Consider the following 55,937-nt stretch of genomic DNA (forward strand, 5'->3'; position numbering starts at 1 on the left):
CGACCAGTGCAGGTTCTTGTTGATCGTGAAGATCGTGACGAAGAACAGGCCGGGCACCACGGTCTCGACCATGCCGCGGACCCCGCCGAACGCCTCGAAGAGCGCGGCCTCGGTCACCGCCCGCGAATCCTGCTGGGCGCCTTCGGTCGGCTTCTCGAGTGACGTCACCGGCTACTCCCGTCCGAGGGGTCTGAGTTCGTACTTGGGGTTGAACAGCACTCTGCGGCCCCGGCTCATCGAGATCCGGCCCGACGCGATCAGCTTGCGTCCCGGCTCTATCCCGACGATCGAGCGCCTGCCGAGCCACACCACGTCCAGCGCGGCCGAACCGTCGAACAGCTCGGCCTCCAGCGCCGGGACACCGGCCCGGGGGCGCAGCGTGACCGTGCGCAAGGTACCAGTAACCGTGACGATCTGTCGGTCGTGGCAGTCGCCGATCCGCGTACAGCCCGCGGTCTCGGCGTCCTCCCGCAGTTCCTCGGACTCCAGGTCCTCCTGCGACGAGGAGAGCCGGTCCAGCATGCGCCGGAGGCGGCCCACCGGCTTCTCGGAACGAGGAACAGCGCTCATACAGAAAGCGTACCGGGGGGCGCCGACACGGACGCACCGGCGACCCGTCCCGACCCTCCGGCTCACTTCTCGCAGCCCCGGGCGGGCTCCCGGCTCACTTCTCGAACCGGTACCCCATCCCCGGCTCCGTGACGAAGTGCCGGGGATGCGACGGGTCCGTCTCCAGCTTCCGTCGCAGCTGGGCCATGTACACCCGCAGGTAGTTCGTCTCCGTCCCGTACGACGGCCCCCACACCTCCTGCAGCAGCTGTTTCTGGCTGACCAGGCGGCCGGTGTTGCGGACCAGCACCTCCAGCAGGTGCCACTCCGTGGGTGTGAGGCGTACGTCCTTCCCGGCCCGGTTGACCTTCTTCGCGGCCAGGTCGACGGTGAAGTCCTCGGTCTCCACGATCACGTCCTCCTCGCCGCCCCCGTTCGGCTCCGCGCGGCGGACGGCGGCGCGCAGGCGGGCCAGCAGTTCGTCCATGCCGAACGGCTTGGTGACGTAGTCGTCCGCGCCCGCGTCCAGCGCCTGGACCTTCTCGTCGGAGGAGTGCCGGGCGGACAGGACGATGATCGGCACCCGGGTCCAGCCGCGCAGCCCCTTGATCACCTCGACGCCGTCCAGGTCGGGCAGCCCGAGGTCCAGCACCACGACGTCGGGGTGGCGCGCGGCGGCGAGCTGGAGCGCGGTCGCGCCGTCGATGGCCGCGTCGACGTCGTACTTGCGCGCCTTCAGGTTGATCACGAGGGCGCGCACGATCTGCGGCTCGTCATCGACCACGAGCACCCGGGTCATGTGGTCTGCCTTTCTGGTTCGGCGACTCGTACGGGGCGGTGGGCGCCGTTCACGGCCCGCAGGGTGAGGACCATCGTGAGCCCTCCGCCGGGGGTGTCCTCCGCGTTCAGGGTGCCGCCCATGGCCTCGGCGAAGCCGCGGGCCACCGCGAGGCCGAGGCCGACGCCTGCGCCGCGGGGGGCGTCGCCGTAGCGCTGGAAGGGCTCGAAGATGCGTTCCTTCGCCTCGTCGGGGACGCCCGGGCCGCGGTCGACGACACGGACCTCCACCCGGTCGGCGAGGGCGCTGGCGGCGACCAGGACGGATGAGCCGAGGGGGCTGTACTTGACCGCGTTCTCGACGAGGTTCGCCACCGTGCGCTCCAGCAGCCCGGCGTCCACGGCGACCATCGGCAACGTCTCGGGGATGTCGAGTTCCACGCCGGCCTCCGGGACCCCGCCGAGCGCCATCGGGACCACCTCGTCGACGTCGATCTCCCGGATCAGCGGGGTGACGGTGCCGGTCTGGAGGCGGGACATGTCGAGCAGGTTGCCGACCAGGTGGTCGAGCCGGTCGGCGCCCTCCTCGATCGCCGCCAGCAGCTCGGCGCGGTCCTCGTCGGACCACTCCACGTCGTCCGACCTGAGGGAGGTCACCGATGCCTTGATGCTCGCGAGCGGGGTGCGCAGGTCATGGCTGACGGCGGCCAGCAGGGCGGTGCGGATGCGGTTGCCCTCGGCGAGGGTGCGGGCCTGTTCGGCCTCCTTCTGCAGACGCTGCCGGTCCAGGACCACCGCGGCCTGCGCGGCGAAGGCGGCCAGCACCCGGCGGTCGGAGGCGGGCAGGACGCGCCCGGACAGCGCGAGCGCCATGTGGTCCCCGGCGGGCACGTCCACGTCCGCGTCCTCCGGCCGCCCGACCGGGGCGCCGGGGCCGACGCTGCCCGCGCAGGTCCAGGGCGCGACGTCGCTCTCGCGCTCCAGCAGCGCCGCGGACTCCATGCCGAAGGTCTCCCGCACCCGCTCCAGCAGCGCCTCCAGGCTGGTCTCGCCGCGCAGCACGCTGCCCGCGAGGAAGGAGAGGATCTCGGACTCGGCGCGCAGCCTGGCCGCCTGGTGGGTGCGCCGGGCGGCGAGGTCCACCACCGAGGCCACCGACACGGCGACCGCGACGAAGATCGCGATGGCGACGATGTTCCGGGGGTCGGCGATCGTCAGCCGGTGCAGCGGAGGCGTGTAGTAGTAGTTCAGCAGCAGGGAGCCGAAGGCCGCCGAGGCGAGCGCCGGGAGGAGCCCGCCGAGCAGGGCCGCCGCCACGGTCAGCGCCAGGAACAGCAGCATGTCGTTGGCGAGGCCCAGGGCGACGGTGTTCAGCAGCAGCGCCAGGACGACCGGGCCGAGGACGCCGACCAGCCAGCCGGCGAGGATGCGCGTACGGCCGAGGCGCGCGCCCCGGGCCACCGGCAGGCCGCGGCCCTTGGCGACCTCCTCGTGGGTGACGATGTGCACGTCGAGGTCGGGCCCGGACTCGCGGGCGACCGTGGCACCGACGCCGGGCCCGAAGACGTACTGCCAGGCCTTGCGGCGCGAGGAGCCGAGGACGATCTGGGTGGCGTTCACCCCGCGGGCGAAGTCGAGCAGCGCCGCGGGGACGTCGTCGCCGACGACGTGGTGGAAGGTGCCGCCCAGGTCCTCGACGAGGGCGCGCTGGACGGCGAGTTCCTTGGGCGAGGCGGAGGTGAGCCCGTCGCTGCGGGCGATGTAGACGGCCATCACCTCGCCGCCGGCGCCCTTCTCCGCGAGGCGGGCGGCGCGGCGGATCAGGGTCCGTCCCTCGGGGCCGCCGGTGAGTCCGACGACGATCCGCTCGCGGGAGCCCCAGATCGCCGACACCTGGTGCTGGCTGCGGTACTCGTTCAGGTATTCGTCGACCCGGTCCGCCACCCACAGCAGGGCCAGCTCGCGCAGGGCGGTCAGGTTTCCGGGCCGGAAGTAGTTCGACAGCGCGGCGTCGATCTTGTCGGGCTGGTAGATGTTGCCGTGCGCCATGCGCCGGCGCAGGGCCTGCGGAGACATGTCGACGAGCTCTATCTGGTCGGCGCGGCGCACCACCTCGTCGGGGACGGTCTCGCGCTGCCGTATGCCCGTTATCGACTCCACGACGTCGCCGAGGGACTCCAGGTGCTGGATGTTGACGGTGGAGACGACGTCGATCCCGGCGGCGAGCAGCTCCTCGACGTCCTGCCAGCGCTTGGCGTTGCGGGAGCCGGGGACGTTGGTGTGGGCGAGTTCGTCCACCAGGGCGACGGCGGGGGCGCGGCGCAGCACGGCGTCGACGTCCATCTCGGGGAAGAGGCTTCCGCGGTACTCCAGCTCCCTGCGCGGGACCTGCTCCAGTCCGTGCAGCATCACCTCGGTACGGGACCGGCCGTGGTGCTCCACGAAGCCGACGACGCAGTCCGTGCCCCGCTCGACGCGCCGGTGCGCCTCGGACAGCATGGCGTAGGTCTTGCCGACGCCCGGTGCCGCACCGAGGTAGATCCGAAGCTTGCCGCGTCCCATGGCCCCATTGTCTTCCGGTGTCTTCCCGCCGCAGCTGCGCACGCTGCGTCGACCTTACGGCCAGCAATCACTGCATATGGGGCAGGGGACGGCGGGCGGGGGCATCTTTGACGCAACCCTGATACGCCCCTCGCGACCGGCGTCCGGCATCGGGAAAGCATGTGGGGCCGCGCCCCTCGGCGAGGGATGCGGCCCCTTGGTGTGTCTGCCCGGTGGCAGTGCCCCGGCTGCTAGCGGACCTCGGTGATCTCCGGGCCGCGCTGCAGCTGGCCCATGCCTCCGGAGAAGCGGGAGCCCTCCTCCTGCTGGACGCCCTCGGGCACCATCTGCGCGTCGTTCGGCAGCTTCAGGACGATCGGGTCGCGCGGTGCCATGGGGCCCTCGCCGCGGACCACGACCGTGTCACGGAAGATCTGCTCGAGCAGGCCGGCGGCCTGCGGCTGCACGGCGCCCTGCCCGGAGATCACGCCGCGCAGGAACCAGCGGGGACCGTCCACGCCGACGAACCGCACGACCTGGAACCCGCTCGTGCCGTCCGGCAGCTGCACCGGCACCTGCGCGCGCAGCTCCCAGCCCAGCGGTCCCTCGACCTCGTCGACGATGCCACCCTGCTGGGTGATGCCGCCGGCGATCTCCTCGCGCACCTCGCCCCAGATGCCCTCGCGCTTGGGCGCGGCGAACGCCTGGAGCTGGATGGCGCTGTCGCGCAGCACGACGGTCGCCGCGACGATCGCGTCGCCCGCGACCTCGACCCGCAGCTCCATGCCCTCGACCCCGGGCACGAACAGCCCGCCCAGGTCCACCCGGCCCTCGCCGGGCTCCCGGACCTCGGACACGTCCCAGGGCCCGTCGGGCCGGGGCTCGGGCTCCAGCCTCACGCGCTCGCGCTCGACCTCGTCGTCCGCCTCAGTGTCGACACCGTCGACGACCTGCTCGGCCTCGCCGGCCGCGTCCTCGGCGGCACCCTTCTTCTTGCGACGTCCGAACACGTCACTGTCCTTCCCGGTCGGATACGACCGAAGCGTATCGATTCCCACCCGTTGTGCCGCCCACGGCGGCATGACCGCCGGTGGACCCGAAGCCCCCCTCGGCCCGCGCGGAGTCGGGAAGCTCCGCGACCTCCTGGAAGCGGACCCTCTCGACCTGCTGGACGACCAGTTGGGCAATCCGGTCGAAGCGCTCGAACCGCACGGACTCGCGCGGGTCGAGATTCACCACGATCACCTTGATCTCCCCACGGTACCCGGCATCCACCGTCCCCGGGGCATTGACGAGGGCGACACCGCAGCGTGCGGCGAGACCGGACCGCGGATGCACGAAGGCCGCGTACCCCTCGGGCAGCGCCACAGACACACCGGTGGGCAGAACGGCCCGTTCACCGGGCGCGAGTTCGCAGCCCACAGTGGTGCGCAGATCGGCTCCCGCGTCACCGGGATGCGCGTACGCCGGAAGCGGTACCTCCGGATCGACACGCCGGATCAACACGTTCACAGGTGCGCCGCTCACGGGTTCACCTCGAAGGCTCGTACGCGCCGGAGCTGGTCCGGGTCGTCCATGGCCGCCCGGATCTCCTGGGGGCGGCCGTGCTCGGTGAAGTGGTCCACCTTCACCTCGATGAACAGGGCCTCGGCACGGACGGCGACGGGTCCCTCGGGGCCGCCGATCCGCCCGGTCGCCCTCGAGTAGATCTTCCGACCCGCCACCGCCGTCACTTCGGCCTCCAGATACAGCACGGTACCCACGGGCACGGGCCGTACGAAGTCGGTCTCCAGCCGTCCTGTGACCGCGATGGTGCGCAGGAGCCAGTTCAGGGAGCCCAGGGTCTCGTCGAGGGCGGTGGCGAGGACCCCGCCGTGGGCGAGTCCGGGCGCGCCCTGGTGGGCGGGCCGGACGGTGAACTCGGCGGTGACGGACACCCCGTCACCGGCCCGCGCCTCGAGACGCAGCCCGTGCGGCTGCTCTCCCCCGCACCCGAAGCACTGTCCGTAGTGCGCGCCGAGCGGCTCGCCCGGCGCCGGGGCGTCGGGGTGCCGTACGGGCGCGACCGCGTCGGCGGGGGGCGTCAGACCGGAGGAAGTACCACTCACAGGCGCAGACCTTACCCGCGCGTGAACGTGCCGCGGACACCGTGCCAAGCTTGGCTCCATGCAGCTCTCCGCGTCGCCGTACGAAGAACGCCTGACCGCGCCCCGCACCTGGTGGCTGATGTGCCTCCTGGTCGGCATCGCCATGGCCCTGGTGCTGCTGCCGTTCGGCACGCTCCCGCTGCTCGGCGGCCTGGTCGGCGGCACCGCGGCCTCGGCGGTCGTCGCCAGTTCCTACGGCTCCCCCCGCATCCGTGTGGTCGGCGACGCGCTGATCGCGGGCGAGGCGAAGATCCCGGTGTCGGCGCTCGGCGAGGCGGAGGTGCTGGACCAGGAGGAGGCCCGCGCCTGGCGCACGTACAAGGCGGACACGAGGGCTTTCATGCTGTTGCGCGCGTACATCCCGACGGCGCTGAAGGTGGAGGTCACGGATCCTGCGGACCCGACGCCGTACCTGTACCTGTCGACCAGGGAACCGGAGAAGCTGGCGGCGGCGATCAAGGCGGCCCGGGCGGAGAGCCGGGGCACGGTCTAGGACCGCTCACTCCTCGAGCGGCGAGGGACCCGGTGGCTTCTCCAGCGGCGGCAGCTGCGGCAGTGCCTCCCACGGCACCTGCATCCTGCGCAGGTCCTTGCGGATCCGCTGCGCGACCCTCCGGGTGTCGCGGCGGTTCATGACCGCGCCCACCGCGGCTCCCACCATGAACGGCATCAGGTTCGGCAGGTCCCGCACCATCCGTTTCATGATCCGCTGCCGCAGTTCCCGCTTCATGCGCCCGCCGAGGGCGGCGTCGATCGTGGCGGGGTTGGTCATGTCGATCCCGCGTTCGCCGGCCCAGGACCTCAGATACAGCGTGCTGCGCTGAGCGAGGGTGCCCGGCGGCCGCAGCCCGTACACCTCGTGCAGTTCGGCGATCAGCTTCAGCTCGATCGCCGCGACGCCGGTGATCTCCGCGGCCAGCTCGGTCGGCATGGCAGGCGGCACCGGCAGCATCGCCGCGGCGCCGACTCCGGCCCCTACCGTGGCCGTCGCCCCTGCCGCGCCCGCCACGAGCTTGTCGGCGATCTCCTCGGGTCCGAGGCCGGGGAACTGCCTGCGCAGGGTCTCGAGGTCCCGTACCGGGATGCGCGGGGCCATGTCGATGATCCGGTCGGCGAGATACGCCAGAGCCGCTCTGGCCGCACTGCCGCCCTTGCGGACGCCCTCCCGGACTCCTGTACGGACTCCCACGCGGACGGCGACCGCACGGCGTCGTGCGGCGGGTCCCGGAGGACCGGCCGGCACCAGGGGCCCCGGAGGGGCCGCCGGGGCGTGCGGTTCGAGCGAGGCTGTTCCCTCACCGGAAGAGCCCCGCTCGTCGTCACGTACGCCGTGGGAGCCCTTGTCGGGCTCCTGCTCCGCTCCCCTGCGCGAGAAGCGGCGCTTCCAAGGAGGGGTCGAGCCGGTCACGGCCGACCCTGCCTCAGTCGCAGTCGCGGCAGATCGGCTGACCGTTCTTCTCCCGGGCCAGCTGGCTGCGGTGGTGCACCAGGAAGCAGCTCATGCAGGTGAACTCGTCCTGCTGCTTCGGGAGCACCCGGACGGCCAACTCCTCGTTGGAGAGGTCGGCGCCCGGCAGTTCCAGGCCCTCGGCGGCCTCGAACTCGTCGACGTCTACAGCGGAAGCTGACTTGTCGTTCCGCCGGGCCTTCAGCTCTTCAAGGCTGTCGGAGTCGACGTCGTCGTCGGTCTTGCGTGGGGTGTCGTAATCCGTTGCCATTTCGCTCTCCCCCTCTGGGTGTCTGCGGTGTCTCCAGCGCACGTAACGCGTGAGAGGCCGGACTTGTGCCCGCCTCGAGGCGGAGATTTTGCCTCACATCAAGGTCTGTTACTCAATCGACACCCAACCGGATCCCTCAAGAGTGATCGGCTTGGATGGCGAAGCGGACCGTACACGGTCTCGGTGGCACAGTTCAAAGGCATCTCACCGCGTACTACCCGTGATCAAGGCACCAGAAAACCCGGATATTCCGGCTTTGTGAGCACTCACAGCGTCACGGAGCGTAGGTGGCTGGAAAAATGTCCTTGTGATTGATCACACATGGCGAAACCAGAACCCATGCCCGAAAATTCCGCGCAAAGCGAACGTCGGCTGCGTCCCGGCATCTGTCAGAGCGGCAGGGTGACACGCATCACAAGCCCACCCCCTTCGCGCGGCTGTGCGCTGATGTGGCCGCCGTGGGCGCGCGCGACGGACCTCGCGATGGACAGGCCGAGGCCCACGCCCTTGTCGCTGCCCGTGCGTTCCGTGCGGAGACGTGTGAAGGGCTCGAAGAGGTTGTCGATCTCGTACGCCGGGACCACCGGGCCGGTGTTCGAGACGACCAGTACCGCCTGGCCGTGCTGAGCCTGGGTGGTCACCTCGACCCAGCCGCCCTCCGGAACGTTGTAGCGCACGGCGTTCTGCACGAGGTTCAGGGCGATCCGCTCCAGCAGGACGCCGTTGCCCTGGACGACCACGGGGGCGCGCTCGCCGCGGATCTCGACGCCCTTGGCCTCCGCCTCGGCGTGCACCTGGTCGATGGCCTGGGAGGCCACCTCGGCGAGGTCGACGGGCTTGCGCTCGACGATCTGGTTGTCGCTGCGGGCGAGCAGCAGCAGGCCCTCCACGAGCTGTTCGCTGCGCTCGTTGGTGGCGAGCAGCGTCTTGCCGAGCTGCTGCAGTTCGGCGGGCGCCCCGGGGTCGGACAGGTGCACCTCGAGCAGCGTGCGGTTGATGGCGAGCGGGGTGCGCAGCTCGTGCGAGGCGTTGCCGACGAACCGCTGCTGGGCCATGAACGCGCGCTGCAGCCGCTCCAGCATGTCGTCGAAGGTGTCCGCGAGCTCCTTCAGCTCGTCGTCCGGGCCGTCCAGCTCGATACGGCGGGACAGGTCCGAGCCGGCCACCGCGCGCGCGGTGCGGGTGATCCGGCCGAGCGGCGAGAGCACGCGGCCGGCCATCGCGTACCCGAAGGCGAAAGCGATCACGGCGAGGCCGAGCAGGGCCAGCAGCGACTGGCTGAGCAGGTTGTCCAGGGCGTGCTGGCGCTGCTCGTTCACGCAGGCGTCCAGGGCGTCGTTGAGCACGCTTGCCGAGGGCTGCTGCGGGAGGTTGCAGGTGTCGCTGGCGACCTGGCCCGAGAGGATCTTGAACGGGAGCTCGCTGCCCACGTTGAGGGCGTGCGCCGCGAACAGGTAGATGATCGACAGCAGCAGGATGCCGGCGATCAGGAACATGCCGCCGTACAGCAGCGTGAGCCTTATGCGGATGGTCGGGCGCAGCCAGGGGAACGGCAGTTCCGGCCTGCGGGGGTCCCAGGTGGGCTTGGGCGGTGCCGTGGGTGGTGCGGGTGTCGTGGCCACGGTCATCAGATCCGGTATCCGGAGCCGGGAACGGTGACGATGACGGGGGGCTCGCCGAGCTTGCGGCGCAGGGTCATCACGGTCACGCGTACGACGTTGGTGAAGGGGTCGGTGTTCTCGTCCCAGGCCTTCTCCAGCAGCTGCTCGGCCGAGACGACGGCACCCTCGCTGCGCATGAGGACCTCCAGGACGGCGAACTCCTTGGGGGCGAGCTGCACCTCGCGCCCGTCGCGGAAGACCTCGCGGCGGTTGGGGTCCAGCTTGATCCCGGCGCGCTCCAGGACGGGCGGCAGCGGCACGCTCGTACGCCGGCCGAGGGCACGCACGCGCGCGATCAGCTCGCTGAACGCGAACGGCTTCGGGAGGTAGTCGTCGGCGCCGATCTCCAGGCCCTCCACGCGGTCGCTGACGTCACCGGACGCGGTCAGCATCAGCACGCGCGTGGGCATGCCGAGCTCGACGATCTTGCGGCAGACGTCGTCGCCGTGCACGAGCGGGAGGTCACGGTCGAGGACGACCACGTCGTAGTCGTTGACGCCGATGCGCTCCAGGGCGGCCGCACCGTCGTACACGACGTCGACGGCCATGGCCTCCCGGCGCAGTCCGGTGGCCACCGCATCGGCGAGCAGCTGCTCGTCCTCGACGACGAGTACGCGCACGTCGCTTGTCCTTCCTCTGTCCACCCGGGTGACCCGTTTGCGGGCAGCCCACGGGCAGGTTCTGTCACGGGTTGAGGGCTCCATCCTGCCCTTTTCGACCGTAAACCGGCTGTAAGGCGGCGGGAAGCGGATCCGGGGGGCGGATCCGGAGGTCCGGGAATGCGGAATTTTCTCGCGCGGTTGAGGTTTCCGCGGAAGGGAGCGGGGGGAGGACGGCTTTACACCCCGCGATCACGCTCTGCACGTGGCACACCACCACGTGGCTGCTCACCGCTTCCCGCAGAGCGGGCGTGGGTGTCCGGCACCGTCGCCGCCCAGCCAGGGCTGCGCTGGGCACCCCATGGAGACGTGATCGCCCCTTCCCATACGGCACACCCCCGTGCCACCGACCCACGACCCAGGACGAGGGGGCGCAGCATGGACGCATTCACCGCAGGACTTCTGCAGCGCATACGGGCGACCGAGTCCGACCTGACGCGGGCCCGCGAAACCGGCGACGACTTCCTCGTGGAGGTCGAGCAGTCGGAGCTCGACGACCTGCACCGCCTTGCCGCCGAGCACGGTGTGGAAGTCACGGCGACGCGCGTCTGATCAGCTCGCAGCAGGCGGGGCCCCGGCAGATCCAGGCCGGGGCCCCGCCTCATGCGTACGGGACCCTGCTGCGACGGGATGGCCCTGCGCGGCCCCATGGGCGCGGAAGGCGGTCCCTCCGGCCTCCAAGGGCCGGGTCCGGCCCGCGGCGGGCGCCCTGGCGCCGACCGCCACCGCCCCGGGGCGCACGCGCGGGGCGGGTGGTCAGGTCCTCAGTCGTGCCACGCCCCCAGTTCCTCCAGCCGCGTCTGGAGGTGTTCGAAGAGGGGCGGTGGGGCCGCGATCGTCAGTTCCGGGGAGACCGGCTCCCCGGGGCGGCCGCCGGTCCGGGCGCCCGCCTCGCGGGCGATCAGGTCGCCCGCCGCGTAGTCCCAGGGGTTCAGGCCGCGCTCGTAGTAAGCGTCCAGGCGGCCCGCCGCCACGTCGCACAGGTCGATCGCGGCGGAGCCGCCCCGGCGGATGTCCCGCACCTCGGGGATCATCCGCCGGACCACGTCGGCCTGCCGGGCCTTGCGCTCGGCGAGGTAGCCGAAGCCGGTGCCCACCAGGGCGAGGGCCAGCTCGGGCGCGGGGCGCACGCGCGCGGGGCGGTCGTTCAAGAACGCGCCGCCGCCCAGGACGGCTCGGAAGGTCTCCTGGCGCATGGGCACGTGGACCACCCCGACGAGCGTCTCCCCGTCCTTGCGGGCCGCGATGGAGATCGCCCAGCTGGGCAGCCCGTACAGGTAGTTGACGGTGCCGTCGATCGGGTCGATCACCCACTCGACACCGCTGCTGCCCTCGACGCTGGCGCCCTCCTCGCCGAGCAGGCCGTCCTCGGGCCGGCGGTCGGCGAGCAGCCCGGTGATCAGCTTCTCGGCGGCGATGTCCATCTCGGTGACCACGTCGATGGCGCTGGACTTGGTGGCGGCCACCCCGAGGTCGTCGGGGCGCCCGTCGCGCAGGAAGGCACCCGCGCGCGTGGCGGCCTCCAGCGCGATCTCGAGGAGTTCGGCCTTCAGCCGCTCGGTCGGTTCGGACTGCTCGGTCACGGTGCTCCTCATGCGTACGGGCTGTCGGCGCCCGCCGCGGCGGGCTTGGGGGCGCGGGCCGGGCAGCACCCGACCGGACAGACGTCGTGGCTCGGGCCCAGGGCGCCGAGGGCGCAGGGGGTCACCTGCTGCCCGCGCTCGGTCGCGGCGCGCTCGACGATCAGGTCACGGATCGCGGCGGCGAACCGCGGGTCGGCGCCCACGGTGGCCGAGCGGCGCACCGGCAGCCCCAGCTCCCCGGCCTTCGCCGTGGCCTCCGTGTCGAGGTCGTACAGCACCTCCATGTGGTCCGAGACGAACCCGATGGGCGCCATCACGACCGCCGGGACCCCGGCGCCGTGCAGCTGCTCCAGGTGGTCGCAGATGTCCGGCTCCAGCCACGGGATGTGCGGGGCGCCCGAGCGCGACTGGTAGACGAGCTGCCAGGGGTGGTCGACGCCGGTCCGCTCGCGCACGGCTTCGGCGATCAGCCGCGCCACGTCGAGGTGCTGCCGCACGTACGCCCCGCCGTCCCCGTGCTCCTCGGCGGGACCGGAGGTGTCCGCCGCGGAGGTCGGGACGGAGTGCGTGGTGAAGGCGATGTGCGCCCCGGCCCGGACGTCCTCGGGGAGGTCGGCCAGCGACTTCAGGACGCCCTCGACCATCGGCTCCACGAAGCCCGGATGGTTGAAGTAGTGCCGCAGCTTGTCGACCCGCGGCAGCTCGAGGCCCTCGGCCTCCAGGGTGGCCAGGGCGCCCGCGAGGTCCTCGCGGTACTGACGGCAGCCGGAGTACGAGGCGTAGGCGCTGGTGGCGAGGACCAGGATGCGGCGGTGGCCGTCGGCGACGATCTCGCGCAGGGTGTCGGTCACATAGGGCGCCCAGTTGCGGTTGCCCCAGTAGACGGGCAGGTCCAGGCCGTGGTCGGCGAAGTCCTTGCGGAGGGCGTCGAGCAGGGCGCGGTTCTGGCTGTTGATGGGGCTGACCCCGCCGAAGAGGAAGTAGTGCTGCCCCACCTCCTTCAGACGCTCCTTGGGGATGCCCCGTCCCCGGGTCACGTTCTCCAGGAACGGGACCACGTCGTCCGGGCCCTCCGGGCCTCCGAACGAAAGGAGCAGCAGGGCGTCGTACGGGCTGGCGTCGAGTGCGTCGGGCATGTCTCCGATCCTGCCACCCGCCACCGACAGGAGGACCGGCCACCCACCGCCGACGATTGCTGGGCGCATGTGCCGAGGCCGTGAGTATGATCCCCTTCCTACTGGTCGGAAACTTACTGTCTCCGGTCATGGCGCTGTTCGTTGCGGGCCGGTCCGTCGCACCCTCGGTGATCACAACGGCCCTCGCCGAACGGGCCGTACGGGCGTCACCGGCCGGGCAGGCCGGATCCGCGGCGGGGAGGGTCCCATGAGCACCACAGTGAGCGGGAAGAACGGCACGTGGCGTAACTGGGCGGGGAACGTCACCGCCCGGCCCGTACGGGCGGTGACCCCCGCCTCGGTCGAGGAGCTCTCCGCCGCCGTGCGGAAGGCGGCCGAGGACGGGCTCAGGGTGAAGGCCGTCGGCACCGGACACTCCTTCACGGCCACCGCCGCCACCGACGGCGTGTTGATCCGCCCTCAACTGCTGACCGGGATCCGCGGCATCGATCGTGCGGCCGGCACGGTCACCGTCGAGGCGGGCACTCCCCTCAAGAGACTCAACACGGCGCTCGCGCGCGAGGGACTGTCCCTCACGAACATGGGCGACATCATGGAGCAGACCGTCTCGGGCGCCACCAGCACCGGGACGCACGGCACCGGCCGGGACTCCGGCTCGATCGCCGCGCAGATCAAGGGGCTCGAACTGGTGACGGCGGACGGCTCGGTGCTCACCTGTTCGGAGCGGGAGAACCCGGACGTCTTCGCGGCCGCCCGCATCGGCCTGGGCGCACTCGGGATCATCACCGCGATCACCTTCGCGGTGGAGCCCCTCTTCCTGCTCACCGCCCGCGAAGAGCCGATGCCCTTCGAGAAGGTCCTCGCCGAGTTCGACGAACTGTGGGCCGAGAACGAGCACTTCGAGTTCTACTGGTTCCCGCACACCGGGAACACCAACACCAAGCGCAACAACCGCAGCCTCGGGCCCCGCCGGCCGATCGGGCAGGTGAGCGGCTGGTTCGAGGACGAGTTCCTCTCCAACGGCGTCTTCCAGGTGGCCAACTGGGTCGGCCAGGCCGTGCCCGCCACGATCCCGGCGATCGCCCGGATATCGAGCCGCGCCCTGTCGGCCCGTACGTACACCGACATCCCCTACAAGGTCTTCACCTCCCCGCGCCGGGTGCGGTTCGTGGAGATGGAGTACGCCGTCCCGCGCGAGGCCCTGGTGGAGACGCTGCGCGAACTGAAGGCCATGGTCGACCGGTCGGACCTGCGCGTCAGCTTCCCCGTCGAGGTCCGCACCGCCCCGGCCGACGACATCGCCCTGTCCACGGCGTCCGGCCGGGACAGCGCCTACGTCGCCGTACACATGTTCCGCGGGACGCCCTATCAGGCGTACTTCACCGCCGCCGAGCGCATCTTCACGGCGCACGAGGGGCGCCCGCACTGGGGCAAGGTGCACACGCGCGACGCGGAGTACCTGGCCAAGGCCTACCCGCGCTTCGGCGAGTTCACCGCACTGAGGGACCGCCTCGACCCGGACCGGCGCTTCGGCAACGACTATCTACGCCGGGTGCTGGGGGACTAGAGGGCTTCGCCCGGCCGGAGCACCGCGAGTTGAGGGGCGCTCAGAAAGACGGCGACACCCGAAGCGAATCGTTCCGTTTCTGCCGGTCAGATGAAGTACGCCACGTTTGAGGGCCGCGAAAACGGCACACCGGACGGCCAACTCGTACCCCTTGCCAGAACTTGGGCGGCGTGCCGATCCACGCGCGTGGCCCGAATGGAGTACTGTTGCGAGCCCTGGGTCCGGTCTCCCGCCAGGGTGTCCGGGGCCTTGCTGGACCGCCGGGAGGGGGCTAGTTGCACAGGGTGACAGAGTTGGTCACTTTGCGTTGCGAATAGGTAACCGTGCCATAACGGCGATCCAGGGCCCGTGCCCGACACGCCGGGCAACTCGGCAAGGTTGTGGCAGGCTGCACCCGGGCAGGCCACACTCGACTAGCGGAAGCAGCGACGCACGTGACGTCGGCAGGCACCACCCGGGAGGTCCCCATGCCCGAACTGCGTGTCGTGGCCGTCTCCAATGACGGCACACGGCTGGTGCTGAAGGCTGCGGACAGCACGGAGTACACGCTTCCGATCGACGAACGGCTCCGCGCCGCCGTGCGCGGCGATCGTCCCCGCCTCGGCCAGATCGAGATCGAGGTGGAGAGCCATCTCCGCCCCCGCGACATCCAGGCCCGGATACGTGCCGGTGCGTCCGCGGAAGAGGTCGCCCAGCTCGCCGGCATCCCCGTCGACCGCGTGCGCCGCTTCGAGGGCCCCGTACTGGCCGAGCGTGCCTTCATGGCCGAGCGGGCCCGCAAGACACCCGTGCGCCGGCCCGGGGAGAACACCGGTCCCCAGCTCGGCGAGGCCGTCCAGGAGCGGCTGCTGCTGCGCGGCGCCGAGAAGGACACCGTCCAGTGGGACTCCTGGCGCCGCGACGACGGCACCTGGGAGGTGATCCTGGTCTACCGGGTGGCGGGCGAACCGCACTCGGCGACCTGGACCTACGACCCGCCCCGCCGCCTCGTCCAGGCCGTCGACGACGAGGCGCGCGCGCTGATCGGCGAGTCCGACGACCTCGCGGCGCCCGAGCCGAGCTACCCCTTCGTGCCGCGGATCGCGCGTCTGCCCCGCGAGGGCCGGCTCGACCGCGCCCCGGAGCGGCAGACGGACCGTCCCGCGCTGCCGTCGCAGGCGACCGAGCCGGCGGAGGAGACCACCGGCGAACGGGACTCGCTCACCAGCCTCCTGGAGGCGGTGCCGAGCTTCCGCGGCGACCTGGTGGTGCCCGAGCGGCCCGCCGAGGAGCCGGAGGAGCCCGTCCAGGAACCCGCGGCGGAGGAGCCTCCCGCGCCCGCGGCCTCGGCCGGATCCGCGTACGCGGACGTTCTCATGCCGCGCACCGTCGGCAGCCACCGCGACCGGCTGATCGGCGCGACGGACCGCCAGGCCGAGGCGGACGGTGTCCGCCCGGGCCGCAGAGCGGCGGTCCCGAGTTGGGACGAAATCGTGTTCGGTACACGCCGCAAGAAGCAGGAGTAGCCGGACCGGGACACAGGCTCTGACGGGTGGGGTGTACGTCGAGTTGGCGTACACCCCACCGCCACACTCACTGCGGGTGGGGGCCCACCGCCACGGGGCGGTTGCCGTCAGACGACCACTCCGACCACGACCCCACGTACAGCGCGGCCGGGATGCCCGCGAGCGTCAGCGCCAGTACCTGCTGGGCCGCGGAGACGCCCGAGCCGCAGTACACGCCGACCTCGGCGCCCTCGGTGACGCCGAGTGCCTTGAAGCGCTCGGCGAGCTTCTCCTCGGGCAGGAAGTGGCCGGTTTCGGTCAGGTTCTGCGCCGTCGGCGCCGACACCGCGCCCGGAATGTGTCCGCCCACCGGGTCGATCGGCTCGACCTCGCCCCGGTAGCGCTCACCGGCCCGCGCGTCCAGGAGCAGCCCCGTCCGGGCGAGCGCCGCCGCGCCGTCCGCGTCGAGCAGCGGCAGCGCGCCCGGTGCGGGCCGGAAGTCGCCCGGCGCGGGCGCCGTTTCGATCCCGGAGGCCAGGGACCCCTCCCAGGCGGGCAGACCGCCGTCCAGCACCCGCACATCCGGGTGACCCGTGAAACGCAGCAGCCACCACGCGCGCGCGGCGGCCCAGCCCTGCCCGCCGTCGTACACCACCACCGGCCGGTCCGAAGAGACGCCGGCGGCCCGCATCGCCGCACCGAAACGCTCGATGTCGGGCAGCGGATGCCGACCGGCCGGCCCCGGCGGATCCGCGAGATCGGTGTCCAGATCGACGAAGACGGCCCCCGGAATGTGCCCGGCCGCGTACTCGGCACGGCCGTCGAAAGGCGCGGCGCCGGCCGCCGTCGCGGTGCTCAGCTGCCAGCGGATGTCCAGGAGCGTCGGCGGCCGCGCTCCCGCCAGTTCGCTCGCGAGTTCGGATGCGGAGATGATGGCCTTCATGGCCCCATCCTCGCGCATGGGGTGGCCCTCTCGCCCAGGTCCCGCTACCCTGCTCCGCCGGACAGGTCCGATCACCCGCTGTACGGGATCGGACACATGCTGTACAGCCGATGGGACCGCACACGGCGATCACACCGCGAAGCACGAGCACCGTCCCATCGAGCCCTGTGGCCGGGAGCCGTACCGCACGGCGCGGCCGGAGCCCGTGGTGCGACCGGTGGTGCGACCATCGGCGCGGACCGTGCCCCGCGCCCACCCGGCGCAGGTGCACGCGGGCGGAAGCTGAACGGCCACCACGAAGGGCCGGGGAGAGAGTGACGATGATCGAGGCACCGGGGTCGGCGGGCCTGACCGGCACGGCGCACGAGAGGCCGGCGCCCGGCGCACCGTGCTGGGTGAGTCTGATGGTGCACGGGATGGACGCGACCCAGGAGTTCTACCGGGCACTGTTCGGCTGGGAGTTCCGCCCGGGACCGCAGCAACTCGGGCCCTATGCGCGGGCCGTGCTGCACGGCTATGAGGTGGCGGGCATCGGCCAACTGCCGCCGGACCGCCATCTCCCGGTCGCCTGGACGCCGTACCTCGGCTCGGACGACGTGGACGCGACCGCCGAGGCGGTCCGCAGCTGCGGCGGCACGGTGGGGGTCGGTCCCCTGGACGCCGCCGAGGCGGGGCGGCTGGCGATCGCCTGCGACCCGATGGGCGCGGTCTTCGGCATCTGGCAGGCGGCCGAACACCTCGGCACGGGCCTGACGGGCGTCCCCGGCACTCCTGCCTGGAACGAGCTGCTCACCTACGACACGGCGAGCGTCGCCACGTTCTACCGGACGGTCTTCGGCTACGAGGAGGAGCCGGTGGCCACCGCCGACTGCGACTACCGCACCCTCAACATCGGGGGCCGTCCGGTCGCCGGCATCCACGGCGTCGAGCAGGCCCTGCCCCGCGACCGGGGCCCGCACTGGATGACGCACTTCCAGGTCGAGGACGCCGACGCGGCCGCCGAGCGGGTCACCGAGCTGGGCGGACACGTCGTGAGTCCCGGTCGCAGCACCGCACTGGGCCGTATGGTCGCGGTCGCGGATCCGGAGGGAGCGACGTTCTCGGTGGTGAGCCCGCTCGACCGAGCCGTCTCCTGACGGGTGAATCGCCGGGGCGTCAGATGGACGACACCGGCAGGACGTCCGGGGAGAGAGCCGCCGCGCGCGCGGCGGCCGCCGTCATACGGCGCCGGTGGTGGCGGCGGCACAGCACCTCGTAACCGATCTCGTCCGCCGACTGGGTCACGTCGCCCACGACGACCTGGGCGCCCTCGACCACCATCTCGCCGCCCACCGTGCGGGCGTTGTGCGTCGCGCGGGCGCCGCACCAGCACAGCGCCTCCACCTGGAGGACCTCGACCCGGTCGGCCAGCTCCACCAGGCGCTGCGAGCCGGGGAAGAGCTTGGTACGGAAATCGGTCGTGATACCGAAGGCGTAGACGTCGAGACCGAGGTCGTCGACCACGCGGGCCAGCTGGTCTATCTGCTCCGGCGCCAGGAACTGCGCCTCGTCCGCGATCACGTAGTCCGCTCGCCCGCCCTGGGAGAGGTGGTCGACGACGTGGGCGTACAGGTCCTGTCCGTCGCCCACCTCCACCGCGTCGGTGACCAGGCCGAGGCGGGAGGAGAGCTTGCCCTCGCCCGCCCGGTCGTCACGGGTGAAGATCATGCCCACGAGGCCGCGCGCGGAGCGGTTGTGCTCGATCTGGAGAGCCAGTGTCGACTTCCCGCAGTCCATGGTTCCGGAGAAGAACACCAACTCGGGCATGGGTGATTGAGGCCTTTCGGGCGGGGCGGAGGGCATGGGGGATCTTCAGAGCGTACTGGGCGCGCGGGCGCGCGCCACGCTCGGGTGGCGGTCAGGTGGAGGTCAGGTGCGCACTTCCAGCAGGGGCACCAGCTGTTCCACGGCCGTCATCGAGCCGTGGTTGCCGACCATGGCCGATTCCTTCGGCTCGCGCTCGGAGGCGATGATCAGCACGTCGTCACGGGCCGCCGCGACCACGTCGCCGATGCGCGCGTACACGCGGTCGTCGACGTGCGGGCCGAACCAGCCCGCCGCGATCGCCTCGTCCCGCGAGGCCACCCAGAACTGCTCGCCGAGGACCTCGCGCCAGCAGGTCAGGACGTCGTTCTCGGCGCCCGGCAACGCGTAGACGTGCCGTGCGCGCCCCTCGCCGCCGAGCAGGGCGACGCCGGCGCGCAGCTCCCAGTCCTCGTCGAAGTCGATGCGGTGCCGCTCGTCGAACGGGATGTCGAGCATGCCGTGGTCGGCGGTCACGTACAGGGCGGTGCGCGGCGGCAGCTGCTCGGCCAGGCGCTGGACCAGCCGGTCGACGTACATGAGCTGGCCGCGCCAGGTGTCGGAGTCGACGCCGAACCGATGGCCGGCGCCGTCCAGCTCGGAGTAGTACGTGTACACCAAGGAGCGCTCCCCGGCGCCCAGTTGCTCGGCCGCCAGGTCCATGCGGTCCTCGCCGGTCAGCTTCCCGCGGAACGTTCCGCCACTGAGCGCGACCTTCGTCAGCGGGGTGTTCTCGAACGCCGGGGAGGACACCTGTGCGGTGTGCACACCGGCGTCGTGAGCGAGCTGGAAGACGGTGGGGTACGGCTGCCAGACCTGCGGCGCGGTCCACGGCTGCCAGCGCAGCTGGTTCATCAGCTCCCCGGTGTCCGGGTTGCGCACGGTGTAGCCGGGCAGGCCGTGCGCGCCCGGGGGCAGGCCGGTGCCGACGGAGGCCAGCGAGGTCGCCGTGGTCGCCGGGTAGCCGGCGGTGATGGGCCGCCCGGTGCCGCCGCGGGAGGACGCCAGGAGCGAGGTCATGAAGGGCGCCTCGTCGGGGTGCGCCCTCAGCTGCTCCCAGCCGAGCCCGTCGATCAGGAAGACGCAGTTGCGGTCGGCGCCGGTCAGTTCCGGTATGGCGGCATTCTGACCCGGCACCCCCATGCCCGCCGCCAGGGTGGGCAGGAGATCGGCCAGCGAGCCCGAGCCGTACTCGGGGACGGGCGCGGAGCCGAGGGCCAGCGGCTCCGGGTGGTCGGCCCAGGCGGGGAGTGCCATCAGCGGGAGTCGTCCGCGGTCGCCTCGGAGAGGGCCTGTGCGAAGACGAGCGCCTGGCGCACCGTCTCCGGGCCGTCTCCTGCCTCGCTGACACGCAGGCTCAGGTCGTCCGCCGTCGAGCTGCCCGTGTAGCCGTGGTCGGCCTCGCAGTTGGGGTCGCCGCAGGCGGCGGGCTCCAGGTCGATGCGGGAGACGGCGCCCCAGCCGATGGTCAGGACGACCTCGCGGGGCAGCGTGCCCGGTGTGTACGACTCCGGGTTGGCGACGACGCGGCTGAGGACGACCGAGGCGATCCGGCCGAGCTTCACGGATTCCGTCGACGTCGTCGCGTACGGCGTCGGGGAGGTGTCGTCCGCGGCCTGTTCGTCGGTGTGGCTGACGATGAACCGGGTGCCGGTGAGGACCAGCACGGTCACGTGCCGGCGCACCTCGTTGGCGTCGAAGGTGGTCTCCTGGTGGACCAGGTACGACCGGATGGGCTCGCCGCCCACCGCGGCTTCCACCGCCTCGGCCACGAGCGCCGGGTAGTAGCCGCTGCGCTCGATCGCCGCGCGCAGCCCCTGGGTCGTCGTACTGGTCTTGGCCATGCCGTCCATCCTACGGGGGCGCGCTGACTGCGAGGCACCGCTCGCCGCTGCTCAGTACACCGGGAGCCTGCGGGGGCCGAGGTCGTCGCGGGCGGGCGGGGGCGCGAGCCGGACGGTGGCGCCGAGCACGCTCAGGCCGCGCGGGGCGACCACGACGGGCTCCAGGGTGACCGCGACGACCTCGGGATGGTCGTCGACCAGCCGTGACACGCGCAGCATCAGCTTTTCGAGGGCGGGTGTGTCCACGGGGTCGGAGCCGCGCCAGCCGAACAGGAGCGGCGCCGTCCGGATCGACCGGACCAGGGAGGTGGCGTCGCGGTCGGTGACGGGAACCAGCCGGTGCGCCATGTCGCCGAGCAGCTGGGAGGCGGCCCCGGCGAGCCCGAACGACAGGACGGCCCCGGCCGCGGGATCGATGACGGTCCGTACGAAGGTGTCGACGCCGCGTGGCGCCATGCCCTGCACGACCGGGCGCAGTTCCTCCGGCTTGCCGAACAGGGACGTCAACTCCGCGTACGCCCTCAGCAGTTGCTCCTCGTCGGCCAGGTCGAGGCGTACGCCGCCCAGGTCGGCGCGGTGGCGCAGATGCGGGGCGGTGGCCTTGAGGGCCACCGGGTAGCCGATCGTGCGGGCGGCCCCGAGAGCGGCCTCGGGGGTGGGAGCGGGCAGCGCCCGACGGACGTGGATGCCGTAGCGCGCGAGCAGGTCACAGGTCTCGTCCGTGCCGAGTGTGAGCCCCTGGCCGCGCGCGAGCAGGCCGTCGATCAGCTGGGCGGCGCCCTTCTCGTCGATGTCGTCGAACTCGGGCACCTTCCCCGGCTCGGCGGCCTCCCGCCGCCACTGCGCGTACTTGACGGCTTCGGCGAGGGCCCGGACGGCGCGTTCGGCGGCGGGGTAGGCGGGGATGAGCCGGGAGTCCGCCGGCGCCTCGGTCGCGGGCGGCGGTACCGCGTCCGCGACCTCCGGGTGCAGTCGTTCCGCGGCGCCCGCCTGGGGACCCGTGCTCGCGGCGGCGGACAGGGCCTCCGCCAGCCCGCCCAGCTCCACGTGCACCACCAGCACGGGCTTCGCGGGAGCCACCGCGGCGGCGGACCTCAACGCCTCGGCCAGCTCCGCGTCCCTGGGCGACGTCTCCCCCACCGCCGGTATCGCCGTCACGACCACGGCATCGCAGGAGTCGTCGGCCAGCGCGCCCACCAGCGCCCGGTGGAAGTCCTCGGCCGACGCCTCCGTCGTGAGATCGAGCGGCGGCGAGGGCCGCAGGCCCTCCGTGAGGCAGGCGTCGTACGTCAGCAGCCCGAGCGACTCCGAGTTCCCGAGGATCGCCACCCGGGGCCCGGCGGGCAGCGGCTGGCGGGCCAGCAGCAGGCCCGCGTCCACCAGTTCCGTGATCGTGTCCACCCGGATCACCCCCGCCTGCCGCAGCAGCGCGGACACCGTGGCGTGCGGCAGCCGTGTGGCCCGTACCGCGTGCCCCTGCGGCGCGCCCCCGTGCCGCGCGCCCTGGACCACAACCAGCGGCTTGGCCGCCGCCGTGCGCCGGGCGAGGCGGGTGAACTTTCGCGGGTTGCCGATGGTCTCCAGATACATCAGGGCGACATCGGTGTCCGGGTCGTCGTACCAGTACTGGAGGACGTCGTTGCCGGACACGTCCGCCCGGTTCCCGGAGGAGACGAAGGTCGAGACACCCGTGACGCCGGTCACACCTCCGCCGCGCCGATGCAGCCGTGACAGCAGGGCGATCCCGATGGCGCCCGACTGGGCGAACAGTCCTATGCGCCCGGGGCGCGGCATCTCGGGGGCGAGGGAGGCGTTGAGCCGGACCTGCGGCGAGGTGTTGATGATTCCGAAGGCGTTCGGCCCGATGATCCGCATGCCGTACGACCGCGCCTGCCGCACCAGCTCCCGCTGCCGCTCCCGCCCCTCGGGCCCGCTCTCGGCGTACCCGGCGGAGACCACCACGAGCCCCTGCACCCCGTGCTCGCCGCACTCGGTGACGACCTCGGGGACGTGCTCGGCGGGGACCGCCACCACGGCGACGTCGACCGGCTCGGAGATGTCACGGACCGAGCGGTGGGCGGGGACGCCGTCGAGCTCCTTCCGGTCTGCGGCGAACGCCCGGTTCACCGCGTACAGGCGGCCGGTGTATCCGCCGTCCCTGAGGTGGTCGAGAACGCTGCGGCCCACTCCCCCGGGCGTACGGCCGGCGCCGATCACGGCGACCGCGCCGGGTGCGAGCAGCCGCTGCACGGACCGCGCCTCGGCCCGCTGCTCCCGGGCGCGCTGGACGGCCAGCGACCGGTCGGTGGGCTCCAGGTCGAACTCGAGGCGTACGACACCGTCCTCGAAGCTGCGCTTCTGCTGGTACCCGGCGTCCGTGAACACCTTGATCATCCTGGTGTTGGCGGGCAGCACCTCGGCGGCGAACCGGCGGATGCCGCGCTCCCTGGCCACCGCCGCGATGTGTTCGAGCAGGGCGGAGGCGACGCCGCGTCCCTGGTGCGCGTCCTGCACCAGGAAGGCCACCTCGGCCTCGTCGGCAGGCGAGGAGGCGGGCAGGCCGTCGGTACCGATGCGGTCATAGCGTACGGTTGCGATGAACTCGCCGCCGACCGTGGCCGCGAGTCCCACCCTGTCCACAAAGTCGTGGTGCGTGAAGCGGTGGACGTCCTTGGCGGACAGACGCGGGTACGGCGCGAAGAAGCGGTAGTACTTCGACTCGTCCGAGACCTGCTCGTAGAAGCTGACGAGGCGCTCGGCGTCATCGACGGTGATGGGCCTGATGCGCGCGGTGCCGCCGTCGCGCAGCACCACGTCGGCCTCCCAGTGGGCGGGGTACTCGTGCCGGTCCGACGTGGTCTGCATGGGCCCCAGAGTAAGGCTCGCGTCCGTAGGCGGCGCGAGGCAGGCTGAGGGGACCGGTCCCGGCCCGCCGGGGACGGGACGATGCCCTTCCCGGGCACGCTTCACCTATGGAACACTGGTCTAGACAACCCTGATACACCTGAAGGGCAGCAACACATGGCTGAGCGCCGCGTCAACGTCGGCTGGGCCGAGGGTCTCCACGCCCGCCCCGCCTCCATCTTCGTCCGGGCAGCCACGGCCTCCGGCATCCCGGTGACGATCGCCAAGGCGGGCGGCACCCCCGTCAACGCCGCGTCCATGCTGGCGGTTCTGGGCCTCGGCGCCCAGGGTGGCGAGGAGATCGTCCTGGCCTCCGACGCGGAGGGTGCGGACGCCGCGCTCGACCGTCTGGCCAAGCTGGTCGCCGAGGGCCTCGAGGAACTCCCCGAGACCGTCTGACCCTTCGGGCAGCAGCACCCCGCTCCAGCCGCGTCGCCTTCATGGCGGCGCGGCTTTTGTCGTTGCCGGGCATGCTCCCGTCCGGGAGGGCGAGAACCGGCGACGACGGCAGTCCGGCGCAGGGAACGGCGAGAAAGGCGCACGCAATGAAAAGGGCACACGGCGCATTCGTCACGCACGACTAAATTCACAGACGACGCACCGGAACGGCGCACGCCGAATTTAAGGACGCACGCCGAAAACAGGCAGCCGAAAATAGGCCTCAGCCGAATATCCCTCTTTGTATACGGTGCCTGTGTTAAAGCCGGAGCGCCGACGTGTTTACGGGGTGTTGCGAAGTCCTCACACGGTCCGGGCGGTCCGTCCCGCCGGGAAAGCGGAGCCGGTGCGCGGCCGTGGAGCGCTCCGTGTGCAGCGCCGTGATCGCCCGCGCCCGCTCGCCGTCCCCGCGCGCGACGGCGTCAACGATGCCGCCGTGCTCGGCCCAGGACTCCACGGGGTCGGCCGGCGCGTCGACCGCGTACATCCATGTGATCTTGTGCCGCAGCTGGGCGAGCGTCGAGGTCAGCGCCGGGCTCCCGCAGGCCTGCGCCAGCGTCTCGTGGAACCAGCCGCCCAGGGAGCGCAGATCCTCGCTGTTGCCCCTCCTGGCCCGCTCCTGGCCCAGTCTGACCAGGCCGCGCAGCACCTTGAGATGGGCCTCGGTACGCCGCTGCGCGGCCCGCGCGGCCCCGAGCGGCTCCAGCAGCATCCGCATCTCCAGCAGGTCGGCGGCCTCCTGCTCGGTGGGTTCCGCCACGCACGCGCCCGCGTGCCGGCGGGTGACGACGAAGCCCTCGGCCTCCAGGGTGCGCAGCGCCTCGCGCACGGGGACGCGGGAGACGCCGTAGCGGCGTGCGAGGAGTTCCTCGGTGAGTCGGCTGCCGCGCTCGTAGACACCCGCGACGATGTCATCACGGATCGCCGTGCAGACCGAGTGCGCCGGAATACGCATGACCGACCTCCGCCTTAATCCCCGCGAAACGTACGCGATTGACGCGTGTTCAACCGACTCTATTGCAGTGGGCCGGAATTTCCGACGGCGGGCCGGAATCCAGGGATTTTTTTTGGACACACAGCCGTTCGAAAGCCGACGACGGCCCCGGCTGAAGCCGACGACGGCCCCGGCTGATCAGCCGGGGCCGTCGGGTGCGGGCGCTACTGTCGCGGGCGCGGCCGTCAGACGTTCACGCCGTGCGAGCGCAGGTAGGCGACGGGGTCGATGTCCGAGCCGTACTCGGGAGTGGTCCGGGCCTCGAAGTGCAGGTGCGGCCCGGTGGTGTTGCCGGTGGACCCGGCGAGGGCTATCTGCTGGCCGGGGGTGACGTGCTGACCCACGAAGACGCCTATGGACGACAGGTGGCCGTACTGGGTGTAGGTGCCGTCGTTCATCCTGATGACGATCTGGTTGCCGTACGCGCCGCCCCAGCCGGTCTGGACGACGGTACCGGCGCCGACGGCGTGCACGGGCGTGCCCGTGGCGGCGTGGAAGTCGATGCCGGTGTGGGAGCCGGAGGACCACAGGGAGCCGCCGGTCTTGTAACCGGTGGAGACGAAGGAGTTGGAGATCGGCGGCACGAACGCGTTGAGACGCCTGCGCTCGGCCTCGCGTGCGGCCCGCTCCTTGGCCTCGCGCTCCTGGCGGGCCTTCTCGGCGGCCTTCCTGCGCGCGGCCTCCTCGGCCCGCTTCTGTTCGGCGGCCTGCTTCTGGGCGGCGGCCTGTGCGCCGATCTTCTCCGCGACCGAGTCACCGAGGGTGAGGGCCTGGAGCAGCCCGGTCTGCTCGACGGGGGCGCCGGCGGCGTGGGCCGGGGCGGCCAGGGTGCCGATGACACCGGTGGTGGTGAGCGCTGCCACGCCGACGGCGTTCGCAGTCGTACGCTTCACACGGCTCGGGCGACGGTGCTTCCCGGTGGCGCAGGTGAACGCCATGAAGTGGCTGGTCCTTTCCTTCCCTCTCGCCTACCGGGTTAGCTGACGGGTTCGGAGCAGGAAGGTCTCCTACGGGCTCGCGCCCGATTCACCCCAGGGACTGTGGTTTTGGGTCCCCGGCTCCCCTGGCTCGCGCCGTACGGGGACTCGGCGATGACTGTCCGGTGCCGCGGGTGCGGCGCACTGCCTGACGGACAGCCCGAATGACGCTAAGCGGACCGTCTTTCAATCAGCAAACGCAGGACGGGGTTTGTAGCGCATCCCACAGGGCAGAGAGGCAACCTCTGTGGCAATACGGACAAACCCGCCAATGGGCGGGGCCCTGGTGAACGGAAAGTCACCAGGGCCCCGGGACGGGCGCGGCGCACGCGCGCGTGCGGTGCGCTCTACTCGGCGGCGACGACGCTCACTTCGCCGATGCCGAGCGCCTCTACGGGCTCCTTGATCTGCGCGGCGTCGCCCACCAGCACGGTGACGAGGCGATCCACCGGGAAGGCGTTCACCACGGCCGCGGTGGCCTCCACCGTGCCCGTGGCGGCCAGCTGCTGATACAGCGTCGACTGGTAGTCGTCCGGCAGGTGCTGCTCGACCTGGTCGGCGAGCGTGCTCGCGACGGCCGCCGCCGTCTCGAACTTCAGCGGTGCCACCCCCACCAGGTTTTGTACGGCGACGTCGCGCTCGGCGTCCGTCAGGCCCTCGGCGGCGAGGGTGCGCAGCACCTTCCACAGGTCGTCGAGCGCCGGGCCGGTGTTCGGCGTGTCGACGGAGCCGCTGATGGCGAGCATCGCGGCGCCCGTGCCGTCGGGCGCGGAGCGCAGCACCTGCCCGAAGGCCCGCACCCCGTAGGTGTAGCCCTTCTCCTCGCGCAGGACGCGGTCCAGGCGGGAGGTGAGGGTGCCGCCGAGGCAGTACGTGCCGAGCACCTGGGCGGGCCACACGCGGTCGTGGCGGTCGGGCCCGACACGGCCGATGAGCAGCTGTGTCTGGACGGCGCCGGGACGGTCCACGATGATCACGCGGCCGGTGTCGTCGGCGGTCACCGGGGGCACCGGACGCGGCTTGGAGGGCTCCCCCGTCCAGGCGCCGAGGGTGTCGCCGAGGAGCTCGTCCAGATCGATCCCGGTGAGGTCGCCGACCACGACCGCGGTGGACGTCGCGGGGCGCACATACCGCTCGTAGAAGGCACGGACGGCCGCGGCGTCGATGTTCGCGACCGTCTCCTCGGTGCCCTGACGCGGGCGCGACATGCGCGAGGACGCCGGGAACAGCTCCTTGGAGAGCTCCTTGGCGGCGCGGCGGGCCGGGTTGGCCATCTCGTGCGGGATCTCGTCGAGGCGGTTGCGCACCAGGCGCTCCACCTCGCTGTCCGCGAAGGCCGGCGACCTCAGGGCGTCGGCGAGCAGTCCGAGCGCCTTGGGGAGGCGGGAGACCGGCACCTCCAGGGAGAGGCGGACGCCGGGGTGGTCGGCGTGCGAGTCGAGGGTGGCGCCGCAGCGCTCCAGCTCGGCGGCGAACTCCTCGGCGGAGTGCTTGTCCGTGCCCTCGGAGAAGGCGCGCGCCATGATCGTGGCGACGCCGTCGAGGCCGGCCGGCTCGGCGTCCAGGGGCGCGTCGAGGAGCACCTCGACGGCGACGACCTGCTGACCGGGGCGGTGGCAGCGCAGCACGGTCAGGCCGTTGTCGAGCGTGCCGCGCTCGGGCGCCGGGAACGCCCAGGGCCGGGCCTCGCCGGGCTGGGGCTGCGGGTGGAACTCCATGGTCGCGAGCTCGCTCACTTCGCCGACTCCTCGGTCTCGTCGGTGGTCTCGGCAGCTTCCGGGGCCTCGGCCGCGACCGGCTCGTACACGAGCACCGCGCGGTTGTCGGGGCGCAGGCGGGCCTTGGCGATCTCCTGCACCTCCTCGGCGGTGACCTCGAGCACGCGCTTCACGGCGGTCAGGGCGAGCTGGGGGTCGCCGAACAGCACGGCGTACCGGCACAGTTCGTCGGCGCGGCCCGCGACCGTGCCGAGCCGGTCCAGCCACTCGCGCTCCAACTGGGCCTGGGCGCGCTCCATTTCCTCGGCCGTCGGGCCCCGCTCGGCGAACCGGGCGAGTTCCTCGTCGATGGCGGTCTCGATGACGGGCACCTCGACGTCGCCGGAGGTCTTCACGTCCAGCCACCCCAGCGAGGGCGCCCCGGCGAGCCGCAGCAGGCCGAACCCGGCGGCGACGGCGGTGCGGTCACGGCGCACGAGCCGGTTGTACAGGCGGGAGGACTCGCCGCCGCCGAGGATCGTGAGCGCCAGGTCGGCCGCGTCGCACGCGCGCGTGCCGTCGTGCGGCAGCCGGTAGGCGGCCATCAGGGCGCGCGCCGGAACCTCCTCCTCGACGACCTCCCGCAGCTGCTCGCCGATGATCTCGGGCAGCGAGCCGTCGCGCGGCTGGGGCTTGCCGTCGTGGGACGGGATGGACCCGAAGTACTTCTCGACCCAGGCGAGGGTCTGCTGGGGGTCGATGTCGCCGACGACGGACAGCACCGCGTTGTTCGGCGCGTAGTAGGTGCGGAAGAACGCGCGCGCGTCCTCCAGGGTGGCCGCGTCCAGGTCGGCCATCGACCCGATCGGCGTGTGGTGGTAGGGGTGGCCCTCGGGGTAGGCGAGCGCGGTCAGCCTCTCGAAGGCGGTGCCGTAGGGGACGTTGTCGTAGCGCTGGCGGCGCTCGTTCTTCACGACGTCCCGCTGGTTCTCCATGGACTCGTCGTCGAGCGCGGCGAGCAGGGAGCCCATGCGGTCGGCCTCCAGCCAGAGGGCGAGCTCCAGCTGGTGGGCGGGCATGGTCTCGAAGTAGTTGGTGCGCTCGAAGCTGGTGGTGCCGTTGAGCGAGCCGCCCGCTCCCTGCACCAGCTCGAAGTGGCCGTTGCCCTTGACCTGGGCGGAGCCCTGGAACATCAGGTGCTCGAAGAGGTGGGCGAGACCCGTGCGCCCCTGAACCTCGTGCCGGGAGCCGACGTCGTACCAGAGGCACACCGCCGCGACCGGGGTCAGATGGTCCTCGGAGAGCACCACGCGCAGGCCGTTGGCCAGGCGGTGCTCGGTCGCTGTCAGGCCCCCGGAGCCTGCCTCGGCTGTGGCCGTGTGACCCATGGGCATGTACGTCCCTTCGATCGCGGAAGCTGTCGCGGAAACCGCGGTTTCCTGCCGGTCCTGTCACTGTATGCAAGCGTGCCGACCGGTGGCGAAGTTCCCGGGCGGCGTACGCCGAGAGCGAGACCATGATTACGGGGGGTGGGGGACGCTCGCCGTTGACGCGTCGGGCGGCCGGGACGGTCGTGATCGCCGTCGGGCCGGTTTCACGGCCCCTCGGAAGGGCCCCGGTCCCCGTTGTCGGTGCGGCGGTCCACAATGGTCGGCGTCAGACTCGTTTCCATGCCCAGCACAGACGGTGAAGGAGCCGGCAGCGATGGCCCGCCGCAGCACGAAGACCCCGCCACCCGACGACTCGTACGAGGAGAAGATCCTCGACATCGACGTCGTGGACGAGATGCAGGGCTCCTTCCTCGAGTACGCGTACTCGGTCATCTACTCAAGGGCCCTGCCGGACGCCCGCGACGGCCTCAAGCCGGTGCACCGGCGGATCGTCTACCAGATGAACGAGATGGGCCTGCGCCCCGACCGCGGCTATGTGAAGTGCGCCCGCGTCGTCGGCGAGGTCATGGGTAAGTTGCATCCGCACGGCGACGCGTCGATCTACGACGCCCTGGTGCGCATGGCCCAGCCCTTCTCGATGCGCGTGCCGCTGGTCGACGGCCACGGCAACTTCGGCTCGCTGGGCAACGACGACCCGCCGGCCGCCATGCGGTACACCGAGTGCCGGATGGCCGAGGCGACGGGTCTGATGACCGAGTCGATCGACGAGGACACGGTCGACTTCGCGCCCAACTACGACGGCCAGGAGCAGGAGCCGGTGGCCCTGCCCGCCGCCTTCCCGAACCTGCTGGTGAACGGCGCGTCGGGCATCGCGGTCGGCATGGCGACGAACATGCCGCCGCACAACCTGCGCGAGGTGATCGCGGCCGCCCGCCATCTGATCAGGTATCCGAACGCGGACCTGGACGCTCTGATGAAGCACGTCCCGGGCCCGGACCTGCCCACCGGCGGCCGGATCGTGGGGCTGCCCGGGATCCGCGACGCGTACGAGACGGGCCGCGGCACCTTCAGGATGCGGGCCACGGTCTCCGTGGAGGACGTGACGGCACGCCGCAAGGGCCTCGTCGTCACCGAGCTGCCCTTCACGGTCGGCCCGGAGAAGGTGATCGCCAAGATCAAGGACCTGGTGGGCTCGAAGAAGCTCCAGGGCATCGCCGACGTCAAGGACCTCACCGACCGGCAGCACGGCCTGCGCCTGGTCATCGAGATCAAGAACGGGTTCGTGCCGGAGGCGATCCTGGAGCAGCTCTACAAGCTGACGCCCATGGAGGAGTCCTTCGGCATCAACAACGTGGCCCTGGTCGACGGCCAGCCGCTGACGCTGGGCCTCAAGGAGCTCCTCGAGGTCTACCTGGACCACCGCTTCGACGTGGTCCGCCGCCGCTCGGAGTTCCGCCGCGGCAAGAAGCGCGACCGCCTCCACCTGGTCGAGGGCCTGCTGACCGCGCTGGTGGACATCGACGAGGTCATCCGTCTGATCCGCTCCAGCGACAACTCCGCGCAGGCCAAGGAGCGCCTGATCGAGCGCTTCTCGCTGAGCGAGATCCAGACGCAGTACATCCTCGACACGCCGCTGCGCCGCCTGACGAAGTTCGACCGCATCGAGCTGGAGGCGGAGAAGGACCGGCTCAACACCGAGATCGAGGAGCTGACCCGGATCCTGGAGTCGGACGCGGAGCTGCGCAAGCTGGTCTCCAACGAACTGGCCGCGGTGGCCAAGAAGTTCGGCACCGACCGGCGCACGGTGCTGCTGGAGTCCTCCGGCGTCCCGGCCCCGACGGTTCCGCTGCAGGTCGAGGACGCCCCCTGCCGGGTGCTGATCTCGTCGACGGGCCTGCTGGCGCGCACGGCGAACAACGACCCGTTCGAGGAGGACTCCGACGGCAGGCGCGCCAAGCACGACGTGATCGTCTCCGCCGTCCCGGCGACGGCGCGCGGTGAGGTGGGCGTGGTGACGTCCGCCGGGCGGCTGCTGCGGGTGAACGTGATCGACCTTCCGCAGCTGCCGGAGACGGCGACGCGGGCGAGCCTGTCCGGGGGTGCGCCGGTCTCGGAGTTCGTCTCCCTTACGGAGGGCGAGACGGTGGTGTGCCTGACGACGCTGGACGAGTCCTCCCAGGGTCTCGCGCTCGGCACGGAACAGGGCGTCGTCAAGCGCGTGGTCCCCGACTACCCTGCGAACAAGGAGGAGTTGGAGGTCATCACCCTCAAGGAGGGCGATCGGATCGTCGGCGCGGTCGAGCTGCGCACGGGCGAGGAGGACCTGGTCTTCATCACGGACGACGCCCAGCTGCTGCGCTACCCCGCCTCCCAGGTCCGCCCGCAGGGCCGTCCGGCGGGCGGCATGGCGGGCATCAAGCTGACCGAGGGCGCCAAGGTGATCTCGTTCACGGCGGTGGACCCGGCGGCCGACGCGGTGGTCTTCACGGTCGCCGGCTCGCGCGGCACGCTGGACGACTCGGTGCAGACCACGGCCAAGATGACGCCGTTCGACCAGTACCCGCGCAAGGGCCGCGCCACGGGCGGCGTGCGCTGCCAGCGGTTCCTGAAGGGCGAGGACTGCCTGTCGTTCGCCTGGGCGGGCGCGGCCCCGGCCCGGGCGGCGCAGAAGAACGGCACGCCGGCCGAGCTGCCCGAGATCGACCCGCGGCGCGACGGCTCGGGCGTGTCGCTGCCGAAGACCGTCGCGGCGGTGGCGGGGCCGGTGTAGGTCAGCCCTCGAGGTCGCCGGGGTCCTGAGGGGCCTCGGCCTGAGGGGCCTCGGCCTCCTTGTCCTGGACGTAGCGGAGGACGCCCCACATGCTGTGCTCGTCGGCGTGCGGGGCGTCGTCCGTGCACGCCTGGAGTTCCTTGTCGAGGGCGGCGGTGTCGATGCCCGACCCGATGAGGACGAGCTGCGTGAGCCGCTCGTCGCCGGTCCCCCACGGCTGCGGGTAGAACCGCAGGAACCGCCCCACGGCGTGCACGGCGTACCGGTTGTGCGGATCCGCGGGACCGAAGTCGACGTACCCCTTGATCCGGTACAGGCCCTCGGGGCGGCTGTCGAGGAAGTCCAGCAGCCGGCGGGGGTTCATGGGCACGTCGGAGCGGAAGGACAGGCTGTCGTACGCGGTGTGCAGATGGGCGTGGTGCGCATCGTCGTGCCCGTGCTCGTCCTGTCGGGGGATGTCGTCGAAGGACAGCTGCCCGACGCGTTCCTCGGCCGGCCGGCAGTCGAAGAGGAACCCCGGGTCGATGCGACCGTAGGCGGCCGGGACGACGGCGGCCCGGTCGGCGAGCGAGCGCACCAGCCGCAGGACCCGCTCGCTGTCCTCGGCCCGGTCGGTCTTGTTGACGACGACGAGGTCGGCGAGGGCGAGATGGCGGTCGAGTTCGGGATGCCTCTCACGGGTGGCGTCGAACTCGACGGCGTCGACGACCTCGACGAGTCCGCCGTAGACGACGCGCGGCTGCTCGCTGGCCAGCACCATGCGGACCAGTTCCCGCGGTTCGGCGAGCCCGCTGGCCTCGATGACGATGACGTCGATGCCGGCGGAGGGCTGGGCGAGACGGTCGAGGTAGAGGTCGAGTTCGCTCGCGTCCACGGCGCAGCACAGGCATCCGTTGCCGAGGGAGACGGTGGAGTCCCCGAGCGCCCCGGCGACGGCCATCGCGTCGATCTCGATGGCCCCGAAGTCGTTGACGACGGCCCCGATGCGACTGCCTCCGCTGTGGTGGAGAAGGTGGTTGAGCAGGGTGGTCTTGCCGGAGCCCAGAAATCCGGCGAGTACGACGACCGGTATCTGCTGCGGACTCGACGACTGGGTCACTGTGCGCCCCTTTTCACACCCGTGCGCCCGCCGGCGCGCGGACCGGCGGCCGTACGGGGACGGCTCGCGGACCGGCTCACGCCGCAACGGGTCGGCTCTCGTACGAGGATTGAATGCCGACCCAGGATACGAGTGCGGGCAAAGCCCGCGAAGTGAACGATTGTTAGCACCACTTGCTGGGCAGACGTTGGGCATGGCGCTGGAGCGTGCGACCCTCGCTTCCCTCCGTGCGCCTCCTCTCCGCCTCCCGGCCGATCAGAGCCGCTCGGCACCCTGGGAGACGGCAAGCGCGCCGCCCATCGCTCGCCGGTCCCCACCAGTCGACCCGCACCCGACGACCGGCGGACGGTCGCCTGATTCGGGGGTTGACATGGTCACACAGAGCTCCGGCATACGGGGGCTTGGCTCCCTCTCCAGGGCGAGGTTGGCAGCCGCCTTCGGCGCCATGAACGGTTGGGGCTCGCGCCGGCGCAAACGCGCAGCGCTCGTGGAGCAGCACCGACTCCACTTCGAGTTGCTGTGCAAGGCCATGGACGACCCCGCGCTGGCAGCCGTCCTGCACACGTACGACACGGACGTCCCGCCGGACAGGCAGCGTCAGTACCTCTTCGCCAACGCCCTCTATATCAACGCTCTGTATTACCACCGCATCGGGGCGCTGAGTCTCAACGAGCTGTACGGGCACCTTCGGATGATCTGCCGCAACGACATCTTCCGCGAGTACTGGGCGGCCACGCGCCACCATCGCGAGAGCCTGCCCGCCTCGTCCGAGGAAGCCAGGCTGGGCGCGTTGATGGACGACTTGGTCCGCGACATGGACGCCCTGGTCCGTGAGCAGGAGGACGGGGAGCAGTGGTGGGTGGTGGGAGAACTGCCAGAGGAGTGACGGGCGTCAACTCACGGTACGGATGGGAAGACGCGTGGCCGACGCGGGCTGTAGTCTTCCGCGAGTCTGATGCGGTGAAACATCCCCGCAAGCTTCGCATTCCCTGTGCAGGGCTGCCTTTCCCACGAGGACCGGCGGCCACTCATGAGTTCTTCCGGGCCCCCTCATGAGCTATACCGGACGAAGGAGGCCATCAGCCCGTGCAGCGTCCCACGCACCCCTCGGCCCGTCCCTCGACCAGGCTAGGAACGGACTTGAAGATCGTGCGTCGAGTCGGCGCCTCGCCCCGGGAGCGCGGCAGCGTCTCGGGACAGAGCTGCCCCGACATCTTCGAGCTGAGCGACGGCCGCTTCGCCGTCATCGGCACAGAGGCCACGGATGCTCTTGACGCGGAACTGCCGCCCGACGCCTCACGGGCAGACTATGAACGGATCGTCGTCATCAGCCGCGAAACGCTGCTCCACGCGAAGGCGGACATCCCCGATGCATGAGTGACGGGCGCTCATCCGCTCTTCCACCCGTGGCATCCGCTCTTCCACCCGTGGCCTCGATGCGAACGGCATCGAGGCCCGACGGTTCTCCGGCCCTCATGCCACCGCCGGCACCGTTCCCGGCGGTTCCGGGCCCACGTACCGGGCCGCCGGGCGGATGATCTTCCTGCCTTCCGCCTGTTCCAGGATGCTGGCGCTCCGGCCGCCCACTCGGGCCGTCGCGAAGGTCGCGCCGTCGCGAAGGTCGCGCCGTCGCGAAGGCCGGGGGTGAACATCTCGCGCGGGAGGCCATAAGAACTCCGTGATCACGCCCGCCCCGCGTAGAACTCCACGGCTGGATCGCCCACGCTCTGGAGGAGTACGACGAACGCCCGCTGCGCATGCGTCCCGGCGGACGCCATGCGGGAGCACGCCCGCCACAGCCGCTCCCCGAGTGAGCCCGATGCTCACCGCCGGGCAAGTCAGGTTAGGCTCACCTCTGTGAGTACGTGCACGACCGCGTCCCGGGACCTCGACGAGCCCCTCGCGGGTACCGCGGCGACCGCGAGGACCTGGCTGCTCCTGGAACAGCCGGGCCCTTGGGGTCCCAACGCGCTCACCTCCAGCCACCTCGACCGGGCGCTCGGCCGCGCCCTGGAAGCGGCCGTGGAGGGCACCGGCGTACGGATCGCGCTCATCCGCCGCCCCGGGCGGCACGCGGACTGCGGCACGCCCGCCGAACGGCAGGTCTACGTGGCGCACACCGTGCCCGGAAACGTCTGGCTGCACGCCGCCACGACCTCCGCGCCGGAGCGGCTGCTCGATCTGGACTTCGCCGCCCTCGGCACGGGCGACCCGCACAGCTTCGACTCGGTTCTCCAGGGACGGCCGCACGCCGGCGACCCGCTCGCCTTCGTCTGCACCAACGGCAGGCGCGACCGCTGTTGCGCCCTCCTCGGCCGTCCCCTCGCGGCCGAGCTGACCGCCTCCGGCGTCCACGGCGTCTGGGAGGTCACCCACCTCGGCGGCCACCGCTTCTCCCCCACCGTGCTCGTCCTGCCGTTCGGATACGCGTACGGGCGGGCCCAGGCCGCCCACGTCAAGGAGGTCCTGCAGGCCGTGCGCGAAGGGCGGGTCGTGGTCGAGGGATGCCGCGGCAGCTCCGCCTGGGAGCGGCCCGCGCAGGCCGCGGAGCTCGCGGTCCGCACGGCGGCACGCGAGTACACGGCGGGAGCGCTGACCGTCCTGCGCACCGACGGCGCGGCGCCCCGCTGGAAGGTCACCGTGGCCCACACCGACGGCCGCCTGTGGCGCGTCGTCGTGGCCCAGGGCGCCTCGCTGCCGCCGCGCCCCGAGAGCTGCGGCTCGGTGCTGGGTTCCCCGGCGCGGATGGACGTGGTGTCGGTACGGGAGCTGCGCACCGCGGTCGCCGCCCACCCGGCGCACTGCTGAGGCGCGGGCCCCGCGCGGAAGGAGGGCGGCTCCCCGTGACGGGCCGCACCTGCACCGCACAGGAGATCCACGCCACACCCGTACGGCACGGCGCGCCCGTCCCCGTACCGTCGTACCCATGAGCCCCTCTGCCCCTGCACGACGACTGCGCCTCGGTCTGCCGCGGCGGATGTTCTCGCAGGTCCTGCTGATGCAGGTGGCGATCGCCGCGGGCGTGGCCGTGCTCGCCACCGGGCTGTTCCTGGCGCCGCTCAGCCGTCTGCTGGACGACCAGGCGATGCGCCGGGCCCTCGCGATCGCGCAGACCACGGCGGCCCAGCCGCAGATCGCGAGAGATCTGCAAACCACGCGGCCGTCGCCCGACGGGCCGGTGCAGGCCGAGGCCGAACGCATCCGCAAGGCCAGCCACGCCGAGTACGTCGTGGTGATGAACACCCGATGGGTGCGCTGGTCGCACCCGGACACCACGCAGATCGGCAAGGTCGTCTCCACCGACCCGAGCGGTGCCCTGGCCGGCAAGGACGTCATGGCCATCGACAGCGGCACCCTGGGCCGCTCGGCCCGCGGCAAGGTGCCGCTGCGGGACGCGCAGGGCAGGATCATCGGAGCGGTCTCCGTGGGCATCGAGTACGACAGCGTCCGGGCCCGGCTGATCCACGCGATCCCGGGCCTGTTCGCGTACGCGGGCGCGGCCCTGGCGATCGGCGCGCTGGCCGCCTATCTGATCTCGCGCAGGGTCCAGCGGCAGACCCGTGACCTCGCCTTCTCGGACATCTCCGCGCTGCTCGCCGAGCGCGAGGCGATGCTGCACGGCATCAGGGAGGGCGTCGTCGCGCTGGATCGCGAGGGGCGGGTGCGTCTGGTCAACGACGAGGCACAGCGCCTGCTGGGCGTCGGTGACGAGGTCGTCGGCCGCTCCCTCGACGACGCGCTCGGCGAGGGCCGTACGACCGATGTGCTGGCCGGACGGGTCACGGGCACCGACCTGCTCACCGTGCGCGGGCACCGGGTCCTCGTCGCCAACCGCATGCCCACCGACGACGGAGGCGCCGTCGCCACCCTGCGCGACCGCACCGAGCTGGAGCAGCTGGGCCGCGAACTGGACTCCACGCGCGGTCTGATCGACGCCCTGCGCGCGCAGGACCACGAACACGCCAACCGCATGCATACGCTTCTGGGACTGCTGGAACTGGAGATGTACGAGGACGCCGTGGAGTTCGTCGGGGAGGTGGTGGGCGACCACAGGGCCACGGCGGAACAGGTCACCGAGAAGATCCACGATCCGCTGCTCGCGGCGCTGCTGGTGGGCAAGGCGACGGTCGCCGCCGAGCGCGGGGTGGCGCTGTGGATCGCGGACCGGACACTGCTGCCCGACCGGCTGATCGACCCCAGAGGTCTGGTCACGATCGTAGGGAACCTGGTCGACAACGCACTCGACGCCGTCGCGGGTACTCCGCACGCGCGCGTGGAGGTCGAACTGCGTGCGGAAGGGCGCACGGCGGTCCTCAGGGTGCGCGACACAGGTCCCGGAATACCCGCCGAGCGGCGGGAGCTGATCTTCACGGACGGATGGTCCACCAAGCAGCCCCCGGCGCACGGCAAGCGCGGCATCGGGCTGTCCCTGGTGCGCCGACTCGCCGAACGCCAGGGAGGCAGGGCCCGGGTGACCGAGGCGGACGGAGGAGGCGCGGAGTTCGTCGTCGTCCTCCCCGAGGCGCTCGAGGAACCGGAGCCGGCCGCCGCAGACCGCGGGGCCCTCGTCCCCGCCCGTCAGGCACCGGCGGACAGGGCGCCGGCCCCGGACACACCCGCCCCGATCCCCGAGGAGGAGTCGCGATGATCCGGCCGATCGACGTACTGGTCGTGGACGACGACCCCCGGGTCGCCCGGGTCAACGCCGCGTATGTGGAGAAGGTCGCCGGCTTCCGGGTGGCCGGCCGGGCGCACAACGCGGCCGGCGCGCTGCGGCAGATGGAGACGCTCCCCCACCTGGATCTGGTCCTGATGGACCACTACCTGCCCGACGACACGGGGCTCTCGGTCGTTCAGGAGATGCGCCGGCGCGGCCACCAGACCGATGTGATCATGGTGACGGCGGCCCGTGACATCCAGACCGTCCAGGCCGCGATGCGGCACGGCGCGCTCCAGTACCTGGTCAAGCCGTTCGCCTTCGCCGGCCTGCGCGCCAAGCTGGAGGCGTACGCCGAGCTGCGGCGCACTCTCGACGGCGGCGGTGAGGCCGAACAGGCGGAGGTCGACCGGATCTTCGGCGCTCTGTCGGCGGGGTCGGAGCCGGGGCTTCCCAAGGGGCACTCTGCGACGACGGCGGAGCTGGTACGCCGTGCCCTGGTGGACGCCCCGGGGCCGCTGTCCGCCCAGGAGATCGCCGAACGGACGGGGCTCAGCCGCCAGACCGCCCAGCGCTATCTGAAGCTCCTGGAGCGCACGGGGCGGGCCACGCTGACCCTGAAATACGGCGACGCGGGCCGCCCCGAACACCGTTACGTGTGGGCGACCCGCGCCTGAGGCACGGCCCTCGGGCTCAGCCCGTGGCCTTCTTCACGAACTCCGTCGTGTACGTCTTGCCGAGGTCGATCGTGGCGTTCTTGATGTTGGGGTTGAAGGCCTTGAGGACCTTCTCGACGGTCTGCGGGCCGTCCTCGGGCATCACGCCGTCCTTGGTGAACATCGGCAGCGTGCTCTTGATGGCGCTCGCGTAGAGCGTCTTGTTGCCCTGCGAGTAGTCGGCCGGCATCTTGGCGGCGATCTCGTTCGCGGAGTGTGTGGACATCCACTTGAGGGTCTTGACGAACGCGTTGGCGAGCTTCTGGACGGTGTCCTTGTGGCTGTTGACCCAGTCCGTCTGCATGTACAGGCTCGACGACGGGTAAGGGCCGCCCAGTGCCTCCTGCGACCCCTGCGGTGTCCGCATGTCGACGAGCACCTGTCCGAGGTTCTTCTGCAGCACCGTGGCGACGGTCGGGTCCGTGGTCATGCCCGCGTCGATGGAGCCCTGCTGGAGGGCGGAGATGAACGTCGGACCGGCGCCGACGGCGACCGGGCTGAACTCGCTGACCTGCACACCGTTCTTGACCGCGAGGTACTTGGTGAGGAAGTCGGTCGAGGAACCTAGGCCGGTGACGCCGAGCTTCCTGCCCTTGAAGTCCTTGGGCGAGGTGATGTCCTTGGCGCTCTTGTTGGAGACGATCTCGACCTCGCCGGGCGCGTGCGAGAACTGCACCACGGACTCGACGGCCTTCCCCTTGGTCTGCAGGTCGAGCGTGTGGTCGTAGAAGCCGACGGCCCCCTGCACCTGGCCGGAGACGAGGGCGGTCTCGGCCTGCACGCCGGCCGGCTCGCTCAGCAGTTCCACGTCGAGGCCCTCGGCGTCGAAGTAGCCGAGCCGCTGGGTGAGCATGGCGGGCAGGTAGATGACCTTGTCCAGGCCACCCACCATGATCTTGACCTTCTCGCCCTTGCCGTCGCCCTTGCTGCCGGAGTCCGACGAGGCGGTGGTCGCCGCGTCGTTGGCGCAGGCGGTGAGCGAGGTGGCGGCGAGCAGGCCGGCCGCGGCGAGGGCGGCGATTCTGGCGGACTTGCGCATGGCGGTTCACGTCCTTGTGAGAGGGCGGTGCGGGGGAAACTGCGGGCGGGACGGGGGCGTTGACCGGAGCCTGCGGGGCAGGTCAGTGCCCGGAGTCCGACGGCTTCCAGCGGAAGATGCGGCGCTCGGCGAAGGTGAGCAGCCCCTCGGCCACCAGCGCGACGACCGCGAGGATGACCATCGCGGCGTAGACACCGGCCGCGTTGAAGGTGCCCTGGGACTGGGCGACGAGCAGGCCGATGCCCTTCGTCGCGCCGATGTACTCGCCGACGATGGCGCCGATGAGCGCGAAGCCGAAGCTGACGTGGAGGCTGGTGAAGATCCACGAGGTGGCCGACGGGATGACGACCTGGAGTGTGACCCGGCGGTCACTGGCGCCCAGGATGCGGGCGTTGGCGACTAGGTTGCGGTCGACCTCGCGGGCGCCCTGGAAGGCGTTGAAGAAGACCGGGAAGAACACCAGGACGACGGCGGAGGCGACCTTGGAGGACGGTCCGAGCCCGAACCAGATCACGAAGATCGGAGCGAGGACGATCCTGGGAATGGAGTTGAGCACCTTGATGTAGGGACCGAGGACATCGGCGAGGAAGGCGATCCGCCCGAGCGCGATACCGAAGACCACACCGGCGATCACGCCGATGATCCAGCCGAGCAGCGCCTCGTGGAGCGTGACCCAGATCTGTTCGCCGAGCGCTCCCTGCGCCGTGCCGTGCATCACCCAGGTGGAGATCTGGTCCCAGATCTTCGACGGCATCGAGAAGTTGAACGGGTCGATGACCTTGCTCCGGGAGAGCACCTCCCACAGGCCGAGCACGGCGACCAGGAGCAGCACCCGGACCAGCAGGACGACGGCCTTGCGTCTGCGGGCGGCACGCGCGCGTGAATGAGCGCGGTCGGGCTTGGGGGTGTCGACGGGAGTGGGCGCGGAGATGACCTCAGGCGACATGGGCGGCACCCCTCTCGCGCGTGATGCGGACCTCTTCACCCAGGGACTCCCAGATCTCGCGGTAGATCTCGATGAACCGCGGCTCCAGGCGCACCGACTCGACCTTGCGCGGCCGGGGCAGGTCGATGTCGAAGACCTGCTTCACGGTGGCGGGTCCTGCGGTCATCACGACGACCTTGTCGGCCAGCGCGATCGACTCCTCCAGGTCGTGGGTGACGAAGACGACGGAGGCGCCCGTGCCCTCCCACAGCTCCAGCAACTCGTCCGACATCAGCGCCCGGGTCTGCACGTCGAGCGCCGAGAACGGCTCGTCCATCAGCAGGATCTCGGGGTCGTTGACGAAGGTGGCGGCGAGGGCGACACGCTTGCGCTGGCCGCCGGAGAGCTGGTGCGGGTAGCGGTCCTCGAAGGCCGCGAGCCCCACCCGGGCCAGCCACTCGCGGGCCTTCTGCTTGGCCTCCGCCTTGGGCACGCCCCGGAAGCGCGGACCCGCCATGACGTTGGACAGGACCGTGCGCCAGGGGAACGTGGCGTCCTGCTGGAAGACGAAACCGACCTTGTCGCCGACTCCCGAGACCGGCTCGCCGGCCACCATGACCTCGCCCTCGGTGGGCTCCTCCAGGCCGCTGACCAGGGTCAGGGTCGTCGACTTGCCGCATCCGGTGGGCCCGACGACGGCGACGAACTCGCCGCGCCCGACGGTCAGGTCAAGATCCCTGACCGCCGTGTGCAGACCGCCTGACGGGGTCCGGAAGGTTTTGCTCGCGCCCCGTAGCTCGATGGCGGGGCTTGTGTCTGCGCTCATGGCCCGGGACGGTAGGTGTGGCGCGGGCCACGGCAGGAGTCTTCTGGGCGCAACCTCGACTTCTGCTTGCAAGAGTCTGTTGTGCTCTTTTTGCTCGCGCTACAACTGCGGAGCCGAAACACGGGCGTAACGCCCGCATGGCCTTGGGAGAAAGAGGCCCGATGATTGACGTCCTGGTCGTGGACGACGACTTCCGTGTCGCCGAGATCAACGCCAAGTACGTGGGAAAGGTTCCCGGTTTCCGGGTCGCCGCCCGCGCGCACAGCGCTGCCCAGGCGCTCGCCGCGGTGGAACGCGCCCCGATCGACCTGGTGCTGCTCGACCACTACCTGCCTGACCAGACGGGGCTCGAACTGGTCCACCGCATGCGCGAACGCGGCCACGGCACCGACGTCATCATGATCACCGCCGCCGGCGACGTGGCGACCGTCCAGGCCGCCATGCGTCTGGGCGCCCTGCACTACCTGGTCAAACCGTTCACCTTCGCGGCCCTGCGCACCCGCCTCGACTCCTACGCCGCGCTGCGCCGCACCGTCGACCGCGTCGGCGGCCGGGGCGTGGCCGGCCAGGAGCAGGTGGACCGGATCTTCGGTGCCCTGCGGACCACGCCCGCGGTCTCGTCGCCGAGGCTGCCCAGCGGCCACTCCGAACCGACGACGGACCTCATCTGCGAGGTGCTGCACCGGGCAGGCCAGCCGCTCTCCGCCCACGAGGTGGCGGCCAAGACCGGCCTGAGCCGCTCCACCGCCCAGCGTTATCTGCGGCACCTGGAACAGGCGGGCCGACTGCGCCTGTCCCTGAAGTACGGCGACACGGGGCGGCCCGAGCACCGGTACGCATGGGTGGCGCCTTAGAGCCCCGCACACGATGGGCGCCCCGGCTCGCAGGTACGTCGGCGGAGGCGCCCATCGGTCACACCGCTCCGGCGCCCGTCAGTGACCGCACCTCGGTCTCCGCGTACTCGGCCTCGTCCGGCTCCTCAGGTGAGGTGACCGCGCCCAGCCAGCCCGCGAGGAAGCCGAGCGGGACGGAGACGAGGCCCGGGTTCTGCAGCGGGAAGTACTGGAAGTCCACGGCCGGGAACAGCGATCCGGGGCTTCCCGAGACGACCGGGGACAGCAGCACGAGCCCCAGTGCGGGCACGAGGCCGCCGTAGACCGCCCAGACGGCCCCGCGTGCGGTGAAGCCGCGCCAGAAGAGCGTGTACATCAGCACCGGCAGATTCGCCGACGCCGAGACCGCGAAGGCGAGCCCCACCAGGAACGCCACGTTGAGGTCGCGGACCAGCAGGCCGAGGGCGATGGCGACCACGCCGATCCCGACGGCGGCGGCCCGTGCCACCGCGATCTCGCTGCGGGCCTTGCCGCCACGGCGCCGCAGTGAGGGGTAGAGGTCGTGGGCGACGGCGGCCGAGGCGGCGAGGGTGATCCCGGCGACGACGGCGAGGATCGTGGCGAAGGCGATCGCGGCGACCATGGCGAACAGCACCGTCCCGCCGGTGGTGTCCGCACCGCCGCCCAGTCGCTGCGCCAGCAGCGGCACCGCCGTGTTCCCGGCCTCGTTCGACGCGCGCACGGCGTCCGGCCCGACGACGGCGGCCGCCCCGAAACCCAGCACGATCGTCATCAGGTAGAAACCGCCGATGAGCCCGACCGACCAGACGACCGAACGGCGGGCGGCACGCGCGGTCGGCACGGTGTAGAAGCGGGAGAGGATGTGCGGCAGCCCGGCCGTGCCCAGCACCAGCGCCAGGCCCAGACTGACGAAGTCGACCCGGGCGGTCCAGTCCCCGCCGTACTTCAGGCCCGGGGCGAGGAACGCGTCCCCGTGCCCGCTGCGCTCCGCCGCCGTGCGCAGCAACGCGTCGACGTCACCGTGGAACCGCATCAGCAGCGCGGCGGTCAGCGCCACCGTACCGCCGAGCAGCAGGACCGCCTTGACGATCTGGATCCAGGTGGTGGCCCGCATTCCGCCCAGCGCCACATAGATCACCATGAGCGCGCCGACGACGACCACCGTCCAGGCGCGCGCCGCCGTGCTCGTCCCCCCGAAGAGCAACGCGACGAGGCTGCCCGCGCCCACCATCTGCGCCACCAGGTACAGCACGGACACCGTCACGGAGGACGTCCCCACCGCGATCCGCACCCTCCGCTCGCTCATCCGTGCCGCGACGACGTCGGCGAGCGTGAACCGCCCGCAGTTGCGCACCAGTTCGGCGACGAAGAAGAGCACCACCAGCCAGGCGACGAGGAAGCCCACCACGTACAGAATCCCGTCGTACCCGAAGAGCGCGATGAGCCCCGTCACGCCCAGGAAGGAGGCCGCCGACATGTAGTCGCCCGCGATGGCAAAACCATTCTCCATCGGAGAGAACAGCCGCCCGCCCGCGTAGAACTCCTCCGCCGACCCGTGCCGGTCACGGCTCACCCAGGTGGTGATCGCCAGGGTGATCGCGACGAACACGCCGAACAGCAGCAGCGCCGGCGTCTGATGGTGACCGCTCACCGCTCGCCACCCCTGAGCGGCCGTGTCAACTCCTGGGTGTCCCAGCGCAGATCGAGCGCGGCGCGGTCCCTGCGCAACCGTGCGTGCCGTGCGTACGCCCACGTGAACAGGAACGTCGTCAGGAACTGCCCGAGCCCCGCCAGCATCGCCACGTTCACGGCTCCCGCCACCGGCCGCGTCATCAGCCCGGGTGCCGCCTGTGCGGCCACCACGTAGCCCACGTACCAGGTGAAGAAGACCACCAGACCCGGAACCACGAACCTCCGGTACCGGCTGCGCACCTCCCGAAACGCCGCGCTGCGCTGCACCTGGAGATAGACGTCGGCGACGCGGTCGGCGCCTTCGTCCTCCCGGCGCGCGGAGGGCACGACCGGGGCGGGGGCGCCGGTCCCGTCCAGCTCGCCCCAGCCGGACGCGAGCGCGTCGTACCAGGGGTCGTCGTACTCCGCCCGCCCGGCCGCTCCCGTGCCCGCCGAGGCCGGATCACAGCCGTGGTGCTTCTCAACCGAACTCTCGGGACCGTCCCCGCCTCCGCGGGAACGATCATGGTTTGACCTCATGCCCAAGCATGGACAGAGCGGGAAGATCCCAGACCTTCTTCTCCCCGCGCTTCACCCCATCAGGTGACTCACCGCGACGGGGGGCGGACCAGCCCCGTCGCATACGCGTAACTCACCGCCCGCGCACGATCCTTGAGCCCTGTCTTGGCGAAGAGATTGTTGATGTGGGTCTTCACGGTGGCCGTGGAAACATGCAGTCTGCGCGCGATCTCCTGGTTGGACAGCCCTTCGGCGATCAGTACGAGTACCTCCGTCTCTCGTGCGGTGAGCCCGTCCGGCGGCCGGGCGGCCGCTACCGGTTCCCGCTCCGGCTCCGCCAGCCGCTCCAGCAGGCGCCGCTGAATGCTCGGCGACAGCCCCGCCTCCCCGGACAGCACGCTCCGCACGGCCCGTACGATCTCGTCCCCGCCCGCGTCCTTGGTGAGGTAGCCGCGCGCCCCGGCTCTGAGGGCCGGGAACAGCGACTCGTCGTCCTCGAAGGTGGTCAGCACGACGACCTGGGTTCCTGGATGCTCGGCGCGGATGCGCCGCGTCGCCTCGACGCCGTCGCAGCGCGGCATGCGCAGGTCCATCAGCACCACGTCCGGGGCGAGTTCGGCGACGAGCCGGACCGCCTCCTCGCCGTCCCCGGCGGCGCCGACGACCTCGATCCCGGGCAGCAGACCGAGCAGCATCACGATGCCCTCGCGCACCACCGTCTGATCGTCCGCCACCACCACCCGGGCGGGCTTCGCGCTCTCCTCCCCTGTCATACGGGCACCTTCAACGTCACCACGAATCCCTCCTCACCGGGCCCTGCCTGCAGCGAGCCGCCCAGCAGCTCGGCACGCTCCCGCATGCCCAGCAGACCGTACCCGGCCCCCGACCCCGCCAGCCCGCCCGGCGAACCGCCCGAATCGCGGACGTCCAGCGTCACTTCGTGCTCGGCGTAGTCCAGCCGTATGCGCACCTTGGCGCCCGGAGCGTGCTTGCGGACGTTGGTCAGGGCCTCCTGAGCGACCCTGCGAACGGCCTGGGAGGCCTCGGCGGGCAGCGGCCGACGCTCACCCGAGAAGGTGATGTCGGCACCGTTCGACGCGGAGACGAGCTCGCTGAGGAAGTCCTCGAGCGGGGACATCTCCCCGCGCAGCGCGGAAAGCGCCTGCCGGGTCTCGGCAAGCCCGTCCCGGGCCATCCCCCGTGCCGCCACGACCCGCTCCAGGATCGTCTCCCGTTCGGCACCCGCCTCGATCAGCAGCCGGGCCGCCTCCAGATGCACCAGCTGCGCCGAGAGGCTGTGCGCCAGTACGTCGTGGATCTCCCGTGCGATCCGCGTCCGCTCCGCCAGGGCCGCCGACTCCGCCTCGGCCGCCCGCGCGGCCCTCTCCTGGGCGAGCAGCCGCAGGGCGTTGCCGCGCGCCTCGGCGTCGAGGCGCAGGACATAGCCGGCGAGCGCGATCCCGACGACGGTGACCGCCGTGGTCAGCCAGGCGTCGTCGGTGGCCGCCGCGTACGCCCCCAGACCGAGGCCCGCGACGGGCGCGGCGGCCGCGAGGGGCAGCCGCTCCAGGGCGCCGATGGCACAGCCGCACCACAGGACCATGGCGGGCACACGCAGGTCCGCCACGTACGCCGTCGCTCCCATCCCGAGGAGCGCCACGAGCAGGGCGACCGAGGGCAACAGCCGGTGGTGGAAGGTGGCCCGGAAGAAGGCCCACGCCCCTGCCGCGCACACCAGGACTCCGAACGCGGCCGCGGCGATGCCCCACGAACGCAGGCTGCCGTCCGTGAACGTCGTCCACAGGAGCATGCCGAGTGCGACGAGCCGTGCGATCCGGGCGAGTCCGCGCCGGGCGGCGGAGACGCCGGCGCGGGACAGGGCCTCTTGGGACGGCCAGCGTGTCCACGCGTACTCCGTCACACGGACTCCTTCCTCGAGTGCGCGGCCACGCGGTCACCGTACGCCGGGCCCCGCACTTGGGCGGTGGAGACGGAACGCGACCGCCAGACCAGGATCCCGCTGCGCACCAGCAGGGTCGCGGCGAGGGCGAGGAACAAGGCGGAGCCGTCCTGGTGGACGCCGAGGACCGCGCCGATACCGAAGAGACCGACGCGCAGGCTTATGCCGACGATCCACACCGCGACGCTTGCCTTGGTGCCGCGGCTCCAGACCGTGCCGTCCGGCTCGGTCCATATGCGGGTGGTCCATGCCCAGCCGGCGCCCGTGGCCAGCCCGATGAGCAGCTCGGCCCCGATGAGGAGGGCGGACTCGGCGTGGTGCCGGGGGTCGAGCACGCCGGGCTCGCGCACGGCCAGGAAGGCCAGGACGGCAGGCATGACCCACCAGCGCCGGTCGGCCGAGATCCGGCGCGCTCGTAACTGACGCACGAGGATCAGGACGACTGCGGCAGTGATCAGCAGGGCGTCGGTGGGCCCGGACATCGTGGCCTCCGTGGGCGAGGAAGGGCGTTGCGGCGGCGGGTGCCGTCGACGCCTTCGACGCTACGGAAGCCGGCGGGGCGGTGGATCGCAGCGGGGGTGGATCGTGGGTGGATCCTCGGACTGCCTCGGCTCCACCCAGGGGTGGAGAGCCCGGGGCGGGCCCGGTCAGGAGGCGGATGCGGCCGGGAGGGACGCCGAGGCGCGTGCCCCGTCCCCCCGGCCCCCCGGCCCCCCGGCCCCCCGGCCCAGCGGCTACGCGTCGATGCGGGACCTGTCCAGTGTCGCCGCGGAGCTGGAGATGAACTCCTTGCGCGGTGCCACGTCGTTGCCCATCAGGAGGTCGAAGACCTGTTCGGCGGCTTCCAGGTCGGAGAGGTTGATCCGGCGCAGGGTGCGGTGGCGCGGGTCCATCGTCGTCTCTGCCAGCTGGTCGGCGTCCATCTCGCCGAGGCCCTTGTAGCGCTGGATGGAGTCCTTGTACCGGATGCCCTTGCTCTGGAACTCCAGGAGCTTGTCGCGCAGCTCGCGGTCCGAGTACGTGTAGACGTACTTGTCCTGGCCCTTCTTCGGCTGGATCAACTCGATGCGGTGCAGCGGCGGCACCGCGGCGAACACCCGGCCCGCCTCGACCATGGGCCGCATATAGCGGTGGAACAGCGTCAGCAGCAGGGTGCGGATGTGGGAGCCGTCCACGTCGGCGTCGGTCATCATGATGATCTTGCCGTAACGGGCCGCGTCGAGGTCGAAGGTCCGGCCGGACCCCGCTCCTATGACCTGGATGATCGCGCCGCACTCGGCGTTCTTCAGCATGTCCGTGACGGACGACTTCTGGACGTTCAGGATCTTGCCACGGATCGGCAGGAGCGCCTGGAACTCGGAGTTCCGAGCGAGCTTCGCCGTGCCGAGCGCGGAGTCGCCCTCGACGATGAACAGCTCGCTGCGGTCGACGTCGTCGCTGCGGCAGTCGGCGAGCTTGGCGGGCAGCGAGGAGGACTCCAGGGCCGTCTTGCGGCGCTGGGCGTCCTTGTGCTGGCGCGCCGCGATACGCGTGCGGGCGGCGGCGACGGCCTTCTCCAGGACGACCCTGGCCTGCTGGGCGGCATCACGCTTCGTCGACGTCAGGAACGCCTTGAGCTCCTTGGAGACCACGTTCGCCACGATGCGGCGCGCCGCGGACGTGCCGAGGACCTCCTTGGTCTGCCCCTCGAACTGCGGCTCGGCCAGGCGCACCGTGACGACCGCGGTGAGCCCCTCGAGCGCGTCGTCCTTGACGATGTCGTCCTCGGCGACGCGCAGCATCTTCTTGGCGCGCAGGACCTCGTTCATCGTCCGGGTGACGGCCTGCTCGAAGCCGGCGACGTGGGTGCCGCCCTTGGGGGTGGCGATGATGTTCACGAACGACCTGAGCGTCGTGTCGTAACCGGTGCCCCAGCGCAGCGCGACGTCGACGCCGAGCTCACGGGTGACCTCGGTGGGCGTCATCTGGCCGTGGTCGTCGAGGACGGGGACCGTCTCCTTGAAGGTGCCCTGCCCGGAGAGACGGAGGACGTCGCACACCGGCTTGTCGCTCGCCAGGTACTCGCAGAACTCGCTGATGCCGCCGTCGAAGCGGAAGGACTCCTCGCCCTTGCTGCCGCCCTCGCCGAGCCCGTACTCGTCGCGGACGACGATGGTGAGCCCGGGTACCAGGAACGCGGTCTGGCGGGCGCGCTGGTGCAGCGTCTCCAGGGAGAGCTTGGCGTCCTTGAGGAAGATCTGGCGGTCGGCCCAGTAGCGCACCCGCGTGCCGGTGCGGGTCTTGGGGATCTTCTTGGTCTTGTGCAGGCCGCCCTTGGCCTCGAACTTCGCGTCCGGGCCGTCGGCGGCGAAGACGCCCGGCACACCGCGCCGGAAGCTGATCAGGTGGGTGTGGCCGCCACGGTCGACCTCGACGTCCAGACGCGCGGAGAGGGCGTTCACCACGGACGCCCCGACGCCGTGCAGACCGCCGGACGCCGCGTAGGAGCCGCCGCCGAACTTGCCGCCCGCGTGCAGCTTGGTCATCACGACCTCGACGCCGGACAGGCGGGTCTTGGGCTCGACGTCGACCGGGATGCCCCGGCCGTTGTCGCGCACCTCCACCGAGGCGTCGTCGTGCAGGATCACCTCGATGTGGTCGCAGTAGCCGCCCAGGGCCTCGTCGACGGAGTTGTCGATGATCTCCCAGAGGCAGTGCATCAGGCCCCGGCTGTCGGTGGAGCCGATGTACATGCCGGGGCGCTTGCGCACGGCCTCGAGGCCTTCGAGGACGAGGAGGTGCCGAGCGGTGTAGTTGGAACCGTCCCGGTCTGCTCCGGTCAGCAGCGCTGTGGACGGCACGGACGTCTCGGCGGTCACGCGGTTCGCTCCTCGCTGAATTTCAAATGGGACCCCCTGGGGGGAGGGTCGGCTTCGGTCGCCGCTCCGAGGGTACCGAGGGCTGGTAGAGCCGTTGTAACGCAACCCTCGTCGGCACCTCAGAGTAATCCAGAGTCGTACGGACGTTCGATCCCTCGTGGGGGTGAAGTACATATCACGTTCCCTTCGAGGCATGAACCATTTAGCCTCGGGGCACGTCCTCATCCACAACCGGCAACCCGCCGGGAGGACGGACAACCGACACACAGCGCGAACCCGTACGACACAAGAGACGTAATACGGCACATTCGCCGCCAACCGGCAGCAGACAGCCGGCTCGGAAAGATTTTTTCGAGGAGAAGCCGCGAGCGGGAACGTTTTCGGCCTGGTTGGATGTTGACCCTGGTACGACAGCTCGTCGAGCTAGAGAAGAGGCGACGTGACTACTGTTCTGACCCACGCGAGCCCGCTGACGGCCGCTGACCGCTGCGACCGTTGCGGCGCCCAGGCGTATCTGCGCGTCGTCCTCCTGAGCGGCGGAGAACTGCTCTTCTGCGCCCACCACGGCCGCAAGTTCGAGCCGGAACTCAAGAAGATCGCCGCTGAGATACAGGACGAGACGGAACGGCTCACCTCCGTTCCCGCGAACGCGTCCGAAGAGGAACGCTGACCCTTCGCGTCCACGACGAGCCGACACCGGCAGCGCCGCCGGTGTACGGGCGGCCACCCCATCCGGGGAGTGGCCGCCCGTACTCGTAGGACGCGCAGGGCCGGCGTCCTCGTGACGCACACCGACCGCACACTCCGTGCCGGCGACAGCTCGCACGGGTGTGTCCTTTCCCGCGGCGCGAGGCGGCGCCCGGCGGCGCCGCCCTCAGTGGCCGCCTCCCAGCGCCTTGACGGCCTCCGAGACCCGTGTGTAGACACCAGGGCGCCCCGGCTGCCCACAGCCGCTCCCCCAGGACACCACGCCGATCAGGCGCCCATTGGCGACCAGCGGCCCTCCGCTGTCCCCCTGACAGGCGTCATGGCCGCCTTGTGGCGCCCCGGCGCACAGCATGGAGGACGCGACGTATCTGCCGTCCAGACCACCCGGATACGCCTTCTCACAGGTCGCATCCGTCAGGACCTGAAGGGTGGCGGCCCGCAGGCTGCTCGTGTAGGTGGCGTTCCCCGTGACGTCCCCCCAGCCGTACACCGTCGCCGACGTGCCCGGCGTATAGGCCGGATCCCCGGCGGGCGCCATGGGGATGACCGAGCTGGCGGGCAGTGGGGAGGCGAGCGTGAGCACACCGAAGTCTCCGGTGTTCGTATAGCTGTTGTACTGCGGATTGACCCATGTCGAGGTCACGGGGATCTCCTTGCCCTGGCTGGACGTGAGGTCCGTACGGTCCGCGATCACCTTCAGATCCCGCACCCGCCCGGGCGGCGCTCCGAGGACGGCCGCGCTCAGACAGTGGGCGGCGGTCAGGACCGTGGAGCGGTCCACCACCACGCCTCCGCAGAACTGCCCCGCCCGGGTACCTCCGAACCGGTCACGGCTGGACAGGGCGACCGTCCACGGGCTCTGTGAGATGTCGACCGGAGACCCTCCGATGACAACGCTGTCTGCCGTCGCCGGCGCGGGTGCCATCAGCTGTATCAGGGCTGCTGCGGCCGCCAGTGCCAAGGATCGGACGTAGTGGCGAGGCATGCGCTCTCCTCACTGTCGGATGGTCGTAGAACACCCACAGTGATTCAGCCGGCCGCATCCCGCACACGCAAAGGGGCCGCCTCCCGTAGGAGACGGCCCCTGATGACGTACGGCCGAGGGCTAGTCGAGGTAGTCGCGCAGCACCTGGGAGCGCGACGGGTGACGCAGCTTCGACATCGTCTTGGACTCGATCTGGCGGATGCGCTCACGGGTGACGCCGTACACCTTGCCGATCTCGTCGAGGGTCTTCGGCTGACCGTCGGTGAGACCGAAACGCATGGAGACGACGCCCGCCTCGCGCTCGGACAGTGTGTCGAGCACGGAGTGCAGCTGCTCCTGCAGCAGCGTGAAGCTGACCGCGTCGGCCGGGACGACCGCCTCGGAGTCCTCGATGAGGTCACCGAACTCGCTGTCGCCGTCCTCGCCCAGCGGGGTGTGCAGCGAGATCGGCTCCCGGCCGTACTTCTGGACCTCGATGACCTTCTCCGGGGTCATGTCGAGCTCCTTGGCCAGCTCCTCCGGGGTGGGCTCGCGGCCCAGGTCCTGGAGCATCTGGCGCTGCACGCGCGCGAGCTTGTTGATGACCTCGACCATGTGCACCGGGATACGGATGGTGCGGGCCTGGTCGGCCATGGCGCGGGTGATCGCCTGACGGATCCACCAGGTGGCGTACGTGGAGAACTTGTAGCCCTTGGTGTAGTCGAACTTCTCGACCGCGCGGATCAGACCGAGGTTGCCCTCCTGGATGAGGTCCAGGAAGAGCATGCCGCGCCCGGTGTAGCGCTTGGCCAGGGAGACCACCAGACGGAGGTTGGCCTCCAGGAGGTGGTTCTTGGCGCGGCGGCCGTCCTCCGCGATGATCTCCAACTCACGCTTGAGCTTGGGGGCGAGCTTGTCGGCGTTGGCCAGCTTGTCCTCGGCGAAGAGGCCGGCCTCGATGCGCTTGGCGAGCTCGACCTCCTGCTCGGCGTTGAGCAGGGGGACCTTGCCGATCTGCTTCAGGTAGTCCTTGACCGGGTCGGCGGTGGCACCGGCCGCGGCGACCTGCTGCGCGGGCGCGTCGTCCTCGTCCTCGTCGGAGAGCACGAAGCCGGCGTTCTCCGCGCCCTCGGGCTCCTCGCCGGCCTTGACGGGGGTTTCCTCGAGGACGTCCTCGTCGAGCAGCTCGACGTCGTCCTTCTTGGCGGCGGTCGTCTTCTTGGCCGCCGTCTTCTTGGCGACGGCCTTCTTCGCGACCGTCTTCTTCGCTGCCGCCGCCTTCTTGGCCGCGGTCTTCTTGACGGGCGCGTCCTCAGCCGGATCGTCGGCGACCGGCACCGCCGGGGCGGCGGGGGCGGTGGCCTTCTTCGTGGTCACCGTCTTCGCCGGGACGGCCTTGGTGGCGGTGCGCTTGGCCGGACTCTTCGCTGCGACGCTCTTGCGGGTGCGCTTGGGCTCTGCGGCACTGACCATCAGCGTCACACCCTCTTCCTCGAGGATCTGGTTGAGGCTGCGCAGTACGTTCTTCCACTGAGTGGCCGGAATCTGGTCAGCTTCGAAGGCCCGACGCACATCGTCGCCGGCGATCTGCCCCTCAGCCTTTCCCCGCTCAATGAGAGCCATGACAGAGACGGACTCGGCGATCTCCGGCGGGAGCGTACGGGATGTGCTGGCCGACACGAACAACCTCTCGGAACGTTGGAAAACGGCTTCCGGCCCCGTCCACAACGGACAGGAGCCGACCGCCGGCTTGGGGGTGGGCCGACGGCGCGGGCGGGGGCCGGGAAGATGCACAGCGCCGCGAACGGCGTCCGTATTCCCTCCTCGGCTGTCACCTCTTAGGTCATCGCGCAGCCCCGCAGAGCGTTACGCCCAATCTACGTGGCCCGGATCACACCCCGTAACCGCTCAAAAACGTCCAGATACGGGCAGAGGTGATCGGTCGATGCCACTGCCGACGCTCGGCCGTCGATGGTTCTACACCACCGCGTATCCCGGAAGCCGCGTCTGACACAGGGAATCCGTATCCGATACAAGGAATCGCCGCCGGCTCCGAGGGCCGCGGTCGCCACCGGGGCACCCATGACCGGCACCGGATCCCCGACGGCCGTGTCACCCCGGCTCGGGGCGGGGTCCGCCGGTCTCCGTCGGGCTCCGCCGGGTCCCGGGAGGATCCGACGGAGTCCGACGGCGGGCGTACGGCTCTCCGCGGCCACCGGCCGCGCGGGCCGGGTGCCGCCCGATGCGCGTACCCACCCCCTGGTCGCATCGCCGACGGGTGTGCGGTCAGTGCTCGCGCGGCGCGGGCACCACACGCTCGACCTCGGGGTGGACGGTGAGCAGTTGCCGCATGGCGCTCTCGGCGGCCGCGCCGTCACCCGCGGCTAGCGCGTCGACGATGCGGGCGTGCTGCGACAGGGCCGTCTCGTTCGGGCGGTCGCAGCCGGTGACCGGGCCGCCGGAGACCTGGAGGGCGGCCGAGACGATCCCCGAGAGGTGCTCCAGCATGCGGTTGCCGGCGACCTGGATGAGCAGCGAGTGGAACTCCGCGTCGGCGCGCGAGAAGGTCAGTGAGTCGCCCTGCCCCATGGCGTGGCCCATGATCTCGACCATGTCGCCGAGCCGCTGCTGCACCTCCTCGCGCCCGTGCCCGGCGGCGAGGCGCGCGGCGAGCGGCTCGATGGTCCAGCGCAGCTCGCTCAGCTCGCGGCGCTGGTCGTCGCGCTGCGGCCCGAAGGCACGCCACTCGATGATGTCCGGGTCCAGGAGGTTCCAGTCGCTGACGGGGCGTACGCGTGTGCCGACGTTCGGGCGGGCGCTGACCAGGCCCTTGGCCTCCAGGACGCGCAGCGATTCACGGACCACGGTCCGGGAGACCTCGAAGCGCTGCCCGATCTCCTCGGGCACCAGCGGGCGGTCGGCACCCAGGTCCCCGGAGACGATCATCTGGCCCAGCTGCTGGACGAGTTGGCCGTGCAGTCCGCGTCCGCGGCTGCCCGCGGTGCGCCGGCCGACACGTCCCAGTTCCGGCTCCCCGCCCTCCCACGAGGGGGCGCCGACGCGGTCGGCGGCGGGCGCCTCGGCGTAGGGGTAGCGGTCGAGTTCGCCCGGTCCGGCCAGGCCGGAGTCTGCTGAGCGGGCGGCGGTCATCATGGTGTGCGCAAGGGTACTCACGGATCCTTTGTCGGCGCCCTCTCCAACTCCCTTGAGGTCTTTGGTGAAAAGCACACGAAAGGGTGATCGCTCACGGCGTCGCAATTGACGCCTTATCGGAAAGAAATGGGCGCTTTTCAGGGGAGTTGTGACACAGGGGGACCGGATCGCCACGGACTGTCGTCATCGGACCCGGCTGCGCAGGGTTGTGATCAGGTAGGCGCACAACAGGGCGGACAGGGACAAGGTCAGTGCCCCGCCCACGGGTTGGGCGATCATGCGCGCCGCCACGGCCAGGTACCTGTCCCCGCCGAAGGGCCACCGCAGCAGCATCAGGGCGGGCGTCCGCTCGGCGAGGCCCGTCGCGATCCGCACGGACGGCCCCGCCAGCGCCTTCTCGACCAGGGGTACGACGACGACGGGCACCGCCAGGACGGCGGCGAGCCCCGCGGTCGTGGACCGGAAGAGACCGGCGGCCAGTACACCGGCCCAGGCGCATCCTGCGACCAGCCCGCACCAACTCGCCGCGAGCGGAAGCCAGTCGGCGGGAACCTGGGCGGCCTCCCGCCCGTAGAGGAGGTGGAGCGTCACCAGGTCGCAGACGGCGGCGAGGGCGGCCAGCGCCAGCGCGGTGGCCCCGGCGACGAGGAGTTTGGCGGCGAGCAGTCCCAGGCGGCGGGGGACGGTCCCGCGGGCCGCCGCCAGAGCGGGATGCCGGAACTCATCGCCGAAGGCGTGGGCACCCAGCAGTCCGGCGCCGAGGGCCGCGGGCGGCAGCGGGAGCTGTTGCGGCCAGGCGGCCAGCAGGCGGTGCGGCGGAGTGTGCCCGGCCCGGGCGAGGACGATGGAGAGCAGGGCCGAGGTGACGAGCACGGCGGCCGCGGTGGCGTAGCCGGTGCCGATCCCGGCGGCACGGCGCAGTTCGTAGCGCAGCGGGCGCAGGGGGCTCGGGACGGACCGGACGTCGACGGGCGGCGACAGCGGGGGCAGGTCGCCCGGTTCAGGTGTCCCGGCGGAAGGCGCCGGGGCGGCCTCGGCTCCGGCGGTCGGCCCCATGTCACCGATTTCGTCGGCGAGTTGGTGAACGAGGATGCCGTGCCGGAACGCAGCCTCGCCGATGTCGGCACACGTACTGCCGTACACCGACAGCCGGTTGCCGTCCTCCTGCACGATCTCCACCGAACGCTGCGCGGTTCTGGCCTCCTTGGCGAGCAGGGCGCCGAGGCGGGCGGCGTGCGGGCTGCGGACGACCACGCGGGGCCGCAGCCGGGTACCGGCGAAGTCTGCGGCCGGCTGGTCGGCGACGAGACGGCCCTGGTCGAGGGTGACGACGTGATCGGCGGTGCGCGCCGCCTCCCTCGGGTCGGCCGTGGTGAACAGGACGGTGCCGCCCTGGGCGGCGTGCGCGCGCAGAGCGCCGTGCAGCCAGCGCCCCTCACGGGCGGAGAGCCCGCCCGCGGGGTCGTCGAGGACGAGCGTGTGCGGGTCGGCGAGCAGGGCGCAGGCGAGGCCCAGGCGGCGGTCCATGCCGCGCGAGAGGTTGCCCAGGCGCTCGTCGCGCAGGCCGACGAGTCCCACCGTGTCGAGGACCTCGTCGGCGCGCCGGGCCGGCACGCCCGCGGCCGCGCAGAGCATGCGCAGTTGTCCGCGGACCGTGCGCGCGGGATGACCGGGGACATCGCCGAGCAGCACGCCCACTTCACGGGCGGGGTGGGCGATGCGGTGCAGCGGGCGGCCCCGGAAGTAGGTGATGCCGCGGCCCGATTGAAGTTCGAGCATGAGCCGGAGCGCCGTCGTCTTGCCCGCACCCGAGGCTCCCAGAAGCGCGGTGACGTGGCCCGCGTGAGCCTCGAAGGACACGTCGTCGACGGCGGGCGGAAGGTCCTTGCGGGGGGCGCTGGTCAATCCGATCGCCTGGATCACTCGAAGCAAGATAGCGCGATATGCCCATTTTGTCGGGAACCTTGCGGACGGACAGGCTCTTACTTTGATCAGACTTAACGTGATCGGACATATGTCCGGAGCTGATGTCGGCGACCGGAGGTCAACGACCGACGCCGACGGCGCCCGGGAACTCACAGGCGGCGGCCGTCCCCGGCAGCCGTCCGTGGGTCGCATTCACCCCGTGACGCCGCCGGTCAGACCTCAGGACGCAGCATCGGCGGGTTGAGCAGCGTGGCGCCGCCCGCACGGAAGAGCTGTGCGGGGCGGCCGCCCTGCCGGGTCGTCGTGCCGCCCGTGGGGACGAGGAAGCCGGGCGTACCGGTCACCTTGCGGTGGAAGTTGCGCGGGTCGAGCGCCACGCCCCACACGGCCTCGTAGACCCTGCGCAGCTCGCCGACGGTGAACTCGGGAGGACAGAAGGC

At 71.3% G+C, this 55,937-nt stretch carries 51 protein-coding genes, 2 pseudogenes and 1 riboswitch (2 of these 54 only partly in view); of the genes and pseudogenes, 15 read left to right on the forward strand and 38 right to left on the reverse strand.

What is annotated here, in order from left to right; genetic code table 11:
- The 7 genes from ACIRC0_RS07130 to ACIRC0_RS07160 all read right to left on the reverse strand — a co-directional run.
- Positions 1-168, reverse strand: partial view of a DUF3159 domain-containing protein gene (locus ACIRC0_RS07130; RefSeq protein WP_366028160.1) — the 5' portion only. It extends 555 nt beyond the left edge of the window; only the first 168 of its 723 coding nucleotides appear in the window; the start codon lies at positions 166-168; its stop codon lies off the left edge, out of view.
- A 3-nt stretch (positions 169-171) separates the two neighbouring features.
- The gene (locus ACIRC0_RS07135; RefSeq protein WP_200418474.1) at positions 172-570 is read right to left on the reverse strand and encodes an OB-fold nucleic acid binding domain-containing protein; all 399 of its coding nucleotides are present in this window, start codon (positions 568-570) and stop codon (positions 172-174) included.
- 94 nt (positions 571-664) lie between these two features.
- Positions 665-1,348 carry a response regulator gene (locus tag ACIRC0_RS07140; RefSeq protein ID WP_403612339.1) on the reverse strand — a complete coding sequence of 228 codons (684 nt, stop codon included), beginning with the start codon at positions 1,346-1,348 and terminating at the stop codon, positions 665-667.
- Positions 1,345-3,888 (reverse strand): ATP-binding protein, encoded by a 2,544-nt coding sequence (locus tag ACIRC0_RS07145; RefSeq protein ID WP_403612342.1) that lies wholly within the window; start codon positions 3,886-3,888, stop codon positions 1,345-1,347. The genes ACIRC0_RS07140 and ACIRC0_RS07145 overlap by 4 nt, the downstream gene beginning before the upstream one ends.
- Before the next feature lie 230 nt (positions 3,889-4,118).
- Positions 4,119-4,877, reverse strand: coding sequence for a DUF3710 domain-containing protein (locus ACIRC0_RS07150; protein ID WP_103839165.1), 759 nt, complete (start codon positions 4,875-4,877; stop codon positions 4,119-4,121).
- Between the two features lies 1 nt (position 4,878).
- Entirely contained in the window at positions 4,879-5,394 is a 516-nt protein-coding gene (gene dut / locus ACIRC0_RS07155) for a dUTP diphosphatase (RefSeq protein ID WP_403612345.1), read from the reverse strand.
- Positions 5,391-5,975 carry a PaaI family thioesterase gene (locus tag ACIRC0_RS07160; protein WP_200418478.1) on the reverse strand — a complete coding sequence of 195 codons (585 nt, stop codon included), beginning with the start codon at positions 5,973-5,975 and terminating at the stop codon, positions 5,391-5,393. Before ACIRC0_RS07160 ends, dut begins: the two co-directional genes overlap by 4 nt.
- A gap of 58 nt (positions 5,976-6,033) precedes the next feature.
- Between ACIRC0_RS07160 and ACIRC0_RS07165 the strand changes: the two genes are divergently transcribed.
- A complete protein-coding gene (locus ACIRC0_RS07165) occupies positions 6,034-6,507 on the forward strand; it encodes a DUF3093 domain-containing protein (RefSeq protein WP_384603376.1) in 474 nt (157 codons plus the stop codon).
- A gap of 6 nt (positions 6,508-6,513) precedes the next feature.
- Here the strand turns inward: ACIRC0_RS07165 and ACIRC0_RS07170 are convergent, their stop codons facing one another.
- The 4 genes from ACIRC0_RS07170 to ACIRC0_RS07185 form a co-directional block, all read right to left on the reverse strand.
- Entirely contained in the window at positions 6,514-7,422 is a 909-nt protein-coding gene (locus ACIRC0_RS07170) for a hypothetical protein (RefSeq protein WP_403612349.1), read from the reverse strand.
- Positions 7,423-7,435: 13 nt separating this feature from the next.
- Entirely contained in the window at positions 7,436-7,732 is a 297-nt protein-coding gene (locus ACIRC0_RS07175) for a DUF4193 domain-containing protein (RefSeq protein WP_003993510.1), read from the reverse strand.
- Between the two features lie 389 nt (positions 7,733-8,121).
- Complete coding sequence (locus tag ACIRC0_RS07180) at positions 8,122-9,354, reverse strand: sensor histidine kinase (RefSeq protein WP_403612774.1); 1,233 nt, start codon at positions 9,352-9,354, stop codon at positions 8,122-8,124.
- Positions 9,355-9,359: 5 nt separating this feature from the next.
- Positions 9,360-10,013 (reverse strand): response regulator transcription factor, encoded by a 654-nt coding sequence (locus ACIRC0_RS07185; protein WP_010353034.1) that lies wholly within the window; start codon positions 10,011-10,013, stop codon positions 9,360-9,362.
- A gap of 417 nt (positions 10,014-10,430) precedes the next feature.
- Between ACIRC0_RS07185 and ACIRC0_RS07190 the strand changes: the two genes are divergently transcribed.
- Positions 10,431-10,604, forward strand: coding sequence for a hypothetical protein (locus ACIRC0_RS07190; protein WP_403612352.1), 174 nt, complete (start codon positions 10,431-10,433; stop codon positions 10,602-10,604).
- 212 nt (positions 10,605-10,816) lie between these two features.
- Here ACIRC0_RS07190 and ACIRC0_RS07195 read toward each other — a convergent pair whose 3' ends face one another.
- Positions 10,817-11,647: an inositol monophosphatase family protein gene (locus ACIRC0_RS07195; protein WP_403612354.1), complete on the reverse strand. Its 831-nt coding sequence runs from the start codon at positions 11,645-11,647 to the stop codon at positions 10,817-10,819.
- Positions 11,644-12,771, reverse strand: coding sequence for a ferrochelatase (locus ACIRC0_RS07200; protein WP_403612356.1), 1,128 nt, complete (start codon positions 12,769-12,771; stop codon positions 11,644-11,646). The genes ACIRC0_RS07195 and ACIRC0_RS07200 overlap by 4 nt, the downstream gene beginning before the upstream one ends.
- A 38-nt stretch (positions 12,772-12,809) precedes the next feature.
- Between ACIRC0_RS07200 and ACIRC0_RS07205 the strand changes: the two are divergent.
- From ACIRC0_RS07205 to sepH, 3 genes and pseudogenes are all read left to right on the forward strand, one after another.
- Positions 12,810-13,059, forward strand: a pseudogene (locus tag ACIRC0_RS07205) (hypothetical protein); the annotation flags it as partial.
- Positions 13,019-14,338, forward strand: a complete 1,320-nt coding sequence (locus ACIRC0_RS07210) for a D-arabinono-1,4-lactone oxidase (RefSeq protein WP_403612359.1) — start codon at positions 13,019-13,021, stop codon at positions 14,336-14,338. The pseudogene ACIRC0_RS07205 and the gene ACIRC0_RS07210, both read left to right, overlap by 41 nt.
- Positions 14,339-14,805: 467 nt before the next feature.
- Positions 14,806-15,843 carry a septation protein SepH gene (sepH, locus tag ACIRC0_RS07215; RefSeq protein ID WP_403612362.1) on the forward strand — a complete coding sequence of 346 codons (1,038 nt, stop codon included), beginning with the start codon at positions 14,806-14,808 and terminating at the stop codon, positions 15,841-15,843.
- A 67-nt stretch (positions 15,844-15,910) separates the two neighbouring features.
- Here sepH and ACIRC0_RS07220 read toward each other — a convergent pair whose 3' ends face one another.
- Positions 15,911-16,765, reverse strand: a complete 855-nt coding sequence (locus ACIRC0_RS07220; protein WP_403612365.1) for a sulfurtransferase — start codon at positions 16,763-16,765, stop codon at positions 15,911-15,913.
- Between the two features lie 320 nt (positions 16,766-17,085).
- Here ACIRC0_RS07220 and ACIRC0_RS07225 point away from each other — a divergent pair, with 320 nt between their 5' ends.
- Complete coding sequence (locus ACIRC0_RS07225; RefSeq protein WP_403612367.1) at positions 17,086-17,901, forward strand: VOC family protein; 816 nt, start codon at positions 17,086-17,088, stop codon at positions 17,899-17,901.
- A gap of 19 nt (positions 17,902-17,920) precedes the next feature.
- On the opposite strand, the gene ACIRC0_RS07230 is transcribed toward ACIRC0_RS07225, so the two are convergent.
- The 4 genes from ACIRC0_RS07230 to ACIRC0_RS07245 all read right to left on the reverse strand — a co-directional run bounded on the left by ACIRC0_RS07230 (position 17,921) and on the right by ACIRC0_RS07245 (position 23,316).
- Complete coding sequence (locus tag ACIRC0_RS07230; protein ID WP_200418488.1) at positions 17,921-18,571, reverse strand: thymidine kinase; 651 nt, start codon at positions 18,569-18,571, stop codon at positions 17,921-17,923.
- Between the two features lie 102 nt (positions 18,572-18,673).
- The gene (locus ACIRC0_RS07235; protein WP_403612369.1) at positions 18,674-19,864 is read right to left on the reverse strand and encodes an alkaline phosphatase family protein; all 1,191 of its coding nucleotides are present in this window, start codon (positions 19,862-19,864) and stop codon (positions 18,674-18,676) included.
- Positions 19,864-20,451, reverse strand: coding sequence for a DUF5998 family protein (locus ACIRC0_RS07240; protein ID WP_403612372.1), 588 nt, complete (start codon positions 20,449-20,451; stop codon positions 19,864-19,866). Before ACIRC0_RS07240 ends, ACIRC0_RS07235 begins: the two co-directional genes overlap by 1 nt.
- Before the next feature lie 51 nt (positions 20,452-20,502).
- The gene (locus ACIRC0_RS07245; protein ID WP_403612374.1) at positions 20,503-23,316 is read right to left on the reverse strand and encodes a GNAT family N-acetyltransferase; all 2,814 of its coding nucleotides are present in this window, start codon (positions 23,314-23,316) and stop codon (positions 20,503-20,505) included.
- 156 nt (positions 23,317-23,472) lie between these two features.
- Between ACIRC0_RS07245 and ACIRC0_RS07250 the strand changes: the two genes are divergently transcribed.
- Positions 23,473-23,754, forward strand: a complete 282-nt coding sequence (locus ACIRC0_RS07250; RefSeq protein ID WP_103844608.1) for an HPr family phosphocarrier protein — start codon at positions 23,473-23,475, stop codon at positions 23,752-23,754.
- 298 nt (positions 23,755-24,052) lie between these two features.
- On the opposite strand, the gene ACIRC0_RS07255 is transcribed toward ACIRC0_RS07250, so the two are convergent.
- The 4 genes from ACIRC0_RS07255 to ACIRC0_RS07270 all read right to left on the reverse strand — a co-directional run bounded on the left by ACIRC0_RS07255 (position 24,053) and on the right by ACIRC0_RS07270 (position 28,855).
- Positions 24,053-24,748, reverse strand: coding sequence for a GntR family transcriptional regulator (locus tag ACIRC0_RS07255; RefSeq protein ID WP_403612376.1), 696 nt, complete (start codon positions 24,746-24,748; stop codon positions 24,053-24,055).
- Positions 24,749-24,972: 224 nt separating this feature from the next.
- A complete protein-coding gene (locus ACIRC0_RS07260) occupies positions 24,973-25,725 on the reverse strand; it encodes a M23 family metallopeptidase (protein ID WP_403612379.1) in 753 nt (250 codons plus the stop codon).
- A 12-nt stretch (positions 25,726-25,737) separates the two neighbouring features.
- Positions 25,738-25,888: riboswitch (cyclic di-AMP (ydaO/yuaA leader) on the reverse strand.
- Between the two features lie 223 nt (positions 25,889-26,111).
- On the reverse strand, positions 26,112-27,500 hold the full coding sequence (locus ACIRC0_RS07265) for a M16 family metallopeptidase (RefSeq protein WP_403612381.1): 1,389 nt from the start codon (positions 27,498-27,500) through the stop codon (positions 26,112-26,114).
- Positions 27,497-28,855 carry a M16 family metallopeptidase gene (locus ACIRC0_RS07270; protein WP_403612383.1) on the reverse strand — a complete coding sequence of 453 codons (1,359 nt, stop codon included), beginning with the start codon at positions 28,853-28,855 and terminating at the stop codon, positions 27,497-27,499. The genes ACIRC0_RS07265 and ACIRC0_RS07270 overlap by 4 nt, the downstream gene beginning before the upstream one ends.
- Before the next feature lie 310 nt (positions 28,856-29,165).
- On the opposite strand from ACIRC0_RS07270, the gene ACIRC0_RS07275 reads away from it, so the two are divergent.
- Positions 29,166-31,622, forward strand: coding sequence for a DNA topoisomerase (ATP-hydrolyzing) subunit A (locus ACIRC0_RS07275; RefSeq protein WP_403612386.1), 2,457 nt, complete (start codon positions 29,166-29,168; stop codon positions 31,620-31,622).
- A gap of 1 nt (position 31,623) precedes the next feature.
- On the opposite strand, the gene ACIRC0_RS07280 is transcribed toward ACIRC0_RS07275, so the two are convergent.
- Positions 31,624-32,721, reverse strand: a complete 1,098-nt coding sequence (locus ACIRC0_RS07280; protein ID WP_403612389.1) for a CobW family GTP-binding protein — start codon at positions 32,719-32,721, stop codon at positions 31,624-31,626.
- Between the two features lie 370 nt (positions 32,722-33,091).
- Between ACIRC0_RS07280 and ACIRC0_RS07285 the strand changes: the two genes are divergently transcribed.
- Positions 33,092-33,607 carry a DUF6082 family protein gene (locus ACIRC0_RS07285; protein WP_403612392.1) on the forward strand — a complete coding sequence of 172 codons (516 nt, stop codon included), beginning with the start codon at positions 33,092-33,094 and terminating at the stop codon, positions 33,605-33,607.
- 254 nt (positions 33,608-33,861) lie between these two features.
- A complete protein-coding gene (locus ACIRC0_RS07290; protein WP_403612395.1) occupies positions 33,862-34,098 on the forward strand; it encodes a hypothetical protein in 237 nt (78 codons plus the stop codon).
- 96 nt (positions 34,099-34,194) lie between these two features.
- Here the strand turns inward: ACIRC0_RS07290 and ACIRC0_RS07295 are convergent.
- A pseudogene (locus ACIRC0_RS07295) lies at positions 34,195-34,388 on the reverse strand (hypothetical protein); the annotation flags it as partial.
- 190 nt (positions 34,389-34,578) lie between these two features.
- On the opposite strand from ACIRC0_RS07295, the gene ACIRC0_RS07300 reads away from it, so the two are divergent.
- From ACIRC0_RS07300 to ACIRC0_RS07310, 3 genes are all read left to right on the forward strand, one after another.
- Complete coding sequence (locus ACIRC0_RS07300) at positions 34,579-35,529, forward strand: sucrase ferredoxin (protein ID WP_403612398.1); 951 nt, start codon at positions 34,579-34,581, stop codon at positions 35,527-35,529.
- A 118-nt stretch (positions 35,530-35,647) separates the two neighbouring features.
- The gene (locus ACIRC0_RS07305; protein WP_403612401.1) at positions 35,648-37,369 is read left to right on the forward strand and encodes an ATP-binding protein; all 1,722 of its coding nucleotides are present in this window, start codon (positions 35,648-35,650) and stop codon (positions 37,367-37,369) included.
- Complete coding sequence (locus ACIRC0_RS07310; protein ID WP_403612403.1) at positions 37,366-38,055, forward strand: response regulator; 690 nt, start codon at positions 37,366-37,368, stop codon at positions 38,053-38,055. Before ACIRC0_RS07305 ends, ACIRC0_RS07310 begins: the two co-directional genes overlap by 4 nt.
- Before the next feature lie 16 nt (positions 38,056-38,071).
- Here the strand turns inward: ACIRC0_RS07310 and ACIRC0_RS07315 are convergent, their stop codons facing one another.
- The 3 genes from ACIRC0_RS07315 to ACIRC0_RS07325 all read right to left on the reverse strand — a co-directional run bounded on the left by ACIRC0_RS07315 (position 38,072) and on the right by ACIRC0_RS07325 (position 40,884).
- Positions 38,072-39,133 (reverse strand): ABC transporter substrate-binding protein, encoded by a 1,062-nt coding sequence (locus tag ACIRC0_RS07315; RefSeq protein ID WP_403612406.1) that lies wholly within the window; start codon positions 39,131-39,133, stop codon positions 38,072-38,074.
- Positions 39,134-39,215: 82 nt separating this feature from the next.
- Positions 39,216-40,079, reverse strand: coding sequence for an ABC transporter permease (locus ACIRC0_RS07320; protein ID WP_403612409.1), 864 nt, complete (start codon positions 40,077-40,079; stop codon positions 39,216-39,218).
- Positions 40,069-40,884: an ABC transporter ATP-binding protein gene (locus ACIRC0_RS07325; protein ID WP_403612412.1), complete on the reverse strand. Its 816-nt coding sequence runs from the start codon at positions 40,882-40,884 to the stop codon at positions 40,069-40,071. The genes ACIRC0_RS07320 and ACIRC0_RS07325 overlap by 11 nt, the downstream gene beginning before the upstream one ends.
- A 161-nt stretch (positions 40,885-41,045) precedes the next feature.
- Here ACIRC0_RS07325 and ACIRC0_RS07330 point away from each other — a divergent pair, with 161 nt between their 5' ends.
- Positions 41,046-41,738: a response regulator gene (locus ACIRC0_RS07330; protein WP_403612415.1), complete on the forward strand. Its 693-nt coding sequence runs from the start codon at positions 41,046-41,048 to the stop codon at positions 41,736-41,738.
- Positions 41,739-41,796: 58 nt separating this feature from the next.
- Here ACIRC0_RS07330 and ACIRC0_RS07335 read toward each other — a convergent pair whose 3' ends face one another.
- The 6 genes from ACIRC0_RS07335 to ACIRC0_RS07360 form a co-directional block, all read right to left on the reverse strand.
- Positions 41,797-43,389, reverse strand: a complete 1,593-nt coding sequence (locus tag ACIRC0_RS07335) for a cation acetate symporter (protein WP_403612417.1) — start codon at positions 43,387-43,389, stop codon at positions 41,797-41,799.
- Entirely contained in the window at positions 43,386-43,949 is a 564-nt protein-coding gene (locus tag ACIRC0_RS07340; protein ID WP_403612420.1) for a DUF485 domain-containing protein, read from the reverse strand. The genes ACIRC0_RS07335 and ACIRC0_RS07340 overlap by 4 nt, the downstream gene beginning before the upstream one ends.
- Positions 43,950-44,017: 68 nt before the next feature.
- A complete protein-coding gene (locus ACIRC0_RS07345) occupies positions 44,018-44,701 on the reverse strand; it encodes a response regulator (protein WP_403612423.1) in 684 nt (227 codons plus the stop codon).
- On the reverse strand, positions 44,698-45,849 hold the full coding sequence (locus ACIRC0_RS07350; protein ID WP_403612426.1) for a sensor histidine kinase: 1,152 nt from the start codon (positions 45,847-45,849) through the stop codon (positions 44,698-44,700). The genes ACIRC0_RS07345 and ACIRC0_RS07350 overlap by 4 nt, the downstream gene beginning before the upstream one ends.
- Entirely contained in the window at positions 45,846-46,370 is a 525-nt protein-coding gene (locus ACIRC0_RS07355) for a DUF1453 domain-containing protein (protein WP_403612428.1), read from the reverse strand. The genes ACIRC0_RS07350 and ACIRC0_RS07355 overlap by 4 nt, the downstream gene beginning before the upstream one ends.
- A gap of 252 nt (positions 46,371-46,622) precedes the next feature.
- Positions 46,623-48,746, reverse strand: coding sequence for a type IIA DNA topoisomerase subunit B (locus ACIRC0_RS07360; protein ID WP_403612430.1), 2,124 nt, complete (start codon positions 48,744-48,746; stop codon positions 46,623-46,625).
- Positions 48,747-49,185: 439 nt separating this feature from the next.
- Here ACIRC0_RS07360 and ACIRC0_RS07365 point away from each other — a divergent pair, with 439 nt between their 5' ends.
- The gene (locus ACIRC0_RS07365) at positions 49,186-49,416 is read left to right on the forward strand and encodes a hypothetical protein (protein WP_388991601.1); all 231 of its coding nucleotides are present in this window, start codon (positions 49,186-49,188) and stop codon (positions 49,414-49,416) included.
- A 204-nt stretch (positions 49,417-49,620) separates the two neighbouring features.
- Here ACIRC0_RS07365 and ACIRC0_RS07370 read toward each other — a convergent pair whose 3' ends face one another.
- The 5 genes from ACIRC0_RS07370 to ACIRC0_RS07390 all read right to left on the reverse strand — a co-directional run.
- Positions 49,621-50,439 carry a serine protease gene (locus tag ACIRC0_RS07370; protein ID WP_403612433.1) on the reverse strand — a complete coding sequence of 273 codons (819 nt, stop codon included), beginning with the start codon at positions 50,437-50,439 and terminating at the stop codon, positions 49,621-49,623.
- A gap of 120 nt (positions 50,440-50,559) precedes the next feature.
- Positions 50,560-52,098 carry an RNA polymerase sigma factor gene (locus ACIRC0_RS07375; protein WP_403612436.1) on the reverse strand — a complete coding sequence of 513 codons (1,539 nt, stop codon included), beginning with the start codon at positions 52,096-52,098 and terminating at the stop codon, positions 50,560-50,562.
- A gap of 606 nt (positions 52,099-52,704) precedes the next feature.
- On the reverse strand, positions 52,705-53,592 hold the full coding sequence (locus ACIRC0_RS07380; protein WP_403612439.1) for a FadR/GntR family transcriptional regulator: 888 nt from the start codon (positions 53,590-53,592) through the stop codon (positions 52,705-52,707).
- Positions 53,593-53,754: 162 nt separating this feature from the next.
- Entirely contained in the window at positions 53,755-55,494 is a 1,740-nt protein-coding gene (locus tag ACIRC0_RS07385; RefSeq protein ID WP_403612441.1) for an ATP-binding cassette domain-containing protein, read from the reverse strand.
- Between the two features lie 215 nt (positions 55,495-55,709).
- Positions 55,710-55,937, reverse strand: the final stretch of a protein-coding gene (locus ACIRC0_RS07390) for an NUDIX hydrolase (RefSeq protein WP_263232473.1). It continues 531 nt past the right edge of the window; 228 of the gene's 759 nt are visible here — the last part of the coding sequence; its start codon lies off the right edge, out of view — the gene reads right to left on this strand; the stop codon is at positions 55,710-55,712.

The organism is Streptomyces sp. NPDC093984, assembly GCF_044764595.1.
Taxonomy (GTDB): domain Bacteria; phylum Actinomycetota; class Actinomycetes; order Streptomycetales; family Streptomycetaceae; genus Streptomyces; species Streptomyces cynarae.

What these genes read in the sequence shown, in the direction of transcription:
- ACIRC0_RS07245 (WP_403612374.1), bottom strand. Translation starts at nt 23,316, where the DNA reads ATGCAGACCACGTCGGACCGGCACGAGTACCCCGCCCACTGGGAGGCC.
- ACIRC0_RS07145 (WP_403612342.1), bottom strand. Translation starts at nt 3,888, where the DNA reads ATGGGACGCGGCAAGCTTCGGATCTACCTCGGTGCGGCACCGGGCGTC.
- ACIRC0_RS07370 (WP_403612433.1), bottom strand. Translation starts at nt 50,439, where the DNA reads ATGCCTCGCCACTACGTCCGATCCTTGGCACTGGCGGCCGCAGCAGCC.
- ACIRC0_RS07315 (WP_403612406.1), bottom strand. Translation starts at nt 39,133, where the DNA reads ATGCGCAAGTCCGCCAGAATCGCCGCCCTCGCCGCGGCCGGCCTGCTC.
- ACIRC0_RS07285 (WP_403612392.1), top strand. Translation starts at nt 33,092, where the DNA reads ATGGTCACACAGAGCTCCGGCATACGGGGGCTTGGCTCCCTCTCCAGG.
- ACIRC0_RS07230 (WP_200418488.1), bottom strand. Translation starts at nt 18,571, where the DNA reads ATGCCCGAGTTGGTGTTCTTCTCCGGAACCATGGACTGCGGGAAGTCG.
- ACIRC0_RS07255 (WP_403612376.1), bottom strand. Translation starts at nt 24,748, where the DNA reads ATGCGTATTCCGGCGCACTCGGTCTGCACGGCGATCCGTGATGACATC.
- ACIRC0_RS07225 (WP_403612367.1), top strand. Translation starts at nt 17,086, where the DNA reads ATGATCGAGGCACCGGGGTCGGCGGGCCTGACCGGCACGGCGCACGAG.
- ACIRC0_RS07165 (WP_384603376.1), top strand. Translation starts at nt 6,034, where the DNA reads ATGCAGCTCTCCGCGTCGCCGTACGAAGAACGCCTGACCGCGCCCCGC.
- ACIRC0_RS07190 (WP_403612352.1), top strand. Translation starts at nt 10,431, where the DNA reads ATGGACGCATTCACCGCAGGACTTCTGCAGCGCATACGGGCGACCGAG.
- ACIRC0_RS07340 (WP_403612420.1), bottom strand. Translation starts at nt 43,949, where the DNA reads ATGAGGTCAAACCATGATCGTTCCCGCGGAGGCGGGGACGGTCCCGAG.
- ACIRC0_RS07140 (WP_403612339.1), bottom strand. Translation starts at nt 1,348, where the DNA reads ATGACCCGGGTGCTCGTGGTCGATGACGAGCCGCAGATCGTGCGCGCC.
- ACIRC0_RS07200 (WP_403612356.1), bottom strand. Translation starts at nt 12,771, where the DNA reads ATGCCCGACGCACTCGACGCCAGCCCGTACGACGCCCTGCTGCTCCTT.
- ACIRC0_RS07175 (WP_003993510.1), bottom strand. Translation starts at nt 7,732, where the DNA reads ATGGCAACGGATTACGACACCCCACGCAAGACCGACGACGACGTCGAC.
- sepH (WP_403612362.1), top strand. Translation starts at nt 14,806, where the DNA reads ATGCCCGAACTGCGTGTCGTGGCCGTCTCCAATGACGGCACACGGCTG.
- ACIRC0_RS07270 (WP_403612383.1), bottom strand. Translation starts at nt 28,855, where the DNA reads ATGCCCATGGGTCACACGGCCACAGCCGAGGCAGGCTCCGGGGGCCTG.
- ACIRC0_RS07355 (WP_403612428.1), bottom strand. Translation starts at nt 46,370, where the DNA reads ATGTCCGGGCCCACCGACGCCCTGCTGATCACTGCCGCAGTCGTCCTG.
- ACIRC0_RS07235 (WP_403612369.1), bottom strand. Translation starts at nt 19,864, where the DNA reads ATGGCACTCCCCGCCTGGGCCGACCACCCGGAGCCGCTGGCCCTCGGC.
- ACIRC0_RS07305 (WP_403612401.1), top strand. Translation starts at nt 35,648, where the DNA reads ATGAGCCCCTCTGCCCCTGCACGACGACTGCGCCTCGGTCTGCCGCGG.
- ACIRC0_RS07210 (WP_403612359.1), top strand. Translation starts at nt 13,019, where the DNA reads ATGAGCACCACAGTGAGCGGGAAGAACGGCACGTGGCGTAACTGGGCG.
- ACIRC0_RS07135 (WP_200418474.1), bottom strand. Translation starts at nt 570, where the DNA reads ATGAGCGCTGTTCCTCGTTCCGAGAAGCCGGTGGGCCGCCTCCGGCGC.
- ACIRC0_RS07275 (WP_403612386.1), top strand. Translation starts at nt 29,166, where the DNA reads ATGGCCCGCCGCAGCACGAAGACCCCGCCACCCGACGACTCGTACGAG.
- ACIRC0_RS07310 (WP_403612403.1), top strand. Translation starts at nt 37,366, where the DNA reads ATGATCCGGCCGATCGACGTACTGGTCGTGGACGACGACCCCCGGGTC.
- ACIRC0_RS07330 (WP_403612415.1), top strand. Translation starts at nt 41,046, where the DNA reads ATGATTGACGTCCTGGTCGTGGACGACGACTTCCGTGTCGCCGAGATC.
- ACIRC0_RS07220 (WP_403612365.1), bottom strand. Translation starts at nt 16,765, where the DNA reads ATGAAGGCCATCATCTCCGCATCCGAACTCGCGAGCGAACTGGCGGGA.
- ACIRC0_RS07250 (WP_103844608.1), top strand. Translation starts at nt 23,473, where the DNA reads ATGGCTGAGCGCCGCGTCAACGTCGGCTGGGCCGAGGGTCTCCACGCC.
- ACIRC0_RS07320 (WP_403612409.1), bottom strand. Translation starts at nt 40,079, where the DNA reads ATGTCGCCTGAGGTCATCTCCGCGCCCACTCCCGTCGACACCCCCAAG.
- ACIRC0_RS07260 (WP_403612379.1), bottom strand. Translation starts at nt 25,725, where the DNA reads ATGGCGTTCACCTGCGCCACCGGGAAGCACCGTCGCCCGAGCCGTGTG.
- ACIRC0_RS07325 (WP_403612412.1), bottom strand. Translation starts at nt 40,884, where the DNA reads ATGAGCGCAGACACAAGCCCCGCCATCGAGCTACGGGGCGCGAGCAAA.
- ACIRC0_RS07240 (WP_403612372.1), bottom strand. Translation starts at nt 20,451, where the DNA reads ATGGCCAAGACCAGTACGACGACCCAGGGGCTGCGCGCGGCGATCGAG.
- ACIRC0_RS07345 (WP_403612423.1), bottom strand. Translation starts at nt 44,701, where the DNA reads ATGACAGGGGAGGAGAGCGCGAAGCCCGCCCGGGTGGTGGTGGCGGAC.
- ACIRC0_RS07195 (WP_403612354.1), bottom strand. Translation starts at nt 11,647, where the DNA reads ATGAGGAGCACCGTGACCGAGCAGTCCGAACCGACCGAGCGGCTGAAG.